Annotated in this window: 49 protein-coding genes, 1 pseudogene and 1 riboswitch (1 of these 51 running past the window's edge); of the genes and pseudogenes, 28 read left to right on the top strand and 22 right to left on the bottom strand. The window is 57.8% G+C overall.

Translation table 11 applies throughout. The annotated features are described in order from the left end of the window. Window positions 1-2,565, bottom strand: partial view of an indolepyruvate ferredoxin oxidoreductase family protein gene (locus QEP11_RS09090; RefSeq protein WP_284336309.1) — the 5' portion only. It extends 1,065 nt beyond the left edge of the window; only the first 2,565 of its 3,630 coding nucleotides appear in the window; the start codon lies at window positions 2,563-2,565; its stop codon lies off the left edge, out of view. A 153-nt stretch (window positions 2,566-2,718) separates the two neighbouring features. Between QEP11_RS09090 and QEP11_RS09085 the strand changes: the two genes are divergently transcribed. Both QEP11_RS09085 and QEP11_RS09080 read left to right on the top strand, forming a co-directional pair. Then, on the top strand, window positions 2,719-3,264 hold the full coding sequence (locus QEP11_RS09085) for an Lrp/AsnC family transcriptional regulator (protein WP_284336308.1): 546 nt from the start codon (window positions 2,719-2,721) through the stop codon (window positions 3,262-3,264). Continuing rightward, complete coding sequence (locus tag QEP11_RS09080; protein WP_284336307.1) at window positions 3,264-4,934, top strand: MFS transporter; 1,671 nt, start codon at window positions 3,264-3,266, stop codon at window positions 4,932-4,934. The genes QEP11_RS09085 and QEP11_RS09080 overlap by 1 nt, the downstream gene beginning before the upstream one ends. A 132-nt stretch (window positions 4,935-5,066) precedes the next feature. Here QEP11_RS09080 and mltA read toward each other — a convergent pair whose 3' ends face one another. Continuing rightward, entirely contained in the window at window positions 5,067-6,269 is a 1,203-nt protein-coding gene (gene mltA, locus QEP11_RS09075) for a murein transglycosylase A (RefSeq protein ID WP_413788703.1), read from the bottom strand. Between mltA and QEP11_RS09070 the strand changes: the two genes are divergently transcribed. Both QEP11_RS09070 and QEP11_RS09065 read left to right on the top strand, forming a co-directional pair. Then, window positions 6,229-6,357, top strand: a complete 129-nt coding sequence (locus QEP11_RS09070) for a hypothetical protein (protein WP_284336305.1) — start codon at window positions 6,229-6,231, stop codon at window positions 6,355-6,357. The genes mltA and QEP11_RS09070 overlap by 41 nt on opposite strands. A gap of 126 nt (window positions 6,358-6,483) precedes the next feature. Continuing rightward, the gene (locus QEP11_RS09065; RefSeq protein ID WP_284336304.1) at window positions 6,484-7,140 is read left to right on the top strand and encodes an OmpA family protein; all 657 of its coding nucleotides are present in this window, start codon (window positions 6,484-6,486) and stop codon (window positions 7,138-7,140) included. A gap of 87 nt (window positions 7,141-7,227) precedes the next feature. On the opposite strand, the gene QEP11_RS09060 is transcribed toward QEP11_RS09065, so the two are convergent. The 4 genes from QEP11_RS09060 to QEP11_RS09045 all read right to left on the bottom strand — a co-directional run bounded on the left by QEP11_RS09060 (window position 7,228) and on the right by QEP11_RS09045 (window position 14,714). Continuing rightward, the gene (locus QEP11_RS09060) at window positions 7,228-7,866 is read right to left on the bottom strand and encodes a response regulator transcription factor (protein WP_284336303.1); all 639 of its coding nucleotides are present in this window, start codon (window positions 7,864-7,866) and stop codon (window positions 7,228-7,230) included. Window positions 7,867-7,870: 4 nt separating this feature from the next. After that, entirely contained in the window at window positions 7,871-9,823 is a 1,953-nt protein-coding gene (locus QEP11_RS09055; RefSeq protein WP_284336399.1) for a two-component system sensor histidine kinase NtrB, read from the bottom strand. Between the two features lie 89 nt (window positions 9,824-9,912). Next, window positions 9,913-10,731, bottom strand: coding sequence for a carbon-nitrogen hydrolase family protein (locus QEP11_RS09050; protein ID WP_284336302.1), 819 nt, complete (start codon window positions 10,729-10,731; stop codon window positions 9,913-9,915). Next, the gene (locus QEP11_RS09045; RefSeq protein ID WP_284336301.1) at window positions 10,728-14,714 is read right to left on the bottom strand and encodes a YhdP family protein; all 3,987 of its coding nucleotides are present in this window, start codon (window positions 14,712-14,714) and stop codon (window positions 10,728-10,730) included. The genes QEP11_RS09050 and QEP11_RS09045 overlap by 4 nt, the downstream gene beginning before the upstream one ends. A 109-nt stretch (window positions 14,715-14,823) precedes the next feature. Between QEP11_RS09045 and glnE the strand changes: the two genes are divergently transcribed. From glnE to QEP11_RS09020, 5 genes are all read left to right on the top strand, one after another. Then, window positions 14,824-17,571 carry a bifunctional [glutamate--ammonia ligase]-adenylyl-L-tyrosine phosphorylase/[glutamate--ammonia-ligase] adenylyltransferase gene (gene glnE, locus QEP11_RS09040; RefSeq protein ID WP_284336300.1) on the top strand — a complete coding sequence of 916 codons (2,748 nt, stop codon included), beginning with the start codon at window positions 14,824-14,826 and terminating at the stop codon, window positions 17,569-17,571. An 86-nt stretch (window positions 17,572-17,657) separates the two neighbouring features. Next, a complete protein-coding gene (locus QEP11_RS09035; RefSeq protein WP_284336299.1) occupies window positions 17,658-18,863 on the top strand; it encodes an HD-GYP domain-containing protein in 1,206 nt (401 codons plus the stop codon). A gap of 299 nt (window positions 18,864-19,162) precedes the next feature. Further along, window positions 19,163-20,542 carry an adenylosuccinate lyase gene (purB, locus tag QEP11_RS09030; protein ID WP_284336298.1) on the top strand — a complete coding sequence of 460 codons (1,380 nt, stop codon included), beginning with the start codon at window positions 19,163-19,165 and terminating at the stop codon, window positions 20,540-20,542. A gap of 138 nt (window positions 20,543-20,680) precedes the next feature. Further along, window positions 20,681-21,241, top strand: coding sequence for a YaeQ family protein (locus QEP11_RS09025; RefSeq protein WP_284336398.1), 561 nt, complete (start codon window positions 20,681-20,683; stop codon window positions 21,239-21,241). 77 nt (window positions 21,242-21,318) lie between these two features. Continuing rightward, entirely contained in the window at window positions 21,319-22,512 is a 1,194-nt protein-coding gene (locus QEP11_RS09020) for a phosphoglycerate kinase (RefSeq protein ID WP_284336297.1), read from the top strand. 110 nt (window positions 22,513-22,622) lie between these two features. Here the strand turns inward: QEP11_RS09020 and QEP11_RS09015 are convergent, their stop codons facing one another. Together QEP11_RS09015 and QEP11_RS09010 are read right to left on the bottom strand one after the other, a co-directional pair. Further along, entirely contained in the window at window positions 22,623-23,216 is a 594-nt protein-coding gene (locus tag QEP11_RS09015; RefSeq protein WP_284336296.1) for an exopolysaccharide biosynthesis protein, read from the bottom strand. Between the two features lie 68 nt (window positions 23,217-23,284). Next, the gene (locus tag QEP11_RS09010) at window positions 23,285-24,169 is read right to left on the bottom strand and encodes a DMT family transporter (protein WP_284336295.1); all 885 of its coding nucleotides are present in this window, start codon (window positions 24,167-24,169) and stop codon (window positions 23,285-23,287) included. Window positions 24,170-24,207: 38 nt separating this feature from the next. Here QEP11_RS09010 and pyrF point away from each other — a divergent pair, with 38 nt between their 5' ends. The 4 genes from pyrF (at window position 24,208) to QEP11_RS08990 (ending at window position 29,477) form a co-directional block, all read left to right on the top strand. After that, on the top strand, window positions 24,208-25,038 hold the full coding sequence (gene pyrF, locus QEP11_RS09005; protein ID WP_284336294.1) for an orotidine-5'-phosphate decarboxylase: 831 nt from the start codon (window positions 24,208-24,210) through the stop codon (window positions 25,036-25,038). Window positions 25,039-25,344: 306 nt separating this feature from the next. Then, window positions 25,345-27,018: a long-chain-fatty-acid--CoA ligase gene (locus tag QEP11_RS09000; protein WP_284336293.1), complete on the top strand. Its 1,674-nt coding sequence runs from the start codon at window positions 25,345-25,347 to the stop codon at window positions 27,016-27,018. 83 nt (window positions 27,019-27,101) lie between these two features. Beyond that, window positions 27,102-27,857 (top strand): 5'-methylthioadenosine/adenosylhomocysteine nucleosidase, encoded by a 756-nt coding sequence (locus QEP11_RS08995; protein ID WP_284336292.1) that lies wholly within the window; start codon window positions 27,102-27,104, stop codon window positions 27,855-27,857. Between the two features lie 120 nt (window positions 27,858-27,977). After that, window positions 27,978-29,477, top strand: coding sequence for a M20 family metallopeptidase (locus tag QEP11_RS08990; protein ID WP_284336291.1), 1,500 nt, complete (start codon window positions 27,978-27,980; stop codon window positions 29,475-29,477). Between the two features lie 81 nt (window positions 29,478-29,558). On the opposite strand, the gene QEP11_RS08985 is transcribed toward QEP11_RS08990, so the two are convergent. Together QEP11_RS08985 and QEP11_RS08980 are read right to left on the bottom strand one after the other, a co-directional pair. After that, window positions 29,559-30,290 (bottom strand): 16S rRNA (uracil(1498)-N(3))-methyltransferase, encoded by a 732-nt coding sequence (locus tag QEP11_RS08985; protein ID WP_284336290.1) that lies wholly within the window; start codon window positions 30,288-30,290, stop codon window positions 29,559-29,561. Between the two features lie 99 nt (window positions 30,291-30,389). After that, complete coding sequence (locus QEP11_RS08980) at window positions 30,390-31,487, bottom strand: aminoglycoside phosphotransferase family protein (RefSeq protein WP_284336289.1); 1,098 nt, start codon at window positions 31,485-31,487, stop codon at window positions 30,390-30,392. 96 nt (window positions 31,488-31,583) lie between these two features. On the opposite strand from QEP11_RS08980, the gene QEP11_RS08975 reads away from it, so the two are divergent. From QEP11_RS08975 to rsmA, 3 genes are read left to right on the top strand one after another with little or no spacing between them, the layout of a single operon-like run. After that, window positions 31,584-34,007, top strand: a complete 2,424-nt coding sequence (locus QEP11_RS08975; protein WP_284336288.1) for an LPS-assembly protein LptD — start codon at window positions 31,584-31,586, stop codon at window positions 34,005-34,007. A gap of 8 nt (window positions 34,008-34,015) precedes the next feature. Beyond that, the gene (locus QEP11_RS08970; RefSeq protein ID WP_284336287.1) at window positions 34,016-35,425 is read left to right on the top strand and encodes a peptidylprolyl isomerase; all 1,410 of its coding nucleotides are present in this window, start codon (window positions 34,016-34,018) and stop codon (window positions 35,423-35,425) included. A gap of 9 nt (window positions 35,426-35,434) precedes the next feature. Continuing rightward, the gene (gene rsmA, locus QEP11_RS08965; RefSeq protein WP_284336286.1) at window positions 35,435-36,202 is read left to right on the top strand and encodes a 16S rRNA (adenine(1518)-N(6)/adenine(1519)-N(6))-dimethyltransferase RsmA; all 768 of its coding nucleotides are present in this window, start codon (window positions 35,435-35,437) and stop codon (window positions 36,200-36,202) included. Between the two features lie 122 nt (window positions 36,203-36,324). Here rsmA and QEP11_RS08960 read toward each other — a convergent pair whose 3' ends face one another. From QEP11_RS08960 to QEP11_RS08950, 3 genes are all read right to left on the bottom strand, one after another. Beyond that, window positions 36,325-36,750: a barstar family protein gene (locus tag QEP11_RS08960; RefSeq protein WP_284336397.1), complete on the bottom strand. Its 426-nt coding sequence runs from the start codon at window positions 36,748-36,750 to the stop codon at window positions 36,325-36,327. Window positions 36,751-36,878: 128 nt separating this feature from the next. Further along, entirely contained in the window at window positions 36,879-37,286 is a 408-nt protein-coding gene (locus QEP11_RS08955) for a guanyl-specific ribonuclease (RefSeq protein ID WP_413788702.1), read from the bottom strand. Between the two features lie 130 nt (window positions 37,287-37,416). Beyond that, window positions 37,417-39,726, bottom strand: a complete 2,310-nt coding sequence (locus QEP11_RS08950; RefSeq protein WP_284336285.1) for an NADP-dependent malic enzyme — start codon at window positions 39,724-39,726, stop codon at window positions 37,417-37,419. Between the two features lie 276 nt (window positions 39,727-40,002). Between QEP11_RS08950 and QEP11_RS08945 the strand changes: the two genes are divergently transcribed. Then, window positions 40,003-41,004 carry a Bug family tripartite tricarboxylate transporter substrate binding protein gene (locus QEP11_RS08945; protein ID WP_284336284.1) on the top strand — a complete coding sequence of 334 codons (1,002 nt, stop codon included), beginning with the start codon at window positions 40,003-40,005 and terminating at the stop codon, window positions 41,002-41,004. 186 nt (window positions 41,005-41,190) lie between these two features. On the opposite strand, the gene QEP11_RS08940 is transcribed toward QEP11_RS08945, so the two are convergent. Both QEP11_RS08940 and QEP11_RS08935 read right to left on the bottom strand, forming a co-directional pair. Beyond that, a complete protein-coding gene (locus QEP11_RS08940) occupies window positions 41,191-41,472 on the bottom strand; it encodes a DUF2061 domain-containing protein (RefSeq protein ID WP_284336395.1) in 282 nt (93 codons plus the stop codon). A gap of 9 nt (window positions 41,473-41,481) precedes the next feature. Continuing rightward, window positions 41,482-41,682: pseudogene (locus tag QEP11_RS08935) on the bottom strand (DUF2061 domain-containing protein); the annotation flags it as partial. A 212-nt stretch (window positions 41,683-41,894) separates the two neighbouring features. Here QEP11_RS08935 and QEP11_RS08930 point away from each other — a divergent pair. From QEP11_RS08930 to QEP11_RS08920, 3 genes are all read left to right on the top strand, one after another. Beyond that, on the top strand, window positions 41,895-42,686 hold the full coding sequence (locus QEP11_RS08930; protein ID WP_284336283.1) for an MHYT domain-containing protein: 792 nt from the start codon (window positions 41,895-41,897) through the stop codon (window positions 42,684-42,686). Window positions 42,687-42,832: 146 nt separating this feature from the next. Further along, window positions 42,833-43,363, top strand: coding sequence for a GNAT family N-acetyltransferase (locus QEP11_RS08925; protein WP_284336282.1), 531 nt, complete (start codon window positions 42,833-42,835; stop codon window positions 43,361-43,363). A 60-nt stretch (window positions 43,364-43,423) separates the two neighbouring features. Further along, complete coding sequence (locus tag QEP11_RS08920) at window positions 43,424-43,981, top strand: NUDIX hydrolase (protein WP_284336281.1); 558 nt, start codon at window positions 43,424-43,426, stop codon at window positions 43,979-43,981. 10 nt (window positions 43,982-43,991) lie between these two features. Here the strand turns inward: QEP11_RS08920 and QEP11_RS08915 are convergent, their stop codons facing one another. Continuing rightward, window positions 43,992-44,816: an SDR family NAD(P)-dependent oxidoreductase gene (locus QEP11_RS08915; protein WP_284336280.1), complete on the bottom strand. Its 825-nt coding sequence runs from the start codon at window positions 44,814-44,816 to the stop codon at window positions 43,992-43,994. Between the two features lie 230 nt (window positions 44,817-45,046). Then, a complete protein-coding gene (gene trxA, locus QEP11_RS08910) occupies window positions 45,047-46,003 on the bottom strand; it encodes a thioredoxin (protein ID WP_284336279.1) in 957 nt (318 codons plus the stop codon). Window positions 46,004-46,229: 226 nt separating this feature from the next. On the opposite strand from trxA, the gene purE reads away from it, so the two are divergent. From purE to QEP11_RS08895, 3 genes are read left to right on the top strand one after another with little or no spacing between them, the layout of a single operon-like run. Then, window positions 46,230-46,724, top strand: a complete 495-nt coding sequence (gene purE / locus QEP11_RS08905) for a 5-(carboxyamino)imidazole ribonucleotide mutase (RefSeq protein ID WP_284336278.1) — start codon at window positions 46,230-46,232, stop codon at window positions 46,722-46,724. Then, window positions 46,721-47,893 carry a 5-(carboxyamino)imidazole ribonucleotide synthase gene (locus tag QEP11_RS08900; RefSeq protein WP_284336277.1) on the top strand — a complete coding sequence of 391 codons (1,173 nt, stop codon included), beginning with the start codon at window positions 46,721-46,723 and terminating at the stop codon, window positions 47,891-47,893. Before purE ends, QEP11_RS08900 begins: the two co-directional genes overlap by 4 nt. Before the next feature lie 9 nt (window positions 47,894-47,902). Then, complete coding sequence (locus tag QEP11_RS08895) at window positions 47,903-48,901, top strand: L-threonylcarbamoyladenylate synthase (RefSeq protein WP_284336276.1); 999 nt, start codon at window positions 47,903-47,905, stop codon at window positions 48,899-48,901. A 105-nt stretch (window positions 48,902-49,006) separates the two neighbouring features. Here the strand turns inward: QEP11_RS08895 and dacB are convergent, their stop codons facing one another. Further along, entirely contained in the window at window positions 49,007-50,437 is a 1,431-nt protein-coding gene (dacB, locus tag QEP11_RS08890; protein WP_413788701.1) for a D-alanyl-D-alanine carboxypeptidase/D-alanyl-D-alanine endopeptidase, read from the bottom strand. A gap of 124 nt (window positions 50,438-50,561) precedes the next feature. Between dacB and tsaB the strand changes: the two genes are divergently transcribed. From tsaB to corA, 4 genes are all read left to right on the top strand, one after another. Beyond that, a complete protein-coding gene (tsaB, locus tag QEP11_RS08885) occupies window positions 50,562-51,260 on the top strand; it encodes a tRNA (adenosine(37)-N6)-threonylcarbamoyltransferase complex dimerization subunit type 1 TsaB (protein ID WP_284336275.1) in 699 nt (232 codons plus the stop codon). Beyond that, the gene (gene rimI, locus QEP11_RS08880; protein ID WP_413788710.1) at window positions 51,260-51,778 is read left to right on the top strand and encodes a ribosomal protein S18-alanine N-acetyltransferase; all 519 of its coding nucleotides are present in this window, start codon (window positions 51,260-51,262) and stop codon (window positions 51,776-51,778) included. Before tsaB ends, rimI begins: the two co-directional genes overlap by 1 nt. Then, window positions 51,769-52,572 carry a uracil-DNA glycosylase family protein gene (locus tag QEP11_RS08875; protein ID WP_284336274.1) on the top strand — a complete coding sequence of 268 codons (804 nt, stop codon included), beginning with the start codon at window positions 51,769-51,771 and terminating at the stop codon, window positions 52,570-52,572. Before rimI ends, QEP11_RS08875 begins: the two co-directional genes overlap by 10 nt. Window positions 52,573-52,780: 208 nt before the next feature. Continuing rightward, window positions 52,781-53,767 carry a magnesium/cobalt transporter CorA gene (corA, locus tag QEP11_RS08870; protein WP_284336273.1) on the top strand — a complete coding sequence of 329 codons (987 nt, stop codon included), beginning with the start codon at window positions 52,781-52,783 and terminating at the stop codon, window positions 53,765-53,767. Window positions 53,768-54,221: 454 nt separating this feature from the next. On the opposite strand, the gene QEP11_RS19060 is transcribed toward corA, so the two are convergent. From QEP11_RS19060 to QEP11_RS08850, 4 genes are all read right to left on the bottom strand, one after another. Continuing rightward, on the bottom strand, window positions 54,222-54,422 hold the full coding sequence (locus tag QEP11_RS19060; protein WP_461782047.1) for a hypothetical protein: 201 nt from the start codon (window positions 54,420-54,422) through the stop codon (window positions 54,222-54,224). A 51-nt stretch (window positions 54,423-54,473) separates the two neighbouring features. Beyond that, on the bottom strand, window positions 54,474-55,058 hold the full coding sequence (gene metW / locus QEP11_RS08860; protein ID WP_284336272.1) for a methionine biosynthesis protein MetW: 585 nt from the start codon (window positions 55,056-55,058) through the stop codon (window positions 54,474-54,476). Next, entirely contained in the window at window positions 55,055-56,185 is a 1,131-nt protein-coding gene (metX, locus tag QEP11_RS08855; protein WP_284336271.1) for a homoserine O-succinyltransferase MetX, read from the bottom strand. The genes metW and metX overlap by 4 nt, the downstream gene beginning before the upstream one ends. 110 nt (window positions 56,186-56,295) lie before the next feature. Further along, a complete protein-coding gene (locus tag QEP11_RS08850; RefSeq protein WP_284336270.1) occupies window positions 56,296-56,874 on the bottom strand; it encodes a TMEM165/GDT1 family protein in 579 nt (192 codons plus the stop codon). 23 nt (window positions 56,875-56,897) lie between these two features. Beyond that, a riboswitch (yybP-ykoY riboswitch) is annotated at window positions 56,898-57,078 on the bottom strand. Between the two features lie 238 nt (window positions 57,079-57,316). On the opposite strand from QEP11_RS08850, the gene QEP11_RS08840 reads away from it, so the two are divergent. Then, window positions 57,317-57,661, top strand: a complete 345-nt coding sequence (locus tag QEP11_RS08840) for an RNA recognition motif domain-containing protein (RefSeq protein ID WP_284336268.1) — start codon at window positions 57,317-57,319, stop codon at window positions 57,659-57,661. Window positions 57,662-57,671: the final 10 nt, after the last annotated feature.

Below are 57,671 nucleotides of genomic sequence, written 5' to 3'. Positions count from 1 at the left end.
CACAGACAGCGACGCCTTGTTGGCCGCCACAATCGGATCACAGCCAATCACCAGATCCGCTTTGGCCATGTCCACCTTGGTGGTGTAGATGGCCTCAGGTCGGTTGGCAATCTGAATATGGCTCCAGGTGGCGCCGCCTTTTTGCGCCAGACCACCCGCATCCTGTGTGACCACGCCCTTACCCTCCAGATGCGCTGCCATGCCCAGCAGTGACCCGATAGTGATCACACCAGTGCCACCCACACCACCCACAACGATGCCCCAGGCAGTGTCTGCCACGGGCAGTACGGGTTCTGGAATGGCTGCTAAAGCTGAAAGATCACCTTTCTTCTCTTTTTTGGGCTTTTTCAGCGTGCCGCCTTCCACCGTGACAAAGCTGGGACAAAAGCCTTTGACGCAGGAGTAGTCCTTGTTGCAGGTGTTTTGGTTGATGCGGCGCTTGCGGCCAAATTCCGTTTCCACCGGTTCTACCGACAGGCAGTTGGATTGCACCGAGCAGTCTCCGCAGCCTTCACACACCAGCTCGTTGATCACCACCGTCTTGCTGGGTGTTGCCATGGTGCCGCGCTTGCGGCGGCGGCGCTTTTCCGTCGCGCACGTCTGGTCATAGATGATGGCAGTACATCCTTCCAATTCACGGAACTCGCGCTGAATGCGATCCAGCTCATCGCGGTGGAAAACCTCCACACCTGCCGGAAGTGCATTCAGCAGCTCCTGATGCTTGGCACGTACCGCATTCACTGCCACACCTTGTCCTTGGTATTTGCCGGGGTCGTCGGTAACCACCACCAGCTTGCGCACCCCTTCCGCTTGCAGGCTGTGCGCAATCTGCGCCACGGAATGCCCTTCTGGACGCTCGCCCACGGTCTGTCCACCGGTCATGGCCACCGCATCGTTGTACAGCAGCTTGTAGGTGATGTTGGCCCCTGATGCAATGCTCTGGCGAATGGCCAGCAAACCGCTGTGAAAATAAGTGCCATCGCCCAGATTGGCAAAAACATGCTGCTCTTTGGTGAAAGGAGCCTGCCCCACCCAGGTCACGCCCTCTCCGCCCATTTGCGTGAAGGTGCTGGTTTGGCGATCGGGCATCCAGGTGGCCATGTAATGGCAGCCAATGCCCGCCACAGCACGAGAACCATCCGGCACACGGGTGCTGGTGTTGTGCGGGCAACCACTGCAAAACCACGGTGTGCGCTCCCCTGTACTGGCAGGTACTTCGGCCAAAGCGCGTTCACGCGCGGCAATCACCGCCAGACGCTGCTCCATACGCGCCTCTATGTCTGCGGGCACACCCAACTTCTTCAACCGTTTGGCAATCGCCTGCGCGATCAGGGCTGGGGTCAAATCAGCCTTGGGACGCAGCAACCAGTTTTGACTGGGATTCGGCATGCTCCATTCGCCGCCGGAGTTATCGCCAGGCTGCTCGTCGAACTTGCCCAGCACATTCGGGCGCACATCGCTGCGCCAGTTGTACAGCTCTTCCTTGATCTGGTACTCAATGACCTGGCGCTTTTCCTCCACCACCAGGATTTCCTGCAAGCCCTGGGCAAAGTCTCGCGTGATGGATGCCTCCAGCGGCCACACCACGTTCACCTTGTGCACGCGGACGCCCAGCTGGCGGCACGTGTCATCGTCCAGACCCAGATCAACCAGGGCCTGGCGCATATCGTTATAGGCCTTTCCACTGGCAATCAGGCCAAAGCGATCCTGCGGCCCCTGTACCACGTTGTAGTTCAGCTTGTTGGCCCGGACATAGGCCAGTGCGGCATACCATTTGTAATCCATCAGACGCGCTTCTTGCTCCAGTGGCGCGTCAGGCCAGCGAATGTGCAGACCGCCTGCAGGCATGGCAAAGTCTTCGGGCAGCACAATCTTCACGCGGTCGGGGTCAACGCTGACACTGGCTGAAGACTCGACCACTTCCTGGATGGTCTTCATCCCCGACCACAGCCCGGAAAAGCGGCTCATGGCAAAGGCATGCAGCCCCATGTCCAGAATGTCCTGCACATTGCTGGGAAAGAACACCGGCGTGCCACAAGCCTTGAAGATGTGATCGCTTTGGTGCGCAGCCGTGGAGGATTTGCTGATGTGGTCATCGCCCGCAATCGCGATCACCCCGCCATGCTTTGCCGTACCAGCCATGTTCGCATGCTTGAAGACATCCGAACAGCGATCCACGCCAGGGCCTTTGCCATACCAGATGCCAAAAACGCCATCGAACTTCTTGGATTCCGGGTAGAGATCGAGCTGCTGCGTGCCCCACACAGCGGTGGCGGCCAGCTCTTCGTTCACGCCGGGCTGAAAAACAATGTGATTGGCCTGCAAATGCTCCTTGGCGGCCCACAGGGACTGGTCATAAGTGCCCAGCGGCGAGCCCCGGTAACCACTGATGAAGCCTGCCGTATGCAGGCCACTGCTGGCATCTCGCAGGCGCTGCAACATGGGCAAGCGCACCAGTGCTTGGACGCCGCTCATGAAGGCACGGCCACGCTCCAGGGTGTATTTGTCGTCCAGCGTGACGCATGTCTGTGCTTTGCGCACAGCTTCATTGCGTGGGGCATTCATCGTTGTCTCCTTGTCTATGGACCATGCACGTGGCTAGTCACTTTTGTGGCGATGAGTTGAATCAAGTGTAGAAGTGGCTGCGTGATAAGTGATTGCTTTTTTTGCCCATTCAGACCACGATTGAGCAAGATCCTTTCTAAAACAAGGGAAAACGTGAATACTCTGGACAAATTTGACCTTGCCATCCTGGCCCATCTACAAGCCGATGGGCGCCTGACGAACGCCGACTTGGCGCAACGGGTCGGACTTTCTGCGGCCCCATGCTGGCGCCGTGTGCGTGCCTTGGAGGCCGAAGGCTATATCCGTGGCTACCATGCCGAGATTGATAGACACAAAATTGGCCTGGGGGTGCTGGCATTTGTGCGCATTGACGCCGAGATCAGCACCGGTGCCCGCACCCGTGAAATGGAAGAAGCCATCCAGGCTATTCCAGAGGTCATCTCCTGCCACTACATCAGCGGTAAAGGCATGTTTGAGCTGCAGGTGGTGGCCAAGGATCTGGAAAGCTTTTCTCACTTCACGCGCACCGTGCTGCTCAACCTTCCAAATGTGAAAGACATGCACACCAGCTTTTCGCTGGGAGAGGTCAAATCCAGCATGCCGCCTGTGCCTGCAGGCACCATAAACAGACACGATGGCGCCACCGCCTACACGCGATGGCCTGCAAAAAAGCCCGAGTGCCCCGACAATCCCCTGTGATGTCAGAACCCCAAGCACCACTACTACCACCACCTCCTCCCTCATCAGGTCGCATTCTGGAAGAACCAGGCACTGCGCCGGCGCCCCAGCCGTCCAAGCCGGCTTCCATCTGGGCTCCGTTGAGCACGCCCACCTACCGTCTGCTATGGAGCGTGACGCTGGTCGCCAATATCTGCGTCTGGATGAACGATGTGGCTGCCGCGTGGATGATGACCTCACTGACCACCTCGCCCGTGCTGGTGGCTCTGGTGCAAACAGCCTCCACTCTGCCTGTATTCCTGCTGGGTCTACCCAGCGGAGCGCTGGCCGACATCCTGGATCGTCGCCGCTACTTCATCTTCACGCAGTTCTGGGTAGCTGTGGTGGCGGTCCTGCTGTGCGCAGCCCTGGCACTGGACGTCATGAGCGCCCCCTTGCTGCTGGCACTCACTTTCGCCAACGGTATCGGCATGGCCATGCGCTGGCCTGTGTTTTCTGCCCTGATTCCCGAAGTTGTCAGCAAACAGCAGTTGCCATCCGCCATGGCACTCAATGCTGTCGCCATGAATGCCTCGCGCATCGTCGGCCCCCTGGTGGCCGGTGCCATCATTGCCAGCGCGGGCACATTGTGGGTTTTTCTGCTGAACGCGGCAATGTCCATTACCGCAGGCTTGATCCTGTTGCGCTGGAAGCGCGAAAAGGTCACCAACCCCCTGGGACGCGAACGCCTGCCCAGCGCCATGCGTGTGGGCCTGCAGTTCATCAAAGAATCGCCACGCATGCGCGCCGTGATTGCACGCACCGTTGCCTTTTTCTTCATGTCCACGGCCATCATGGCCTTGCTGCCCCTGACCGCCAAGCGTTTTGACGGCATTGGCTTTGTCAGCGGAGCTGGGGTGTTCACCGTGCTGCTGGCGTCGATGGGCGCTGGTGCAATCATTGGCGCCATGTTTCTGCCGCGTATTCGCCAGGCCCTGCCCAGCGAAACCTTGGTGCTCACTGGCACTTGCCTGCAAGCAGCCTCGACCATCGGTGTCGCAGTTGCACCCAACCTGCCTCTGGCCATCTTGTGCATGATGGCGGCGGGGCTGTCACTGATCTGCACCGCGAACACCCTGGGCGTCAAAGCCCAGATGGCTTTGCCCAACTGGGTGCGTGCGCGTGGCATGTCGGCATACCAGATGTCCATCATGGGAGGGACGGCTCTAGGCGCAGCCTTGTGGGGCAAGGTGGCCTCACTGACCTCCGTGCCCACCAGTCTGATTGCCGCAGCCACTGCGGGCATTGCGGCCATGCTGCTCGTTCAACGCCTATTCACCGACCGCCAGGTTCTGGAGGATTTGAGCCCATCCAAAGCCTGGACACCGCCACGTCACAGCCAGCCGGAAGAAGGCCGGGTGGTCGTTCACATTGAGTTCATCATCAACCCCGCCAAAGCGAAACGCTTTCGCACACTGATGCAAGAAAGCCGCCGCAGTCGCATGCGCCAGGGCGCTTTGGGCTGGCGTTTAATACACGATATGGAACGACCGGAGCGCTATATCGAAGAAATTGTGGACGAGTCCTGGATTGAGCACTTGCGCCGCTTTGACCGCGTCACAGCAGCAGACGTCACTCTGCGCGAGCAAAAGCTGTCTTTTCACGTGCTGGATGCGCCTCCGCGAGTCACACGTTTTTTTGAAACCGATTGACTGCCTGCCCATAAAAAAGCAGCCTTTACGGCTGCTTTTTTACGGCTACGCATTTGCTCGTTGTCACCCTGCAAGCTACAGTCGCAATGGGTTTTCATGGTCGCTCATGCGCGCCACCACGCAAGAAGTGCCTTATTTAGGCACCGGCATACCTTTGGGCCATAACGCCCACAGCCGCAATGGCTGCTTGATGCGCCCCGCCAAGTCTCCCGCCTCTTTGCCCCAACCCATAAAGTAATCCGCCCGCACGGCTCCCACAATGGCACTGCCTGTGTCCTGTGCCAGCACCAGGCGCTTGTACTCCACCTCCATGCCCTTGGAATACATCCACACAGGTGTTCCATAGGGAATGCTGCCTCGGTCCACCGCAATCGAGCGACCGGGCGTCAGCGGCACGCCTTGCGCCCCTTTGGGGCCAAACTGCGCATCAATGCCCTCCAGGGGCTCCTCTTTGAAGAAGACATAGCGCGGGTTGCTCCAGAGCATCTCCTGAACACGCCTGGGGTTGGCCGCAATCCATGCACTGATGCCGGGCCAGCTGGCATCCGTGATCAGGTTACGGTCCAGCAACCAGCGGCCCACACTCTTGTAAGGTTGGTCATTGGTGCCTGCATAGGCCAGACGAATCTGCCGCACGCTGCCATCGGGCTCGGTGATGCGCAGGCGGCCCGAGCCCTGGATGTGCAGCACCAGTGCCTCAACCGGATCATTCAGCCATGCAATCTCACGCCCAGCCAATGCAGCCTGTGCTTCGGGCAAGGTCTCAATTTGCTGGCGCGTGTACCACGGCTTGCGTGCCCCAAAGCCTGCAGGCGTGCGGTAGAGCGGAATATTGAACTCAGCCGTGCGTACCCGCGAGCCCACCATCTCTGGCTCGTAATAAGAGGTCAGCATGCCTTGCGATTTGCCATCCAGAGACTCCACACGATAGGGTTGAAGATTGGACTGCAACCAATGGCTTTGCTCTTCAATGCTTGCAATACTCAGACGACGCACGTCATCGCACAAGCCCGCCAAAGCTGCTGGAGGTCGCTCACAACTGCGCAGCCACGCGTTCCATGCCTCATGCAACGCATCGTTTTGAAAACCCGGAAGCTCTGCCCAGCGCACGGGCAGCCAGCGGCTCTTGGCACGGTAGCTAGCGGGGCCTAGAGGGTCAGTGTCCACCACTTCACCCGTCGGAAAACCAGTTTCGGGGCCATCTTGTGAAGAAGGTTTGCGGGGGCCAGAGGAACATGCAACGAGGCTGCCTACAATCAGCGCCATCGAAACACGGAGCAGGAGAGATACGGTCATGGGGCTGATTTTGCTTGAAGCTTTGCTTGCTTTGTTCATTTTGCTTGGGATTGTCTGGTGGACCATGTTTCATGGTCGCTCAAAGGGGGAACTTGATTCCCAACAAGAGGTCAAAGACAAGGACTGATCAGTCCGCGGCTGCATTTCCTACGGCAGCCATCTAGTACGACTGATAGGGCCGTAGATTTAGCTTTCCACAATAGGAAGCCTGTTCCGCTACGGTTGTAGCGCCCATAACGTAAAGGAAAAAACCATGCGCAAAAACCTCACCATCTCAGCCGCTGTGGCTGCTGCTTTGCTGATTTCTGGCTGCGCAGCCACCGATGGCATGTCTGATACCACCAAACGTACCGCAGCCGGTGCAGGCGTAGGCGCTCTGGCTGGTGCGGCCATCAGCAAGGCAACCGGAGGCAAAGCAGGTGTTGGTGCTGCTGCAGGTGCTGCTCTGGGCGGCATCGGTACTTACATCTGGTCTCAAAACCAGGAGAAGCGCAAGCAAGAAATGGAAGCGGCCACCCAAGGCACGGGCATCAATGTGGTGCAAACTCAGGACAATCAGTTGAAGCTGGAAATCCCCAGCGACATCTCTTTCGACACTGGTCGTTACGACATCAAGAGCAACTTCGCGCCCATCCTGGATCGTTTTGCCGAAGGCCTGCGCAGCAGCCCGAATGCAGAAGTGCGCATTGTGGGTCACACCGACAGCACCGGCTCCGATGCCGTCAACAACCCCTTGTCGCTCAACCGTGCCAACAGCACGCGTGACTATCTGATGCAACGTGGTGTCAGTGGCAGCCGCATCTTCACCGAAGGCCGTGGCTCCTACCAGCCCATTGCGTCCAATAGCAGTGCCGATGGCCGCGCGAAAAACCGTCGCGTTGAAATCTTTGTGGGCGAACGTGCCCAGTAACCTCTACACACAGAGCACCTGAGCGCAGGTGCTCCATGAAAAAAGGCTCTGAATTGATTCAGAGCCTTTTTATTTATCCAGCGGCACTCAAAGTTGTCCGTGGGCACGCAGCACATTGGCCAGTTCCACGGCTGATTTCACCTGCATCTTGTCGAACACGCGTGCGCGGTGCACTTCCACGGTGCGCACGCTGATATCCAGTTGATCTGCGATCAGCTTGTTGGGCACGCCTTCCACCACAAGCCTCATCACTCCACGCTCACGATCGGTCAGATCAGCCAGGCGGCTCAGCAAGGCATGGCGCAAGGCGGTTTCTTCGATGTACTGCGTGGACTGCTCCAGGGCCTGCTCAATGCGATCGACAAGCACATTGTCTGAAAAAGGCTTTTCACAAAAGTCAAACGCACCTTGCTTGACGGTTTGCACGGCAGTGGGCACATCTGCATGCCCAGTCAAAAAGATGACCGGCACTGTCTCGATCAAGCCTTCACGCTGCTTCAGCTGCTCAAACAATGCCAGACCACTCATGCCTGTCATACGCACATCCAGCAGCAAGCACTGGGGGTGACGCGGCACGGGCCGCTCATCAAGCATCTTCAGAAAGTCTTCTGCGCAGCTAAAGCTCTCGCTATACAGACGGCGCGAGCGCAGTAGCCACGCCAAAGCATCGCGCACATCTGCATCATCGTCCACGATATATACCGTGGCATTGGTCACTGGTTCCATAGGATTAGCTTAACTTTTCTGTATCGTCTGCCACTGGAAGGCTAAAGGAAAACACCGTACCACGCGGGGCATTGCTGCTGTGGCGCAATTCCCCTCCGTGCTGCTCCATCACCGTGCGGCACATGCTCAGCCCCAAGCCCATGCCTTCATGCTTGGTGGTGAAGAAAGGGGTGAATAGCTGTTCCGCTACCTCGGGCGGGATACCACAGCCTTGATCGGCCACTGTAAATACCACCCGCGAGGTCGACTCACTCCACTTGGCAGCGATGGTGAGCTTGCGCTGGTGCACTTCCACGCCTTCCATGGACTGCATGGCATTGCGCGCCAGGTTCAGCAGAACCTGCTCAATCATAGTGGTGTCACACACCATGGGCGGCAAACGAGGTTCTATATCGACACTCACCATCACGTCCAGTTTACTGGCCTGCAGTCGCACCAATGGCATCACCGCATCCAGCAGCTCGGTGGCTGTGATTGCCTCATGCGTCTGGCTGCGACGACGTACAAAGTCACGCACACTCTTGATCACCTTGCCTGCACGATCCGCCTGAAATGCAATGCGCTGCATGGCGGACTTGAGATCGTGCAAGCGTTGGCGCAGCGTGCTGGCATCCAGCCGAGTCAAATCGCCATCGTGCGCAAGCATGTTCAACGAACCATTGGCATAACTGGACATGGCCATCAAAGGTTGAGTCAGCTCATGGCTGAGCAAGGAAGCCATCTCCCCCACCGTCGCCAGCCGGGCCGTGGCTTGCAGGCGCTCGTGCGACGCACGCGACAGCTCTTCCATGCGGCGCTGCTCGGTGATGTCGATAAAAGCACTCATCCAACCTGTCTGCTGACCTTGGGCATTGATGAGCGGAGCCTCGAAGATCAGTACAGGAAAACGCGTGCCGTCCTTGCGCATGAATACCGATTCATGCCCTTCCCGCGGCGGCGGGGTAACCCCAGACAAGCGCTTGGCCTGACGGCGCACATACTCTTCAGCCAGCTCTGGCGGCCAATACGGCGCAAAGCTTTGCCCCAGCAACTCTTCGGCACTAAAACCCACCATGGAGCAAAACGCCGGGTTCACATAACTGATACGGCCTTGCAAGTCTCGAGCGCGCAGTCCAGTAATCAACGAATCCTCCATCGCTTTGCGAAAGGCCAGTGCATCGCCCAGATCGCGCTCTGCACGCAAACGCCTGCGGTTGTCGCGCACCAGCACCACCAGCACCGACCCCAGGGCAATCGCCATGCCGGTCACCAGTGCAGTCAGCACATTCGGAAACACACTGGGCGCACGGTGCCAGCTATCCATCCGCAGCACCATGGTGTTGCCGGGCAAATCCAGCAGTTGCTGCGAAGTGAATACCCGTGATCCGCGCCATGCTGCACCGACCAGGGCCAGGCGCGTGCCGTCCGGTTCGGTGAACGATACCTCCTGGCTCTGGGTGAGGTTCTTGCTCAACTGTGACAACAAAATGTTTTGCAGCGAGTACGTGCCCACCATGAAGCCTTTGAGCTGCCCACCTTCCATTTGCGGCAGGCAGACCTCCATCAGCTCAGCCCCCATGGTGTCTCCCAAAATCTGGAAGTAGCTGGCAGAGTACGCTGGACTGCTGGTGCGCCGTGCGGTTGCGCAGGCCGTTACCGCATTGCTGAACGACTCTTCGCGCACGTCCGCATCCCACTCCACAGCACGGTATGGCGTTTCGGCTTCATGCAGAATCCGCATGTCAGCATCGCGCCATTCCACGCGCAGTAGTTCTCGACGCACCTGCATCATTTCTGCGACCCGCACGCTCCATTGTGTCGGGGTGGCGTGCAGGGCATTGACCGCCTGCAAGTCCTGCAGATTGCGGTTCAGACCGGCGCGAATTTCCACGACGGCCTGCGCCGTATCACGATCAAGCTTGTCTTGAACTTGCGAGGCTTCATAACGACCTGCCAGCCACACCATGATGATGAGCATGCCGGCGACCAAAACGACCAGCAAGGTCCACAGTGACCAGCGGCGCCATGCACTATGCCAGCGCTGCCATGGCCAAGGTTGGAGAGGATTTACAAACAACGATGCTCCAACGCAGGCAAGCGCCGTCGCACTTGCTGCAAAAACGCAGCATCCAGCACTGCATAACTGATACCTGCACCGGCAGTGGCTTGCTCGGCCAACACTTGGCCCCATGGGTCAACCACCATGCTGTGCCCCCAGGTCTGACGACCATTCACATGCAGCCCGCCCTGGGCGGCTGCCAGCATCCAGCACTGATTCTCTACCGCGCGTGCACGCAACAACAACTCCCAGTGCGCTTTGCCTGTGGTGTAGGTAAAGGCGGCAGGTGCCAGCAAGATCTCTGCCCCCTGCTTCACGTGTTCACGATACAACTCCGGAAAGCGCAAGTCATAGCACACACTCAAACCCAGCTTCCATGCCCGGCCAGAGCGATCCGTCACTTTCGCCACCACGGGCGTGCTGCCAGCCTCAATCACAGCGGTTTCGTCGTAGGACTCAGTGTCTGTGGCAAAACGAAAGAGGTGAATTTTGTCGTAATACGCAGCCCGCTCTCCCTGGGGATTGAATAGCATGCTGGTATTGCGCACATGGCGCGGGCTGTTGGCTTGTATCGGCACCGTGCCACCCACCAACCACACCCGATAGGTTTTTGCCCAGACGGCCATGGCCTGCTGGACAGGCCCTTTCCCCAAAGCTTCTGCCCAGGACAGCTTGTCGGTATCTTGCAGACCCATGCCACAAAAATACTCTGGCAGCATCACAAGTTCAGCGCCTTCGGCACTGGCTTGTGCGATCAGCTTCTGCGCGCAAGCCAGGTTTTCAGCGACATCAGGCGTCGATACCATCTGCAAAACTGCAACTTTCATGGTGCTACTCCTTCTTTGGACGTTGGCGCTGGCTGCGCTTTTTTACTCACCGGCTCCACGACAGGGTCGGACCAAGTCCCGTGGATACGGAACGTGCGGGTTGCCGCTTCCATCAACGGCCCACGCAAAAACATCTGTGCCAAAAAGCTGCCAACGCCGATCACGGGGTTGATTGCTGTGGCTGCCAAAGATGCCGTCATGGCATTGATTTCTGGCACCACAACCACTTTCAGATCTTGTGTTTCGTTGACCAGACTCGCTTTGCCTTCCATCAGCACCGCAGCATTCAAACCTTTCATCTGCAGATTATTGGTGCTCGCCACACCTCGCTCGACGCTGACATCTCCACGCACAAAGTCAAAAGCAAAACCCTGGCTGAACACATCCCGGAAATCCAGCGCCATGCGCCGTGTCAGAGATTGCAGACTCAGCACACTGAGCAACTTTCCCATCCCTGGCTCCACCTTCAGAAACTGGCCTTTTTCAACCTGTACATGCACCCCACCATCCATGCTCTGCCAATGAGGCGTAATAGGAGCCCCTTGCCAGGCAATGTTGCCGCTCAAACGCCCTTCACCATCACGAATTACCCCTGGCATGCCAAAACGCTCCAGCAACTTGCCTGAGCTGTCCATTTCCAGCAAAAAACTCAGGTGGGTGGAGCGAGGCGCTCCTCTTGCGTTCGCCCCCCAATAGCCATGGGCCCTCCAGCGTGCTTCCGGGGTGGTCAGGTAAAACTGCTCCAGCGTCCAGTCGCGACCATACTGTCCCACGGTGCTGCGCGCTTTCAACTGCAGTTTGCCCAATGGCTTATCCGCAATCTCAAAGCGCTCCACTTCGATATCCAATGCTGGCAAAGACTCCAGGTCGTCATTCGCAGAGGCCTCGGGCACTTGATTGAGACGCTGCGCTTCGGATTTCGGCACCGACAGGTGAGCAAAGCGTGCATACAGACGCCCTGTAGGGTCTGCGCCACCTGGCGCTTTGTACTCTATCGTTCCCGCAAAATGCTTGGCATTCAAGCTGCCGCGCCAGACCCCTTCAGACTGCACCAGATCGGCTTGCACGGCTGCAAGCTCACGCTCTTGGAGCAACAGGCGCTCCACATTCAGCCGAATGCGTTGCGGCAACCACATCTGTGTTGCTGTCGCTGTTGGCGCCGCCTCACCTGCCGGGTCTTTGCTGGACTTGAGAGCTTTCATCCACGCTGGCACATCCAACTCCGGCAACTGAACATAAGCCGCCACGATGGCTTCATCGGCATCGCTGGGTTGGGCGCTGCCCACCACAATCCGCCCGCGCACCACTTTGGACGGCGTCACAGATGTATCCTGGGTATAGCTCACAGAGCCTCTGCCCGCCACATCCACTCTCAAATCCTGGGTGCTGTCCGCACTGAGCGATTGCGTCACCGTCAGCGCCAGTGCTTCAAGCGCATTCTTGTGCATGGGCGCTGGCAAATTCAATGCCATACCGCGCAAATCGGAGCGTACCACCACCTTCTGTGCTCCATGGTTGGCCCACACATCCACCGTATAAGTAGATTGTCCGTTTGCATGTGCCCCAATCTGGGCCAGCAACGGCACGTTGCCATCTTTTTGCAAACCTTGCGCAGAAGCGGTTCCGCTAACCTGCATGCGCACGCCTTGCTTGACAGAAGGCATGCCACCACTCATTTTGAAAGCACCACCCAGGCTTTGACCTTGCACATTGAGCAACTCAAACCCCTGGTCATGGAACTGCACCGCCCCCTGCAACTGCTGCATGAACGGTGTTTCGGCGTTGAACTGCAAACCATTGTTCTGGAACCCCACACGACCTCGCACCTTGGCTTGCTCTAAATGCTCAATTGGCAAGTCCAGATCAAATGCGATTTGCGCATTGCCCTGAGCCTTGGCACTGTCCAGCGCATGGCTGGTCAGTTCGGCCAAAGGCGATTGCTTGACCAAGCCCAGCGCAGCATTCAAGTCGGAGTGAGCCTGTGCGCTCACTTTCAAATGTGGTGTCTTGAGATCAGGAATATGTGCCGCGACTGAGCCAATACGCAGCTTGGGGTGTCCGGCAAACCCCGTTGCAGCCCGCTCTACATGCATGGCAGCGCCTTCAAACACCAGGGTTCCGCTCAAATCGTCCAAGGCCGGCCAAGGCGGCGTATCGCCGGTATGCAGCTTTGCCGGAACAAAGTCATAGACAACATGGGATACAGGCGCCTTGATAAAAAAACGCCCCGCTCCAGGCTTCTCGAAAGGCATGTCTTGCAGATTGCCCCGCACCTCGAACTCCACCTTGCTGCCCCGGCCCTGCTTGACGCTGTCACGTACATAGTGGCGTGCTGTTTCAGGCACTTCAAGAGGAAGATAGCGATGCACCCGAGCACCATCTGCGCGCTCCAACTCCCCTTTCAGTTGTAAAAAACCGGGCAATCGATCTTGCGCGTATTCACCCATCTGCCAAAAGCCGTGCAGTGCCCCTTGTGCATCTGCATTGGCAAACTGAGCTTGCGGCACGTCGACCTTCACACGGCCCTTCTCGACCTGCCACCGCAATTGTGCCTGCAGGCTATCCATAGGAATCACGGGATCTTCGAACACACCGGGGAAGTGCAAAGTTCCCGTTTGCATTTCCAAGTCAGCCTTACCACCTTGCGCATTCAGTTCAAAGTTTGCATTCAAGCCTTGCAGGCCCGGTATTCCCACGTCGTTTTCAACAGCCTGCGGCTGAAGCACGAGTCGCGCCACCTGACCGCGGGCTTCATAGCTGCCCGCGTCCTTCCACTGCATTTGAAACTGGCGCAACTCGCCTTGTGGTGCCCAGCGAAGCAGCGCGTCGTGCAACGACGCGGGTACCGGCAATGACTGCACCACCTGGCTTACCAGGGACAAGTCTGCGTAATCCAGTTCCACACTGGTGCGCGTGGGTGCAGTGTGGGGCCCTTGGGCGCTCACCGTCCAGTTGCTGCTGGGCCAATGCACACCGCCTGGACTGATAAAACTGAAATTCCTGGCACTCAAGCTCCAGCCCTGAGCTTGCCAGTCGGCATCGAAACGACCCTTGAACTGCTCCAGCGCCAGATCTGCTCTCTGAGCATCCCTCCATTGCACTTGCGCCTTGTGCAAAGCAAGATCGGCGGTCACTCCCACCAGTTTGCCGTGCTGCACGTCCAGCCACGCGCGCGCCTCCCCATTGCCTTGGATGGCTTGCACGCCCCAGGCTTGCGGCCAGGGCAGCGACGGCACTTGCTCCAGGTGCAAAGAGGCATACCATTCACCGCTCCAACGGGTCCAGGGCGCTTGGGTGGACGGCAGCAGTGGCTGGCGAAACGCTCCCAGCAACTGCATGCGCTCGCCCTCTCCGGCTTCGGGGGTGGCATCCACACGCAGCACGTGCCTCCAATGGCGATTGCGCAGTACCACATCCACGTCGCGCCATTGCACCGTGCCACGCGTGCGCTGCTCGTCCGTGAAGTTCACCAGCCCTTTTTGAATCACCAGCTCTGGCTGCTCAAGCAACCAGTCCAGCGCGGGGCTTTCCGTGGAATCACTTTGCACCACATCCAAACCTGCCACCTGCCACCGACCATCGGCCAGATGGCGGATATCCAGTGCTGGCGCATCGATATACAGTTGCTCCAGCCCCAGACGCAGCAAAGAACGCGCGGACACCGTGGCAATCACGCTTTGCAGTCTGAGCGCATCACGCCCCTGTGCATCCAGCACGCTCACGCCCGTCAGATACACCGCTGGAAATAAACCTTCCGATTTGGCCGTTATCTCATCAATGCGTACCGGAGCCCCCAAGGCCTGTGTCGCCAAGCGCTCGACTTCAACGCGCCACTCCCCGATTCGCGGCACAATGAATCCATGGAGAGTCCCCCAAACCAGCGCCAGAACTAGCCAGAAAGCCAGCACCAAGCCCAATGACCAGCGGGCAATGCGGGCAAAAATGCGTAACTGGCGTGACGGGGTGGGGCTCGGATCGATCATTCGTGGGTTCACAGATAGCTGGAATTATCGCCCGCTTGCCCTGGCAAGGGTATGACACCAAGGGTAACGGCTTCAAGGATCTGTGAACTCGCACCAACCAGTGCCAAGCATGCAGATCGCAGACCATATTCAAACGCCTACTGAGCGCTCTACTGCGGAGCACTCTCGCTTCTGGCAACGCCTTCATCGTCGCTACGCCGACTTGATGAGCGTGCTGCCTGCCGGTCCACCTGATCGCACCACCATTGAGCAAGGCTTGCACACACTGCAATCCCAGCACGGTCTTGATCTGCCTGCCGCACTGCGTGTGCTGCGCCAACTGGTGATGGAGCGCTTGATGGTGCTGGACTGCACGCAGACAGCAGACTTGGGGCTGATCACGCACGGTGTCACCGCCTTGGCAGAGCTGGCACTGGACCGCGCCTGCACACATGTGCGCCAAGAACTTGACACCCGCCATGGCACCCCTACCGGGCCCGATGGTCAAGCCGTGCCGCTGTGGATCATCGGCATGGGTAAGTTTGGGGCGCGCGAACTCAATGTCTCCAGTGATATTGATCTGATCTATGTCTACGAGCACGAAGGTGAAACACAAGGCCTGAGTGATGGACGCGGCAAAATCAGCAACCACGAGTACTTTGGCAAGGCCGTCAAAGCCATCTATACCCTGATTGGCGACACCACCGAACATGGCTTTGTATTTCGCGTGGACCTGGCCCTGCGCCCCCATGGCAATTCGGGGCCTGCTGCCGTCAGCCTCTCCTCCTTGGAAGACTATCTGCAGGTGCATGGGCGTGAATGGGAACGCTTTGCCTGGCTCAAGAGCCGGGTAGTCGCGCCATTTGCAGCCGTGCAGGCGCCGAATGTGCAAGCTCTGCGTTCCGTGGTGCTGCCGTTCGTATTTCGTAAATATCTGGACTACAGCGTCTTTGACTCACTGCGCAGCCTGCATCGCCAGATTCGTGAGCATGCTGTGCGCCGCAGTGCAGGTCATCCGGAACGGGCCAACGACGTGAAGTTGTCTCGCGGAGGGATTCGTGAAATCGAATTCACCGTACAGCTGCTGCAAGTCGTACGCGGGGGGCAATTTCCCGAACTGCGTTGCCGACCTACGCTGCAAGCCCTGCAGCGCCTGGCGCGCGCCAATCTGATGCCCCAGGAAACGGCGGAGCAACTGGCGCAGGCCTATACCTTTTTGCGCAATGTGGAGCACCGCATCCAGTATCTGGATGATCAGCAGACCCATGTGCTGCCCACCCGTGATGATGATCTGGAATGGATTGCGCACACCATGGGCTATCCGGACACGCGCAACTTTTTGCTGCAACTGGACACGCACCGCGAATTGGTGGCGCAAGAGTTCGACACTTTGCTGGGCGGCAACCAGGCCGGTCAATGTCAAAATGGCACGTGCAATGGACCACGTTCGGTCAACGGTAGCAGCAACGCACCGGATCTTGAAACCCTGATCGACCAGTTGCCTCCCCAAATGGCGCAGCGCATTACTGAGTGGCGCGACCACATCAAGGTGAGAGGCTTGCGCGACGAGGCCCGAGCACGCCTGTTCCGTCTGGTTCAGCAGACCGCCCAGCGGGTCAAAGACGGTTCTTTGCAAGAAGTGGCGGCCATCCGTTTTATCAACTGGCTGGAACCTTTGTTGCGCAGAGAGAGCTATCTGGCGCTATTGCTGGAGCGTCCGTCCGTGCATGAACGCTTGCTGGATTTGCTGGGAGCGGCGAAGTGGCCAGCCCGCTATTTGCAACAGCACCCTGGAGTGATTGATGAGCTGGCCAGCGACCAACTCTTTACCGAACGCTTCAGCGCTGCTGACTTTGAAAATGAGATGGCGCTGCGACTGCAGGCCCTGGAAAGCACTGGCGAGGACGACGACGAAAACCTGCTGAATCTGCTGCGCCGCGCCCAGCACGCTGAAACATTCAGGACACTTGCGCGCGACGTGGAAGGAGCCATCACCGTCGAACAAGTGGCGGACGACCTGAGCGCGCTGGCCGACAGCGTGCTGCGCGTGACCGCGCAGTGGTGCTGGAATCGACTCAAGCAGCGCCACCGCGAAGATCCGCAGTTCGGCATCATCGGCTACGGCAAACTAGGCGGCAAAGAGCTGGGTTACGGCAGTGATCTGGACATTGTCTTCATTTTTGATGATGACGACGAGAATGCGCCCGAGATCTACACCGCCTGGGTACGCAAGCTCATCAACTGGCTCACGGTCAAAACCGGCGAAGGTGATTTGTACGAAATAGACACTGCCCTGCGTCCCAATGGCAACTCGGGTCTGCTGGTCACCAGCTTCAAATCCTACGCAGACTACCAGCAGCAACGCGGCAGCAATACAGCTTGGACCTGGGAGCATCAGGCCATGACGCGGGCGCGCTTTGTCCTGGGCAGCAAAAACTTGCGCCAGCGCTTCGATGAGGTGCGAGCGTCCGTGATCACTGCAGCACGGGACGCGCAGTCACTCAGCGCTGAAATCGTGAGCATGCGGGATCGGGTGCGTGCGGCACACCCCGTGCGCAGCGAATTGTTTGATGTCAAGCACAGTCCGGGCGGAATGGTTGATGCGGAATTTGCTGTGCAATATCTGGTGCTTTCGCAATCTGCACAACACCCAGAGTTGACAGGCAACGTGGGCAATATTGCATTGTTGCAGCGCGCAGAAGCCGCCGGCTTACTCCCTCAGGGCATCGGTCAGTCTGCCGCCACTGCTTACCGCGCATTAAGGCGTATCCAGCACCAGTCTCGTCTGGATGAAGACAATGGAATGGTCAACGAGAGCCTGATCACGCAGCACCGAGATGCAATTTTGGCGCTGTGGCAGGCAGTTTTCCCTTGTTGACGCTCAATATCCATCTCAAAGTCAGCGTTCAGCCAGTTCATTCAGCATCAAAATGTAAGAATATGTTCAACTGCGTTTGAACTCCAATGAACCTCGTTGAATTAAATCTCTCGTCTATTCCCTTTGGCCGGCCTATTCCATTCGCACTGCGCGGAACCGGCGGGGTATTGCTGGCCAACAAAGGGTATGTGATTCGCTCGGCGGACGACCTGCGAGTGCTACTCACCCGAGGACAAGCACTGTATGTGGATGTTGATGAATCGGGAGAAAGCTATCGAGCATTTCTGGCGCAGATTCAGTCCTTGTTACTGTCTAACAAACCGCTGAACAAGATTACAAACATGACCTTGCAAACTTCCGCAGCCCCTGTGCTTGCGGAGAATGAGCAGGAGGACAGTCCCCCGGTCTGGAGAGAGTGGCAGCTGGGGCTCACGCAATTGCTGCGCAATCCGGAGCCTGCCAGTTTTGCCGTGCGCTTTGAAGATCTGTTCTCCGGATTCAGCCGCTATCTACTCAAAAATCCGGATGCCACGCTGCTGGCACTGATGCAGATGTCGGCACAAGAAACGCATTATTACTGCGCCACACACTCGATGCTGGTCGCATCCATCTGCATGACAGTGGCACGCGAGACCCTGCGCTGGCCCGAAAACCGTGTCCTGACACTGGGCCGTGCCGCACTGAGCATGAACATTGGCATGGCACGCCTACAAGATGAGTTGGCACTGCAGAGCACACCACTCACGCCCCAGCAAGCTCAGGCCGTGGATCAGCACTCCGACATGTCTGTGAGCATTTTGCGCACCATGGGTATTTCGGACCCTCTATGGCTGGACGCAGTACGTACCCACCATCACCGTGCGCCGGGCAAACTGTCAGAGAAAACGCTGAGCCAGCAAATGGCGCGCCTGATTCAGCGCTCCGACATTTTTGGCGCACGCATCGCACCACGCGCCAGCCGCGAGCCTATGTCGGTCACATCTGCCATGCAGGCCAGCTACTACGACGAGACCAAGTCTGTGGATGAGGCCGGCGCTGCACTGGTCAAGGCTTTGGGCATTTATCCACCCGGTGCCTGGGTCAAGCTGGCCACCGATGAAATAGCCGTCGTAGTGCGGCGAGGCAGTTCTGCAGCCACTCCTCGCGTTGCAGTACTCCTGAACCGCTCCGGCATGGCAACCGGGGAGCCTATCCCCCGTGACACCGCTCAGGCGACCTGGAAGATTGTCAGCCCTGTCGCACACAAAGACGTGCGAGTTCGCCTACCTTTGGAAAAATTGCTGGCCCTATGATTAGCTCAAACAGGTGCTCAATGTGCTGGAAATTTTTTTGGAACTAATCCAAATTTTCTTGCTCAGAAAGCTCTGTCAGGGTTAAAAACCGGCCAGTTTCAGTGTTGCGAAGCCGCCCTTCGGGGTTTGTCAGTCTTGGAGTGCATCTCCTCCCTCCCTCTCTTAATTCACTTCAAGACGCTTCGCAGCCTTTTTATTCCGCAAGGGCACCACAAGGTGCCCTTGTTTTTTGTCCGTGATGGGGTTGTGTGGATTTTGCGCAGTGCACCTTGGAAGCGGGGCACCTACAATTGCGGGCCATGAGCCTGTCTTCCATCTCCGCCCTCTCCCCGCTTGACGGCCGCTATGCCGCCAAGCTTTCCGCCCTGCGCCCCATCATGAGTGAGCAAGGCTATATGCACCGCCGTGTCCAAGTGGAAATCACTTGGTTCATCGCTTTATCGGATGCCGGCTTTGCCGAGTTTCCGCCACTGAGCGAAGGTGCACGCACTTACTTGCACAGCCTGGTCAGCGATTTCTCTGAAGCCGACGCCGCCGCGATCAAGGAGATCGAGAAGACCACCAACCACGACGTCAAAGCCGTTGAATATTGGATCAAGGGCAAGTTCGACGGTCGCCCCGAGCTGCAAAAAGCCGCAGAATTCGTGCACTTTGCCTGCACCAGCGAAGACATCAACAACACCAGCCACGCCCTGCAAATCCGCGTAGGCCGCGACATGGTGGTGTTACCTGCCCTGGATCGCATCGTTTTGAAGCTGCGCGAAATGGCACACCAGTATGCTGATGTGCCCATGCTGAGCCGCACGCATGGTCAGACTGCGTCCCCCACCACCGTGGGCAAGGAAATTGCCAACGTTTTGGTCCGTCTGCAAAAGGCTGTGGACAACATCGCCAATGTCAAGGTGCTGGGCAAGATGAACGGCGCTGTAGGCAACTACAACGCCCATCTGTCGGCCTGGCCTGCTTTTGACTGGGAAGCCTTCTCCAAGAACGTGATCGAGTCGCCCGAGCCCAAGGGGCTGGGTCTGACCTTTCAGCCCTACTCCATCCAGATCGAGCCCCATGACTACATGGCCGAGTTCTTTGACGCGGTGGCGCGCGCCAACACCATCCTGGTGGACTTCTCGCGCGATGTCTGGGGCTATGTCTCGCTGGGGTACTTCAAGCAGCGTCTGAAGGCCGGTGAAATCGGCTCCTCAACCATGCCCCACAAGGTCAATCCCATCGACTTCGAAAACGCCGAGGGCAATCTGGGTCTGGCCAATGCGCTGCTCAAGCATCTGTCAGAGAAACTGCCTGTGTCCCGCTGGCAGCGTGACCTGACCGACTCCACCGTGCTGCGCAACATTGGTGTGGCACTGGGTTACGCCACCCTGGCGTACACCTCGCTGATGACCGGTCTGAACAAGCTGGAGCTCAATGAAGAGCGCTTGCAAGAAGATCTGGACCATGCCTGGGAAGTGCTGGCCGAACCCATCCAGACTGTAATGCGCCGCTACGGTGTGCAAGGAGCCTACGAGAAGCTCAAGGAAGTGACCCGTGGCAAAACTGTGCACGCCGAAGACCTCCACCGCCTGATCAATGGCCTGGAGATTCCACAGGCTGACAAAGACCGCCTGCTGGCCATGACCCCTGCGTCGTACATTGGCAAGGCGGCTGAACTGGCCCGCCGCGTCTAATCCACGCCCATGCTGCTGCGCTTTCCTGCTGAGCGCAGCAGCCATCAAGAGCTGCCCACGCGCGGACAAACCAGCGCTGGCAGCTCTTGTTTTTATCCCCATTCAGCCCCCTGCGGGCTGCCGCACCAGACACCCGCCATGGCACTGAAATCTACGGTCTACAAGGCCAATCTGTCGATTGCCGACATCGACCACAACTACTACGCAGACCACAATCTGACCTTGGCGCGCCATCCCAGCGAGACTGATGACCGCATGATGATCCGACTGGTCGCTCTGGCGCTCAATGCCTGGCAATTGCAGGCACTGTGCAACGGTGACGGCACACTGGGTTTTGGCGTGGGCCTGAGCGATCCCGATGATCCGGATGTGCATATCACCGACTACACCGGCCAAAAGCGCCTGTGGATCGAGGTAGGCCAGCCCGAGGAAAAGCCCATCACCAAAGCCTGCAACAAGTCCGACCACGTGCTGGTCTACCCGTTCAACCATGCAGCCAATGTGTGGTGGAAGGGTCTGGAGGGCAAGGTCAACCGCCAAAGCAAGCTGGAAGTGCTGTACATCGACTCCGAAATTGCGCAGCAACTCGGCGGCCTGGCAGAACGCAGCATGCAGCTGCAAGCCACCATCCAGGAAGGCCAGCTGACGCTGTCCAGCGACCTTGGGACGGTTTTTGTCGAGCCCCAGCGCTGGAAATAAGACCTGCTTCCACCGTGCGCCGCCTACAATGCCACCCAGTTTTCCACACACTTCTATAAGACTTGAAGGCTGACGCCATGAACATCATCCGCTTTTCCGACCTGTGCGCCCAAGGCAAAGTCCAAGGCCAACGTGTTTTCATTCGTGCCGATTTGAACGTGCCGCTCAACGATGCAGGCCAGATCACCGAAGACACCCGCGTGCGCGCTTCGGTGCCTGCCATTGAAATGGCGCTGAAAGCCGGTGCAGCAGTCATGGTAACCAGTCACCTGGGCCGCCCCACAGAGGGAGAATTCAAGCCAGAAGATTCCCTGGCTCCTGTGGCCAAGCGCCTGGGCGAACTGCTGGGCCGCGAAGTGCCTCTGGTCGCCAACTGGGTGGATGGTGTTCAGGTGCAGCCCGGCCAAGTCGTGCTGTTGGAAAACTGCCGCGTGAACATAGGTGAAAAGAAGAACAAGGAAGAACTGGCACACAAGCTGGCCGCCTTGTGCGACATCTTTGTGCATGACGCATTTGGCACCGCCCACCGCGCCGAAGGCACCACCTACGGTATCGCACAATTTGCCCCCATCGCCTGTGCAGGTCCACTGCTGTCTGCCGAAATTGACGCCATCACCAAGGCGCTGGCCGCCCCCGCGCGCCCCCTGGCTGCCATCGTGGCAGGCTCCAAGGTATCGACCAAGCTGACCATTTTGCAGTCGCTGGCCAAGAACGTGGACCAGTTGATCGTAGGCGGCGGCATTGCCAACACCTTCATGCTGGCTGCTGGCCTGAAAATCGGCAAATCGTTGGCAGAGCCTGATCTGATTGGTGAAGCCAAGGCCGTGATCGACGCCATGGCCGCCCGCGGTGCAGACGTGCCCGTGCCTACCGACGTGGTCACCGCCAAGGCTTTCGCAGCCGATGCGCCCGCTACCGTGAAGAAAGCCACCGAAGTTGAAGACGATGACATGATTCTGGACATCGGCCCTGAAACTGCCGCCAAGCTGGCCGAGCAGCTCAAGAAGGCTGGCACCATTGTCTGGAACGGCCCCGTGGGCGTGTTCGAGTTTGACCAGTTTGCCAACGGCACCAAGACCATAGCGGCTGCGATTGCTGAATCAGCCGCTTTCAGCATTGCTGGCGGCGGCGACACGCTGGCCGCCATTGCCAAGTACGGCATCGAAGACAAGGTGGGCTATATCTCCACCGGCGGCGGTGCCTTCCTGGAAGTGCTGGAAGGCAAGACCCTGCCCGCCTTTGAAATCCTGCAAAAGCGCGCCAACGATTAATCAGGCTTCAGGCCAAACTGGCTTCTAGCGCTTGTGTAGCAAGCGCTGAAAGCAATCAAAACAAAGCCCGCAACATCTAAGCTGCGGGCTTTGTGGTTGATGCGCTTACGTTACCCGAACAGGTAGCTGCCCCCCGTCCATGCCAGATAGCCCAGCACACTGAAGTACGCCACGCTGAGTACCAGGCCTAGGTATCCCAGAATCACGAAAAGGCCATCGCGCTGCAGCAGCCCCACCGTCAACAGCAAGATCCCCACGGCAGGCGCGGTGTTGGAAAAGGGAATCGGCCCCAGCGGCGCCATCAGCAGCAAGCCACCAAACACCACTGCTGCGCAGTTCAGGCGCAGCATGGGCACAGAGGTCAGCCCCAGCCAGCGCTCTTTCACCCAACGGTCAATCTTGCTCACAACGGCCACGCCTTTATGCAGTACAGGTACCAACTTATTGGCATCCAACGGTTTCAGCAAGATACGTTGGGGCAGCCAGGGCAGACGATTCAAAAACAGGGCCGAAGCGAGCAGCACAATGGCTGCACCAAAAACGGTGGAAACACCGGGAATAGATACGGGAATGAGAAATGGCAGCGTAGACAGCGCGCAGATCAGCAACATGCCTTGACGACCGCTACGCTCCAACAGCTCTTTCAAGGTGACCGTGTCACCATCAATTTCATCAATGACGGTAGTGAGCAGGTGGCTCAGCATAAAAAAACCCAGAAATCAGCAGTAGATGCTGATTTCTGAGCATACTTCACAGCAAAAGTTGCATCCTGTCATACCGCTTTGCGGCTGGGCCACAAGACGGTCGCAATGGCCAGCACCATCAGCGCCACTGCCGTCCAGTCTTGCCAGTGAAGCACCTCATTGAGCCACCACGCGCCGCTGAACACCCCCAGTACGGGGATAAACATCACACTCAGGGTAGAAGCCACCGGCGGCAGGCTGCGCGCCAGGACAAACCAGACCACCTGCGCAAAACCTACTACCAGCAGTCCGTTGAACAAGATGGTGCCCACCGCAACCGTGCCGGGTAGGTGCCACTGACTTCGCTCCAGAGATACCGCCCCCAAACTCAGCACGAGTGCCGTGATCAGCATCATCCAGAACGCCATGGTCAACACGGGCACAGGCATGGAGGCCCGCCGCATCATCTGCGTTCCAATCGCCCAGCAAAAGGCTGCAAACAAAATCATCAAAGCGCCTGTGGGTCGACTGCCCAAAGCGCCAAATTCATGCCACAGCAGCAGCATCACGCCCAGGAATGCCGCAGCAACGCCACACCAGGCGCGGCCAGCCAGACGGTCACGGTAAATCAAGCTGCCAATCACTGCTGAAAAAATAGGCATGGTGTAGCCCAGAATGGCTGCTCGCCCGCTGGAGACCAGAGGCATGGCCACAATCACCAGACAGTGCCAGATCACCATATTGAACAGCGTGAGCCTGGCCAGCGTGCCCCAGTGCTCGCGTGCAATGCTCAAAGACTGTTTTTGCATTCGCAGCACACACAGCACCACCAGCAAACCGATCCACATTGAGATGGCGCGAAAGCTCAGCGGCGGGAAATGCGTCACTCCGAGCTTCATGATCGGCCAGTTCACGCCCCAAATCAGCGTCAGCAGCACCAGAAGAACCAATTGTCGGGGAGTAAAAGCAGGCATAGGACGTAGATTGTGCCTGCCCCCTACAATTGCTGCTCATGACTTTTCTCGACATGCTGCGCGACGCGTCCACGCGCAACAACTCCATGCTGTGCGTGGGACTGGACCCCGAGCCTTCCAAGTTCCCCGCTGCCATGCGTGGTGACGCTTCCAAGATCTACGACTTCTGCGCCGCCATTGTCGATGCCACCCACGATCTGGTGAACAGTTTCAAGCCCCAGATCGCCTACTTCGCAGCACATCGTGCCGAAGACCAGCTCGAAAAGCTCATGGCGCACATGCGCAAAGTGGCCCCTCATGTGCCCGTCATTCTGGATGCCAAGCGCGGTGATATCGGCTCCACCGCCGAGCAATACGCCAAAGAGGCTTTTGAACGCTACGGTGCAGATGCCGTCACGCTTTCGCCATTCATGGGCTTTGACTCCATCACGCCTTACCTCAAATACGAAGGCAAGGGCGCTTTCTTGCTGTGTCGCACATCCAACCCTGGTGGCGATGATCTGCAAGCCCAGGTGCTGGCCGATGTCCCCGGCCAGCCACATATGTTTGAGCACGTCGCCAAACTGGCCCAGGGTCCGTGGAACACCAATGGTCAGCTCGGTTTGGTAGTGGGTGCCACACGCCCCCACGAGATTGAACGCGTACGCGCCGTAGCACCCACTTTGCCATTGCTGATTCCTGGCGTTGGTGCCCAGGGGGGCGATGCCGTAGCCACCGTGAAGGCCGCGCGCCTTGGCGGCGGGCCCATCATCATCAACTCCTCTCGCGCTGTGCTGTATGCCTCGCAAGGAGAAGACTTTGCCGCAGCTGCACGCCAAGCAGCCATGGACACCCGCGAGACGCTCAACCAAGCAGCACTGGCAGCTTAAGAACGTGCTTACGACCTAAGCACACGCGCTTTTCAACCCACATGGCCCTCGCTATGTGGTTTTTTTGTTGCCGTCAACTTTAGATTTGCATCAAGCGGCACTCCACTAAATCGCACAATCGTTCTTTTTTTGCAAAAAAAGCGCATTTCATGTAGCAAAACCTAGGGTTTGCACAGGGGCGCACCGCTTTGGCTCCCTCCACAATCTTCACAAAGGGCTCAGACCCTGGGCATGGGGGAGGAGAGCCATTCACCGCCATGTCTGTCACTTTCCGACGTAACAACGACAATTGAGCGGAGACAAAGCATGAGTGAGCGTCCATGGTTGGCGTCCTATCCCGAAGGCGTACCTACTGACATTGATCCCAGCAGCTATCACTCTTTGGTAGCACTGATGGAGCAAGCCTTCAAATCCCACGCCTCACGCTCGGCGTATTCGTATATGGGCAAAGACATCAGCTTCAGCGATGTCGATCGTCAAAGCCAGACTTTTGCAGCCTACTTTCAGTCTCTGGGCATGAGCCAAGGTGACCGCGTGGCCATCATGATGCCCAACGTGCCTCAATATCCTATTGCTGTCGCTGCCATTCTGCGTGCAGGCTTTGTCGTGGTGAATGTCAATCCGCTGTACACCGCCCGTGAACTTGAGCACCAGCTCAAAGATTCCGGTGCCAAAGCCATTGTCATCATTGAAAACTTTGCCCACACATTGGAGCAATGCATCAAGCAAACAGCGGTTGAGCATGTGGTCTTGTGCTCCATGGGCGACATGCTGGGCACGCTCAAAGGCTGTCTGGTGAATTATGTGGTGCGCAATGTCAAAAAGATGGTGCCCGCCTTCAACCTGCCCAAGGCCGTACGCTACAAGGATGCCATCCGCCAAGGTGGCAACGCCAGCTTCCGCAAGGCCGAAGTCGGCCCCGACGATATTGCAGTGTTGCAATACACAGGCGGCACGACCGGCGTGAGCAAGGGCGCAGTGCTGCTGCACCGCAACGTCATTGCCAACACGCTCCAATGCGAGGCATGGTTCAGCCCTGTGCTCAAAGACATGCGCCAAAGCGGAGAACAAGTCACCAGTGTGTGCGCGCTACCGCTCTATCACATCTTTGCTTTCACCGTGAACATGATGCTGTCCATGCACACGGGTGGCAAAAACATCTTGATCCCCAATCCGCGGGATCTGGCAGGTACGCTCAAAGAGCTGTCCAAGCACAAGTTCCACAACTTCCCTGCAGTGAACACCCTGTTCAACGGTCTGTCCCATCACCCGGATTTCAACAAAGTGGACTGGAGCCACCTGAAAGTATCCGTCGGTGGCGGTATGGCCGTGCAAGGTGCGGTAGCCAAACGCTGGCTGGAGAAGACTGGCTGCCCTATCGTGGAAGGTTATGGCCTGTCGGAAACCAGCCCTGTGGTGAGTTGCAACCCGGTGACTGCCAAAGAGTTCACGGGCACCATCGGTGTTCCGTGTCCCAGCACCTACGTCAAGCTGATTGGCGAAGACGGTCAGCCAGTCACCGAACTGGGTAAAACCGGTGAAATTGCGGTAAAGGGCCCGCAAGTCATGGCGGGCTACTGGCAGCGGCCCGACGAGACCGCCAAGTCCATGACCGCAGATGGCTACTTCCTGACGGGTGATATCGGCACCATGGATGAGCGCGGCTACATCAAGATCGTGGACCGTAAAAAAGACATGGTGCTGGTCAGCGGCTTCAACGTCTACCCCAATGAGGTTGAAGACGTGGTTGCCATGTGCCCTGGTGTGCTGGAGTGTGCCGTAGTGGGTGTGCCAGACGAGAAAACCGGAGAAGCCGTGAAGCTGGTGGTCGTCAGGGAGAACGATAGTCTGACCGAAGAAGTGCTGCGCAAGTTCTGCCGTGAGAACCTGACCGGCTACAAGCAGCCACGTGTCATCGAATTCCGCACTGAGCTGCCCAAAACGCCAGTCGGCAAGATTTTGCGACGCGAACTGCGCTGATGCAGCCAAGCCCGTACACTTTGCGCTCCAACCGTTCTCAGCCACGGCCCTTCGGGGCCGTTTTTCATGTCTTTTGATTTGCCATGACACTTGCCATTTTGAGTGCCCTTCCTGAAGAACAGCAAGGCATTGCTCACGCCCTGACCAACGCTCAAGAAGTCGTGCGCGCTGGACGCACCTTTGTACGTGGTCACATGCATGGCACAGACGTGGTGCTGGCACTGAGTGGTATTGGCAAGGTTGCGGCAGCCACGACCACCACCACACTCGTGGAGCACTTTGGGGTGCAGCAACTCGTTTTCACTGGTGTTGCGGGCGGGTTGGGCCCTACGGTCCGTGTGGGCGACGTGATCGTCGCCCAACATTTTGTGCAGCATGACATGGATGTGCGCCCACTGTTCCCGCGCTGGCAGGTGCCTGGCTACGCAAGCCCTTTGTTCGCGTGCAATGCAGAACTGGTACATCAGTTACATTCCGCGGCAGATAGCTGCACCCAGTCAGCGGCCCAATGGAATGAGCCACTGCTCAACCAGCATGCGCCTTGCGTGCACACCGGCCTGATTGCCAGCGGCGATCAGTTCATAGTGTCTGCAGCGGTCTCGCACAGCATTCACAGCGCACTGCAAGATGCGGGACTGGCTGCTTTGGCGGTCGAAATGGAAGGCGCAGCCATTGCCCAGGTGTGCGCCGACTACGGCATACCATTTGCCGCTGTACGCACTATCTCTGACCGCGCTGACGACGATGCCCATGTGGATTTTCCCGCCTTTGTAACCGCCGTGGCCAGCCGTTATGCCCAGCACATTATCACCCACATGCTGCTTGCGCGGGCCCATTAGCCGCATTCGCTGCCCCATTCTTTGCCCTGCCCACTCAGCCTACGCGGAAGTGGGCTTTTTTGATTGGCGCACAATGCTCTGGTCTGCGGCCCTGCGCCGCCCTGCTTTCGGAGGTTCGCCATGAACGCACGCATTCCTTCCAGCGCTTTGAATACGTCTCAAGCGCTGGAACAAGTCAGCCAGAAATGGGACAACGACATTGTTGGCCAGCTCAAAGACTACATCGCCATTCCCGCCAAATCCCCGATGTTTGCTCCGGACTGGGAGCAGCAGGGTCTGCTCGAGACTGTGCTGCGCAATGCTGCCGACTGGGTGGAAGCACAAAATGTTGAAGGCCTGAAACTGGAAATTGTGCGCATGCCTGGCCGTACCCCCGTGCTGTTCTTTGAGGTTGCCGGGACACAGCCTAACGCCAACAATGCAGACAGCCCCACGGTGCTGATGTACGGCCATCTGGACAAGCAGCCTGAATTTGAAGGCTGGCGCAGTGACCTTGGACCATGGACGCCCAAGTACGAAGATGGCAAGCTCTATGGCCGCGGCGGCGCAGACGATGGCTACGCTGTCTATGCCAGCGTGGCCGCAGTGCAAGCACTGAAGAGCCAGAACGTGATGCACCCGCGCATCGTCGGCATCATCGAAACAGCAGAAGAAAGCGGCTCTGCCGATTTGCTGCCCTATATCGACACCCTGCGCCCCCGTCTGGGTGCTGTGGAACTGGTGATTTGCCTGGACAGTGGCGCTGGCAACTACGACCAGCTGTGGCTAACGACCAGCCTCCGAGGCATGGCCAGCGGAACGTTGAAAGTGGAGATACTCACGGAAGGCGTGCACTCGGGCGATGCCTCGGGCGTGGTGCCTTCATCTTTCCGCATCATGCGTCAGGTTCTGGACCGCCTGGAAGACAGCAAGACCGGTCGCATGCTGCCTGCCAGCTTCCACTGTGAAGTTCCTGCAGAGCGCCTGGCCCAGGCCAGAGCCACTGCCACCATCCTCGGAGATGAGACGTACAAACGCTTCCCCTGGGCCCACCACGATTGCGGCGGCTCCTCGCTGGTATCGCTACCCACTACCACCGACCCGGTGCAAGCGCTGCTCAAACGCACCTGGGAGCCCACCTTGAGCGTGACCGGCGCCGAAGGCTTCCCTACCCTGCAAAACGCAGGCAACGTGCTGCGCCCTTACACCGCCTTCAAGCTCAGTCTGCGCCTGCCTCCGCTGGTGGATGCGGCGGCCTGTGTGCAAGAGATGAAGACCTTGCTGGAAGACAATGCGCCCTACCAGGCCAAGGTCACCTGGGAAGGGCTGTCCAGCTCCAGTGGCTGGAACGCTCCGGCCATGGACAACTGGTTTGAAGTCGCACTGAATCAGGCCAGCCGTGCACACTTTGGCGCAGACTGTGGCTACATCGGCCAGGGCGGCACCATTCCGCTGATGAATCTGCTGAGCCAGGGCTTCCCCAAGGCGCAAATGATGGTCTGCGGCGTGCTCGGACCCAAGAGCAATGCCCACGGCCCCAATGAGTTTCTGCATGTTCCTTATGCCAAGAAGCTTACCGCCGCAGTGGCCCAAGTGATTGCAGCCATGCCCGTCGCAGCTACCGTGGACACAGCAACCTGATAACAGTGATCCTCCCCCAAAAAAACAAGCACCTTTTCCAGGTGCTTGTTTTTTTGATGAATCCTGGCTTTTGCCTCCTGCCTACAAGGTTGATAGCACCAAAGCCGCCAGAGGAGCAGTTTCTGCACGCAAAACACGCGGCCCAAGGGTAACCGGCACAAAGCCGTTGCTGCGCGCCAGCCCTTCTTCTGCAGCGGTCAGGCCGCCTTCAGGTCCTGACAGAAAAAATACGGGCTGCTCGGCATCGCTGCCCAGCGCCTGTTGCAGCGGTTGCGTGCCTTCCGCCAAAGACAGCACGGCCCGCAAGCCTTCGCTGGTAGGGAATTGCTGCAGCCACTGCGCCAGTGTCACCGCCTCATGAATCACCGGCACGCGGTTTCTCCCGCACTGCTCGCAAGCGGCCACAGCCACCGCTTGCCAATGGGCGCGTTTCTTATCGCCCCGCTCTCCTTTGAGCTTGAGCACGCTGCGCTCTGCCAGCAAGGGCGTAATGCTGGTCACGCCCAGCTCTGCGGCCTTCTCTACCAGCCAGTCCATGCGCTCGTTGGCCGTGATGCCTGCCAGCAAGTGCACGGGACGCTGGTTTTCGCGGTCGATAGCCACATGCGTATCCACGCGCACCTGCACATCGCTGCGCCCCATGCGCAAAATGGTGGCTTGCCACTCACCACCAATACCGTCCTGGTGGCCTTCAAACAAGGTGATGACATCGCCTGGCTGCATGCGCAGCACTTGAACATGGCGCGCTGCACCAGCGGGCAAACCCAGCTCGATGCCGGAAGACAGCGCAAGCGGACAGTGAAAACGGGGCATAACAGCCTCAAATAAGAGCTGCCAACGCTGGAGCAAACTGGATCTCAAAGAATTTTCATCTTGAAATTCAGCGCCCTCCTGCGCGCACAGCCTGGGGTTTTACATGCGCCCGTAGGCGTAGCCAACTTGTGGCTGAATGTTTTCGATCTGATCAATCAGACGTAACAATGGCGCCAGCTCGCGGTAGCGGCTACAGGTGGAACGCAAGTAATGAATGAATCGCGGTGTGTCAGCCAGATACTTGGGTTTGCCATCGCGCAACGTCAACCGGGCGAAGATGCCTGCCACCTTGAGATGGCGCTGCAAACCCATCCACTCCACCGCCCGGTAAAACTCACCAAAGTCATCGCCCCAGCCACTTTGGCTTGTGGCACCGACCAGCCCGGCCTTGCGGGCTTTTTCCCAGTAACGCACGGTAATGTCGATGACAAAATCTTCCTCCCACGAGAGGAAGGCATCGCGCATCAGGCTGGCAATATCGTAGGTGATGGGGCCATAGACCGCATCTTGGAAGTCAAGAATCGACAAGCCAGCGCCCGGCTGTGCGGGCAACATGAGGTTACGCGCCATGAAATCACGGTGGACGTACACGCTGGGTGCAGAAAGATTCTGCTTCACGATGGCATCAAATGTTTTGCACAGCACCGCTTGCTGTTTGTCATCCAGCGAAATCTGACGGTGCTTGGCTATGTACCAATCCGGAAACAATTGCAACTCTCGGCGCAACAAAGCATCGTCATAGGCGGGCAGGACATCTGGTTTGGAGGCCAATTGCCAGCGCAGCAACAGCTCTGTGGCCTCACGGTACCAAGGTTCAGCATCACGCGCCTTCTCAGGCGAGAGGATCTCGATCAGCGTTCGGTTGCCCATATCGGTCAACAGCATAAATCCGCTGGACTCATCCCATGCCAACACTTGTGGTACGGGCAATCCGGCTTCCGCCATCAAGGCCTGCACCTTGACAAAGGGCTGGCAGCTCTCTTTGTCTGGAGGCGCATCCATGATGATCAGGCTGTCGCCATGCTCAGTATCAATGCGCAGATAACGGCGAAAGCTTGCATCCGCCGACGCAGGACGTAAACTGCTTGGCCGCAGAGCATGCTGCTGCGTCAGGCTGACCAGCCATTGTTCAAACAATGTTTGACGACCGGGTTCGGTCCAAACAACGGGGGATGTGGGAAGGATTGGATCGCTCATGGATAATCCGATTCTACAAACGGCCTGGATCCCCTCCGCGCTAGCCTTCTATCTCCGCCTTGATTAAATGCGCCTGTGAGCCCACAAGCTTTTTCTATGCCCCAGCAAATTTCCTCGTACCGCCTGCGCCCGCTCGCCGCGTCACTGGCAATGGCCTGGGCCGCCACTGCGGCTTGGAGCGTGCAGGCACAGGACAATGGGCACAGCCTGTGGGACTCCGCACTGCCCGCACCCCAGTTGAAATCCAGCCCCCAGTTGCAAGAGTCTCTGGACTCTTCAGTGCGCGAGCAATTGCCGTCTTACATCAAAGCCGAACAGATCACCGGGCAGGCCGACATCAACACCGTCTTAGAGGGGGGTGCCGAATTGCGTCGCGGGGATACCGTCATCCGTGCGGATCGCGTGGAATACTCCATCGCTGATGACACCGTGGATGCCCAAGGCAATGTACACATCAACCGCGGTGGCAACGTCTATCAGGGCACTTCTTTAAAGCTGCAAGTGGACGCCTTCCAGGGTGATTTCACGGATGCAACCTACCAGTTTCTGGAAACCCAGGGGCACGGTGATGCGCAGCGCGTGGAGTTCATTGACCGCGACAACTCGGTGGTACACCAAGCTACCTACACCACCTGCTTGCGCGACGACAGCGCCAGCTGGGAGCCCGACTGGATGATCCGCGCCAAGCGCATCACCTTGGACCGCGTGGAAGATGTCGGTGTCGCCTATGACGGCGCGCTGGAGTTCAAGGGCGTGCCCATATTGCCGATTCCTGCGATCAGCTTCCCACTTTCGGACAAGCGCAAATCTGGACTGTTGCCACCCACCATTGGTATCGATAGCGTCAGCGGTGTCGAATACAGCCAGCCCTATTACTGGAACATTGCGCCCAACCGTGATGCCACCATCACCCCGACCATCATGTCCAAGCGCGGCGTGAGCCTGGGCACCGAGTTCCGCTATCTGGAGCCCAACTATTCCGGCGTGCTGGATCTGCTGTACATGCCCGATGACAGACTGCGCGACCGTGACCGTTGGGGTTACAACTGGCGCCACGCCACATCGCTGTCATCTCCCATTGGCAATCTTGGCCTGAACTGGAACCTCAAACGCGTCAGTGACAACAATTATTGGCGCGACTTCAACCGCATGCCCGGCGAAGGCAGCAACTTTGGCAGTGAAGACCAGCGTCTGCTCAGCAGCGACGGCACCCTGTCCTGGAGTTCAGGCCGTCACAGTCTCTCGCTGTATGCGCAAAAGTGGCAAGTCCTGCAGGACGTTGATGATCCCATCGCTCCGCCCTTCAACCGCATGCCGCAATTGCGCTGGAACTACGACACCACGGAATGGGCCACCAAGGGCTGGGACGTCAACCTCATGGCTGAAACCACGCGTTTCGAGGCAGACACCTGGGATGGCGGAAAGCACCCCGACAACGGTCAACGCAGTTATGCGCTCACGCAGATAAGCCACCCGTTTTTGCTGCCAGGTGGTTTCATCACGCCCAAGGTGCAGATGCATGCCAGCAATTACCAGTTTGATGACGCGTCCAGCACCCGCCCACGCAGCAAGTCCTTTGCCATTCCAACTCTCAGCCTGGACAGTGGGCTGGTGTTTGAGCGCGATACAGCCCTGTTTGGCAACAGCTATGTCCAGACACTGGAACCTCGAGCGTTCTATACCTACACTCCGTACCGTGATCAAAGCATGGTGCCGCTGTATGACACCGCGCTGACCGACTTCAACTTCGGCTCGATTTACAGCGAAAACAGCTACACCGGCCGTGACCGCATTGCTGACAACAATATGTTGACGCTGGGTGTAACTACACGCTATATCAAGCCCGAAGACGGTACCGAAGTGGCTCGCCTGGGCGTTGCGCAGCGGCTGCGCTTCAAAGACCAGCGTGTCGGTCTGGGCAGCGACATCCTGGGTGAAAAGGGCTGGTCCGACATCTTGGTGGGCGGTGGCGTAAACTGGAACTCGAGATGGAGCACGGATGCACTGGTGCAGTACAACCGTAACATCAACCGCACGGTACGCTCTTCCATCAGCGGGCGTTACACCCCCGGACCCTACAAGACGCTCAGCGCGGCCTACCGCTACCAGCGGGAAGACAGCATGCCTGTCATCAACCCCGGCAGCGAGCAGGTGGACTTTGGCTGGCAGTGGCCCCTCAATGCGGGCAACAAGAATGCTTTCGGCGAAGCCACCGGTGGGGGACGCTGGTACAGCGTTGGCCGCCTGAACTACAGCATGCACGACAAAAAGCTGGTCGATGCCATCGTCGGCTTTGAGTACGACAGCTGCTGCTGGATTGGCCGCGTGGTGGTGGAGCGCATGCAAAATAGCCGCCGTGACTCCAACACACGACTGTTGTTCCAAATTGAATTCGTGGGCTTCTCCCGCTTGAGCTTGGGTGCAGATCCGCTGCGCCGCCTGCAAGAGTTTGTTCCAGGCTACCGTTCGCTGCGTGACAGCAGTGGCACCGTTCCCAGCCGCTTCAGCAATTACGACTAATGCCTTTTATGCGCCAACTGATTTCTTCGCCACGTCATATTGCCCTCGGGTTGGTTTGTGCTGCTGCCCTGTCGACACTGTCGGTGCATGCCCAAGGCACGCGCCCAGCCCAAAGCGACAAAACGCTCTCTCGTGCTTTATCGACATCCAGCCAGCCCTCTGCGGTAACCAAGGCCGCAAATGAAAAGGGTGTTCGTTCGGCCGACTATATCGTCGCTGTGGTCAATGCAGAGCCGGTCACCAACAATGAGGTGCGTGCCCGTATGCAGCGCGTACTTCAGTCCATGCAAGCGCAAGGCGCCAAACAGCTCCCCCCGCAAGATGTGCTCGCGCGTGAAGTGCTGGAGCGTTTGATTGTGGAGAAGGCACAAATCCAGACAGCCAGAGAAACCGGCATCAAGGTCGATGACTATGCGGTGGACCAAGCCATTGAGAACATGGCACAACAAGGTGGTTTGAGCCCTGAAGCCATGCGCCGAGAAATGGCGCAACAGGGTCTGTCGGAAAAGACTTTTCGCGAAGAAATTCGCAACCAGCTGTTGATGCAGCGCCTTCAAAGCCGCGAAGTAGATGGCCGCGTCAAGGTTTCTGAACATGACATCGACCAGTACATGGCCGAACAACGCCGCCAGTCTGGCCAGACCGACATGGCAACAGCCACCCTCAACTTGGGCCACATCCTGATCACGGTCCCCGAGCGGGCTAGCGAGGCAGAGGTGGCAAAACGCCAAGCGCTGGCACAACAGGCGTTGCAAGCAGCCCGTTCTGAAGCCGACTTTGCAGCCGTCGCCAAACGCTTTTCCGAAGGCGGCCAGGCAGTGTTGGGCATGCGCCCTGCCAGCCGCTACCCTGGCTTGTTCGTGGAAGCCGTGGCCTCCACACCCGTTGGCGGCATTGTGGGACCCATTCGTTCAGCCGCTGGCTTTCACATCCTTAAAGTGATCGACAAGAGTGCCAGCGGAGTGCCCGCAGTGGTGACACAAAACCATGCACGCCACATCCTGCTGCGGACTTCGCCACAATTGGGGGAGCGTGAAGCAGCACGGCGTCTGTCTGAAATCCGCCAGCGTATCGACGGAGGAGCCTCATTCGAAGAGTTGGCACGCCAGTATTCCGAAGATGGTAGCGCCCAGATGGGCGGTGACCTGGGTTGGGCTGGCCCTGGACGCTATGTTCCTGAGTTTGAACAGGCGCTCAATGCCCTGCAACCCGGGCAGGTCAGCCAGCCTGTCGTTTCACGTTTTGGTGTGCACCTGATTCAACTGGTGGATCGCCGCCAAGCCACATTGACACCACGCGAGCAGCGCGAAATGCTGCGTGACGTGATCCGCGAAGAAAAGCTGGAGAAGGCCCATGCCAACTGGCTGCAAGAGATTCGTGGTCAGGCCTATGTGGAATACCGCGAACCGCCTCAATAAAATTTCCGCGTGAAACATATTCCCCGCAAACGCTTCGGTCAGAACTTTCTGACCGATCACGGCATCATCGACTCGATTGTTGCAGCCATTGACCCCAAGCCCGGCCAGCCTCTGGTGGAGATTGGCCCTGGCCTGATGGCACTGACCCAACCTTTGGTAGAGCGGACGGGTCGCATCACTGTCATTGAGCTGGATCGCGACTTGGCCGCACGCCTGCGCAGCAAGCCCCAGCTCAATGTGATTGAGTCTGACGTGCTCAAGGTCGACTTCACCGCTTTGGCGCAGCAACTTGAAGTCCCAAAACTGCGTGTTGCAGGCAATCTGCCCTACAACATTTCCTCGCCCATCCTGTTCCACCTGCTGGAGCATGTGGATGTGGTGCAAGACCAGCACTTCATGCTGCAAAAGGAAGTGATTGACCGCATGGTGGCCGACGCAGGCAACTCTGACTATGGGCGCCTGTCCGTAATGCTGCAGTGGCGCTACGCCATGGAAAACGTGCTGTTCGTGCCCCCGGAAAGCTTTGACCCGCCCCCCAAGGTCAACAGCGCTGTAGTACGGATGGTGCCGCGCGCCAACCCCGCCGCGCTTAATCCCAGGTTGCTGGAAGAGATGGTGCAAGTAGCCTTCAGTCAACGGCGCAAAATCTTGCGCAATACCCTGGGCAAGTGGCTGGAAGCCAAAGGCTTCAGTGGCAACTTTGATGTGCAGCGTCGGGCCGAAGAAGTGCCTGTGGCGGAGTACGAAGCCTTGGCTGCGCAACTGTCGCAGCAATAAGCAGCTTTGCATGCTACATCACAGCAACACCTGATCGTTGGTTGATATTGCTGTCTCAATTAAAAGCGCCCTATAAGGGCGCTTTTAATACTTTTAATATTTAGAAAGATTTGGAGTCTGCCTTACAAGAACGAGTAGAAGCAGCGAAAAGCAATCTTACGCTCCCCCCAATAGTCCGCAGCATCACGGAAGCAGTCCAGGAATTGTTCGCGCATTTCTTTGTCAAATTTATGCGCAATGGGGAGCTGGTCCAGCACCACGACAAAACCGGGCTGTGGTCCGGCTTTGTGCAATGGGTCAGTCAGACAGTCATACAGCGCATCAAAATTCTTGCCGAAATGAGCAGGAAAATGGAACTGCACAGCAATCAGATCCAGCGCATCTTGCTTGCTTTGCGCATGTGCCAGATTGGCATACAGGAAGTGCTGGCCCGTCGCTTCAGCCGCTTGCTGCAAATCCGCGATGCGAAATGCGCGGATGGATTGCACGATGTTGCTGCGTACACCACGTAAAAGGTTCTGGGGCTCAGGACAAGACGGTGTGTCCATCTCCGTGATTCTTTCTATAGCTCTTGGTTGTCCGCCCAAAGTCGGGGGCGTGGGAGTGATGGAGAACGCTCCAGCCCACAAGTTCCCGAATGCGGCATGGCTACGATCCCAATCCAGGTCTGATGCACTCATGGCGTGATCTTCCGAAAACTGTTGTAGTGGTCACTGGTGTAGTAACAAACTTCAGGCTGCGTGGGTGGCCTCCCACCACACACAATGCGCCTTGCCCCACGATTTCTGACCCAAGGAGTTTTCACGGTGTATTCACGGTAGTAGCCCCGCTTTTGCGCAGGCAACAGGCGCTCGCGATTACCAAACACTGTGCCGTCTTTTTCGTAAGGGAAAGGCCCGCCCTTGAGTATCAATCGATAGGTGGTTCGCGCCTGGGAAGGCAAGTCGGCCAACGCAACCTTGTCCATGGACCCAGGGGGCAAAGGCCCTCGAGCATGAAGTGTTGGGGCTGACAGCGCCAATACAGTGCTGACAGCCAAGGCTCCCACCACCCTAAACACCGGGTGGATGACCGTAATCCGCATCACGCAATACCTTTCAGAAAGTCTGGTTCAGCCCAGAAATTCGATCCGCAAGTGTGACGCAGTGATTTTCAAATTGCAAGAACAAAGGGCTGATCGCCATCAGCAATCAGCCCTTTTTTCAACCCAGCGCTTAACGACCTACGTTGGCATCCGCCACCGTCAACGCCGTCATGTTCACAATACGGCGCACGGTGGTGCTCGGGGTCAGTACATGCACTGGCTGGCTCGCACCCAAAAGGACGGGGCCAATGGCAATGCCGCCACCCGCAGCCTCTTTGAGCAAGTTGTAAGAGATGTTGGCGGCATCAATGTTGGGCAGTACCAACAAATTGGCTTCGCCCGTCAGACTGCTGTTGGGCATGAGCTTCATGCGTGACTCAACGTCCAGCGCCACATCACCATGCATTTCACCGTCCACTTCCAGCCACGGCGCTTGAACGCGCAGCAACTCCAGAGTCTGACGCATTTTGACGGCGCTGGGCTGGTTGCTGGAGCCAAAGTTGGAGTGGCTGAGCAACGCCACCTTGGGCTTGATACCAAAGCGCATCATTTCTTCGGCGGCCATCACGGTGATCTCGGCCAGTTGCTCCGCGGAAGGGTCATAGTTGACGTGCGTGTCGACCAGGAACACCTGACGCTCTGGCAGCATCAGGCCATTCATGCAGGCATAGGTAGTTGCGCCAGCTTTTTTGCCGATCACCTGATCAATGTAGTTCAGGTGCATCAAGGTGTTGTGCCAGGTACCGCAGATCAGACCATCAACTTCACCCTTGTGCAGCAGCATGGAACCAATCAGAGTCAGGCGGCGGCGCATTTCAATCTTGGCGATGGGTGCCGTGATGCCCTTGCGTTCCGTCATGCGGTGGTAGGTCTGCCAGAAGTCGCGGTAACGTGGGTCGTCCTCCACATTCACGACGTCATAGTCACGCCCCTGTTCCAGGCGCAAGCCAAATTTTTCAATGCGCTGGGCAATGATGGCCGGACGGCCAATCAGCGTGGGACGGGCAATGCGCTCATCCACCACAATTTGCGCGGCACGCAGCACGCGCTCTTCCTCACCCTCGGAGTAGGCCACGCGCTTCTTGGTCGCCTTCTTGGCTGCCATGAAGATAGGCTTCATCACGGTGCCCGAGGCATAGACAAAAGTCTTGAGATGCTCGCGGTAGGCATCCATGTCTGCTATCGGGCGCTGGGCCACACCGCACTTGGAAGCAGCTTCAGCCACGGCAGGGGCGACGATCAGCATCAGGCGCGGATCAAACGGCTTGGGAATCAGATATTCAGGCCCAAAGCTCAATTGCTGGCCCACATAAGCGGCTGCGACTTCTTCTGACTGCTCAGCCTCAGCCAGCGCTGCAATTGCATGGACCGCTGCAATTTCCATCTCTGTGGTGATGGTCGTGGCACCGCAGTCCAGCGCTCCACGGAAGATGTACGGAAAACACAGGACGTTGTTGACCTGATTGGGGTAGTCTGTGCGACCGGTGGCAATGATGGCGTCATCACGCACCGCTTTCACATCTTCAGGCAAGATTTCCGGATTGGGGTTGGCCAGCGCAAAAATGATGGGCTTGGCAGCCATCTTGGCCACCATGTCCTTCTTGAGCACATTGCCCGCAGAAAGACCGAGGAAGGCATCCGCGCCTTCAATCACCTGTCCCAGCGTACGCAGGTCGGTCTTTTGCGCAAACTTGGCCTTGTCTTCGTCCATCAGTTCGGTGCGGCCCTCGTACACCACCCCCGCGATGTCGGTCACGAACACGTTCTCGCGCTTGACACCGATTTCCAGCAACAAGTTCAGGCACGCCAAAGCGGCAGCGCCAGCACCCGAAGCCACCAGCTTGATCTCGTCAATCTTCTTGCCAGCCACCTTGAGCGCATTCACCATGGCTGCAGCAACCGTGATAGCCGTGCCATGCTGGTCATCATGGAAGACCGGAATATTCATGCGCTTGCGCAACTCGCGCTCCACGAAGAAGCACTCGGGAGCCTTGATGTCTTCGAGGTTGATGGCGCCAAACGTTGGCTCCAGTGCTGCAATTACATCCACCAGCTTCTGTGGGTCTTTTTCGTTGATTTCAATGTCAAACACATCGACGCCAGCGAACTTCTTGAACAGTACGCCCTTGCCTTCCATCACAGGTTTGGACGCCAGCGCACCAATATCACCCAGGCCGAGCACTGCCGTGCCATTGGAGATCACCGCCACCAGATTGCCTCGGCTGGTGTATTTGAAAGCCGCTGCAGGATCTTTCACAATCTCTTCGCAGGGAGCGGCAACACCGGGGGAATACGCCAGCGCCAAATCGTGCTGATTGGCCATGGGCTTGGTGGCAGCGATGGCAACCTTGCCAGGCTTTGGAAACTCGTGATACTCCAGTGCAGACTGGCGCAGCAAGGCGCGTTTATCAGGCAAAGCGGGGGTAGTGTTCTCGGACATGTCGTCTCTCTCCCAGGACGCAAAAAGAGGCAATTGCACAGAGCAGCCACCATGGTTGCCGTGCAATCTGATTGGTATTTCGTGGCCCATTGTAGGTGGTTGCTATCAAAAACAGTTGATGCTCGGACACACCCCTAGGGTCAAACACCTTCAACCCAGAACACCTCAATCGCGGATTGCGAATTTCAGCAAAACGACAGTTTGCTCAACAAGCAGCACGCTTTAAGCCGCTATGCTCCGTGCATTAACACCACTAACCGTTGATTAGGAAATCTAATGAAGCAGCTGGCGAATTCTTCTGTCTCCATTTGGCGTGCCGCTGTGGGCGCTGTGACCGTGGCTGCAGCCAGCCTGGCCGGCCTGGCCCACGCAGCCGATGCATACCCCAGCAAGCCCCTCACACTGGTGATTCCCTTCTCTCCCGGAGGCTCCACCGATATTTTGGGGCGCCTGCTGGCCCAGAAGCTGAGCGAGCGCATGAATGCCAATGTCGTCGTGGAAAACAAGCCTGGTGCCAACGGCACGATTGGCGTAGACCGCGTCGCCAAATCTGCACCAGACGGCTATACCATCGTGCTCGCCGATGTGGGTGGCATGGCGATCTCCACCAGCCTCTACCCCAAGCTGCCTTACCAGCCTTTGAAAGATTTGACGCCTGTGAGCTTGGTCGGCCGCAGCCCCCTGGTGCTGACAGTGGGCAACAACAGTCCACTCCATTCGCTGGCCGACTTGAACAAAGCGGCCAAAGCCAGCCCTGGCAAGTTGAACTACCCTTCCTCGGGTACCGGAGGCCCCAACCACATGGGCGGAGAGTTGTATGCCATGCAGGCTGGTGTGAAGGTTACCCATGTACCTTACAAAGGCAGCGCACCCTCTGTGGTTTCACTGGTGTCTGGTGAAACTGACTTTGGCTTCTTGACCGCCGTCACCATCAATTCCCAACTCAAAGCCGGCAATCTGCGTGCGCTGGCGGTGGCCCACGAAACGCGCCTGCCCGCCATGCCCGATGTTCCCACCATGGATGAGGCTGGTCTGAAGGGTTTCACGGCAGACGCATGGTTCATGGCGGCCGTGCCTGTGGGCACTCCACAGCCTATCATTGACCGCCTGCACAAAGAGATCGCCCAGATCCTGCCGCAAGAGGATGTGAAGGCCAAGCTCGATAGCGTCGGCGTGCTGCCTGCTGGTCTGAGCCCCAAGGCTTCAAGCGAATTTCTTGCAACTGAAATCACCAAGTGGCGTGAGGTCGTGAAGACGGCCAAGATCACACTGGACTGATAGCACAGCGTCCTTTTAAAAGCCCCTGAATCTTCGATTTCAGGGGCTTTTTTATGGATTATGGATATCAGGAGTCATGGGAAGTTAGCTGTGGCACTGCGCCATTCCCGCCAAACGCTGTAGCAACCATTGCTCAAAACGATTCCACTCTGCATGTGACATTGCAACTCCTTATGGCTTTCAAACTCAAACCGCGTGCTGCAACGCACACTGCTGGGTACAGCTTTGCTGGCGATTGCAGCCTGCGGCAGAAGCGCAGACCAGCATGATTGTGTGCATCTTGCGCTGCGTCTTTTTCTCCCACAGCCTCTCGTGCAGATAGAAGAAAGCCATCTGCACAGTGGGTTCAAGCAAACTCAAGGTCAACGCAGCCACCCAGTCTCCTGTCACAGCGAAAGCCACCCCAGCAGCCACAAGCAGGTGCATGACGTAATACGTGCCTGTTTTGACCAAGGTGCGGTAGCGCATGACCTGCTTGCGAGACCAGGCTTTCTCATGCATGAAGTAAGCCACGGCCTGCACGCTGGGCTCCAGCAGACTCAATGTCATGGCGGCGATGAGATCACCTGTCACCGCATAAGCCACCAACGCCGCGACCACGATGTGGATCACGTAGTAACTGGCCGTCTTGATCAAGGCGGTTTCGTTCCTGCGCAGCAGATGGTTGATATTGGACATGGCAAGCCTTTATTGAGAACAGGCTAAATGATAGCTATTAGCAATTAGAAAATAAATTCAATAGTCTCTATTAGGATGATGCAATCTGCCTATCTTTGCGCTGTCACAGAGACAAGGTGAACTTTGACGATTTCGCTGGTCTACTGTGTCAGAAAAACTCCGCAGATCAGGCAGCATCTATGTTTCTACTTCTGAACTGCCTGTCTTGAGCCATGTGGATACGCCTTCTTTCTGACGACATCGCCTATGTGCCCATGCAATGGGTCTGGATGGTTCCACAGCTGGTCGCCGTTTCCGTTGCAGTTTCCATCGCCACCGCCATGCTGGCCTTCGGGCTCAGCAGCATGGCACGGCAATCCTCTCGACACCGCACACTCAAGCAAAGTGGTGCCGTGCTTTGTCTGGGTGGCGGCGTCTGGAGCATGCACTTTATTGGTATGCAGGCCTTTACACCTTGTGGCTCTGGTGATATTTCCTGGCTGCACAGTGCGCTGTCCGCACTACCTGGCCTTTTAGCCGCCGCCGTCTTGGTACGCACCTTGAGCCGCGCACAACCCAGCCGGATAAGCATGCTGCTGAGCGGATTGTTTTTTGGTGCTGCAGTGGTTGTGACGCATTTTTGGGGTATGCGTGCCGCAGAAGCCACCCATTACATGGACTACCCTTTGTTTGGCGTGTTGCTGGCGCTCACGTTTGGTGTAGCGATGGCGATGTGCGCAGTTGCGCTGTTCTGCCACATGCGCACCAAAGGTATGGACATCCTGCCCACTGTTTTGCTGTGTGGAAGCGTCCTGGGGCTGTCTACGGCAAGCATGCACTACATTGCCATGGATGCCATTCACATGCCAGTTGGCCCAGACCCGACACACAGCGTTCCATTGGAGAGCCACTGGACGCTACTGTCCACAACTGCCAGTGCGCTCTTAGTGCTGGTCTTAGTATTACTGGCTGCAGGCATTGCACTTCGCCGTCGCAAGCGCTTCACAGAAGCACAGCGCAGTTAGCTACTCAAGGGCGCTTGCACAGTTCCAGCAGACAGGTGTTTGCTTGATTTCAGCCACCATCAAGGAACCGCCTGAAGGCATAAACAGACATGGTGAATGCAATGCACACCAACCCGGGATGAAGGCCTGCCTTCGATAATGCAGCAATGATCGAGTCTGCCCTGTCTTCTGCCTGGATAGTCCGCCCACTGAATTCCTTCGATGTGGACAGCTTGCTGCATGTGCAAACCATCTGCTACGGCAATGATTTTCTGGAAAGCCGTGAGGTATTTTCTCAGCGCCTGTCCTGTCCCCACCACTGCTCTATCGGTGTCTCCCAAAAAGGAGCGCGTACATTGAGTGCCTATCTTGCCGCCTATTGGTCCAATCCCGGCAAGATCACACCGCTGGACGGTTTTTTCTCCGCGCCTTCCGCGGGCGATCAGGTGCTGTATTTGCACGACATGTCGGTCTTGCCCGAACTGTCGGGTCAAGGTGTGGCGCGCCATTTGGTGGCGCAATTGTTTGCCCAAGCTCGTCAGCGCGGACTGAAGCAAGCGGCTTTGGTATCGGTACAGGGTTCCCAAAGCTATTGGGAACGTCAAGGATTTTCTGTATGTCCCGTCATTGATGCGCAACAGTCACTCCACCTTCAAACCTACGGAGAAGGCGCGGTATACATGACAGCAGCGCTCTGATTTCTGCGGCTTGAGACATTGACTGACAAGGACCTGCGTCAGCATCGCGATAATGCCCGCATGCCAAACCGATGGAAACCGAACGTCACGGTCTCAGCCGTGATTGAGCGTGATCAGCGTTTTTTGCTGGTTGAAGAAAATACGTCCGACGGCTTGCGCCTGAACACCCCTGCTGGACATTTGGACCCTGCCGAAACACCTTTGCAGGCCTGTGTCCGCGAGGTTCTGGAAGAAACAGCCTACTGCTTCACGCCTACTGCGCTGGTCGGTATCTATATGAACCGATTTATCCGCACGCGTACTGGCTCTGACATCACCTATATGCGCTTTGCCTTCACAGGAGATTTGGGCCAGCACCATGCCCATCGCCTGCTGGATGAAGGTATTGTTCGCACCGTGTGGCTGTCGCTGGAAGAACTTCACGCAACGGCCCACCTGCATCGCAGCCCTGTGGTGCTGCAATCCATACAAGACTATCTGTCTGGGCAGCGCTTCGACATACGCATGATTCAGGCAGACGCCAGCATCTACAGCGTGCCCGAACCCTCTCCCCACACGCAAGACTTGCTGGCCCAGTTGGCGGCTACCGACGCTGTCTCAGCGACCGGTCAAAATTGACCCGACCAGCTCAAACCTCCAATGCGGCGGCTACCGAAGCCTGAGCTTTCGGATCCGTAGCACCCGGGGCGCCAGGTAAGCCAGGGTAGTAATGACCGATGGTCATGCCCCCGTCCACCAGCAACTCGGCACCCGTCATGTACGAGGCATCATCGCTGGCCAAAAACAACGAGACGGCGGCTACTTCTTCAGGTCCTCCAATGCGCTGCAATGGCACATTGGTATAGGAAGTGTTGACCTGTTCACGCGGCCGCTGGTTGTTATTCGCCATCAAGGTATCGACCCCACCAGGGTGCACCGAATTCACACGCACACCATGATGGCCCAGCTCCATGGCCGCCACCTTGGTCAGTCCACGCACACCCCACTTGCTGCTGGCATAGGCGGCCAGCCCATTGGCACCTTTCATGCCGTCAATGGACGATATGTTCACAATGCTGCCCTTGCGGCGGGCCACCATGCCTGCTCCCACGGACTTGATACCCAGAAACTCCCCCGTCAGGTTGACACGCAGTACGCGCTCATAGTCCTGCAAACTGGTTTCCAGCAGCGTCCTGAACAGCAAGATACCCGCATTGTTGACAAGAACGTCTATCGGACCAAAGTCCGCTTCCACCTGCTCTACCACGCTGGCCCAATTGGCTTCACTGGTGACATCCAGGGTGTAAAAGCGTGCAGCAGATCCCAACTCTTCGGCCAGTGCCTGGCCCGGTGCGTCGAGCACATCAGCAATCGCCACCTTGGCCCCTTCGGCCACAAACAAACGACTAGTAGCCGCGCCCATTCCCCGCGCGCCCCCTGTAACAAGCGCCACCTTGCCTGAAAGTCGACCCATTGCATGCTCCTTGTTGTGATGTGACCATGGCAAACGCCAGGGCTTTGCATGCATCTTGGCGATACCCGCACAGCGATGAAACTCGGACTTGTGCGGGCTTGGCAGCTGGGCACAAGCTCGCTAATCCTCGCGAGTCAATAAGCCACAGCAACGCGCTTGCAGGGCACAAAAAAAGGCCCTCTCGGGCCTTTATGGCGCAGGCTTGGTGCGCCAGCATGGTGCAGACGTACTTAGTTCAGCGCCATGCTCAACTTGCGACGGTAGCTGTTGACCTGAGCCGTCATTTCGTCTTGCTCGGCCGTGTTTTTCCCCAGCAATTCAATGCCGCCAGCGCTTTTGCCTGGCAGCGATTCTTGTTTTTTGGGTTTGGCGGGCGTAATCAGCTCCAGTATGCCGACAAACAGTTTGCGCGCAGCCTGATGATTCCATTCTTTGTCGCGCATGATGATTTCCAGCAGTTCATCCATGCAGGCAGTCCACTGCCCTTCAGAGGCCAGCACTTGCGCTTTGGCAAAACGGGTGTCGAAGTCACGCTTGTTCTGCGCGATCAACGCGTCAAACTGCGCCAGCTCCCAATTGCCACGCGCATCCTGCTGCACAAACAGCATGCATTGCAACCACTGATGCAAGGCTTCAAACTGCAGGGGTTTGGGAATGCGCTTAAGGGGTTCGTGCAACAGCTCTGCCGCTTGCGCATAGTCCCCTGTGGTAATGAGCAGACGCACATAGTCAAAGCGTGCATCGTCGTTATTGGGGTCCGCCTGCAGGGCCTCGGCCAGCTTTTGCAGGGCAGCCTGAGAGTCTCCTGACTGCAGCAATTGCTGAGCCTCATCCACCTCGGCTTCGGCAGCAAGCTCACCTTCAGAGGGCAGGTGCTTGTCCAGGAACTGACGCACCTGGCCCTCAGTTTGTGCACCCATGAAGCCATCAACCGGTTTGCCATCCATCATCAGCACACAGGTCGGCACGCTACGGATACCAAACATGCCAGCGATCTGCTGGTTGGCATCCACATCCACCTTCGCCAAAGTGAAACGGCCCGCGTATTCGGCCTCCAGCTTTTCAAGTGTAGGCACCAGTGTCTTGCAAGGGCCGCACCAAGTGGCCCAGAAATCGACCAGCACCGGCGTGGTCATGGAGGCGGCTACGACCTCGGTTTCAAAATTCTCGATGGTGATGTCAATCATGTGTCCGTCCCTGTGCGGAGCGCTGTGCGCGGCCCGTTGATTGGCGCCTGCAAGGCGTATAACGCGTCATTCTCTAGCAATTTGCCGATCTTTCAGAGATAAGCCCTGAGTGGGTAATTTCAAGCCTGCGCAGGTGGAGACGACCCCGCAGTCCACGCCCCCCAGGGGATAGCCGTAAAATCGCGGGTTCCACTTGGCCGGGCCACAGCGCCCTTTGAGAGAGAACATGAACCCCATCCAGATCGGTGTGGTCATGGGTTCCAGCAGCGACTGGGACACCATGCAACACGCAGTTGCCATCCTCCAGCAATTCGGTATCGCCTTTGAAGCACAAGTGGTTTCGGCTCACCGCATGCCGGACGACATGTTCCGCTACGCTGAATCTGCAGCCGATCGCGGCCTCAAAGCCATCATCGCGGGAGCCGGCGGCGCTGCCCACCTGCCCGGCATGATCGCGGCCAAGACCCCCGTTCCCGTGCTCGGCGTGCCTGTCGCCAGCCGCCATCTGCAAGGCGTGGATTCGTTGCACTCCATCGTGCAAATGCCCAAGGGTGTGCCTGTCGCGACGTTTGCCATCGGCAATGCGGGTGCTGCCAACGCAGCCCTGTTTGCCGTGGCCCTGCTGGCCAATGAAGATCCGGATCTGCGCGCCAGGCTCAACGCCTTCCGCACCGAGCAAACCGAAGCGGCCCGCAACATGACCTTGCCGGTGAACGCATGAGCGGCCACGACACACAAGTAATTCTTCCCGGTGCCACGCTGGGTGTGCTCGGCGGAGGTCAATTGGGCCGCATGTTTGCGCACGCGGCGCAAGCCATGGGCTATTTCACCGCTGTGCTGGACAAAGATGTCACCAGTCCTGCCGGTCTGGTCAGCCATCACCACATCCGCACTGGCTACGAAGACCCACAGGGCCTGAGTGAACTGGCCAAACTGTGTGCCGCTGTAACGACCGAGTTTGAGAATGTGCCCGCTGGCGCACTCAACACCCTGGCGCAAAGCCTGCCCGTATCGCCCGCAGGCGCATCGGTGGCCATCGCCCAGGATCGAGCCGCCGAAAAGGCCCACTTTGTGCGCTGCGGCGTGCCCGTTGCCCCCCATGCCGTGATCGAGTCACCCGAGCAACTGGCTGCCGTTTCGGCTGACTTGCTGCCTGGAATTTTGAAAACATCTCGCATGGGCTACGACGGCAAGGGCCAGGTTCGCATCAAAACCCTGGAAGAACTGGCCAGGGCCTGGGACGATCTGGGCCGCGTCCCCTGTGTGCTGGAGAAAATGCTGCCACTGGCGCATGAGTGCTCCGTCATTGTGGCGCGTGGCCGCAATGGCAGCATCGTAAACCTGCCTGTGCAGCGCAATCTGCACCGTGACGGCATCCTGGCTGTGACCGAAGTTTTCGAAGGCAATGTGCCTGCGGCACAAGCTGAGCAAGCTTTGGCTGCCGCCAAGTCGGTCGCAGAGGGGCTGAACTATGTCGGCGTGCTGTGTGTGGAGTTCTTTGTGCTGCAAGATGGCTCGCTTGTGGTCAACGAGATTGCCCCTCGCCCGCACAACAGTGGCCACTACAGCCAGAACGGCTGTGATGTCTCGCAGTTTGAGCTGCAAGTGCGCTGCATGACCAATCTGCCACTGGTGCAGCCCCGCCTGCACAGCCCCAGCATCATGCTGAACCTGCTGGGTGACCTGTGGTTCAAGAACGGAGACACTGCACAGACACCGGCATGGGACCAGCTTTTGGCGCTGCCCGGCTGCCACCTGCACCTGTACGGCAAAGTCGATGCCAAGCGTGCGCGCAAGATGGGCCACCTGAACATCACCGGCAACACGCCTGAGCAGGTGCGTGCCACAGCCCTCAAGGCTGCTGAAATTTTGGGCATTGCGCCCTTTTAAGGAAATCACGTGATACTGGATGGAACGCTAGACGCCTCGGTGCAAGCTGCCGCCGCCGCATTGCAACGCGGTGAGCTGTTGGGCCTGCCCACGGAAACCGTCTACGGTCTGGCCGCCGACAGCGACAACGACGCTGCCGTGGCCCGGATCTTCACGGCCAAGGGGCGCCCGGCCAACCATCCCTTGATCGTGCACGTGGCGGATAGCCAAGCCATCACACGCTATGCCAAGGAAGTGCCGCTTTTTGCGCAGCAGCTGATTGATGCTTTTTGGCCTGGCCCGCTCACCCTCATCCTGCCTCGACTGCCTGAGGCAGCCAAAGCATCTACGGGCGGCCAGAACAGTGTGGGCCTGCGCTGCCCCAGCCATCCTGTGGCGCATGCGGTGCTCAAGGCTTGCCAGCAACTCAATCCCCCCGTGTGGGGTGTATCAGCGCCGAGTGCCAACAAGTTTGGCCGTGTGAGCCCCACCACGGCACAGCACGTAGCAGCCGAGTTTGGCGATGCATTGCTGGTGCTGGACGGCGGTGCGTGCGAAGTGGGAATTGAATCCACCATCGTGGACTGCACGCGCGGTGTGCCCGTGCTGCTGCGCCCTGGCGCCATCACACGCGACGACATTGAGCGTGCTTGCGGCCAGCATCCGCTCTCCAAAGAAGAACTGCAAGCCAACACCCCGCGCGCATCCGGCACGCTGCTGGCCCATTACGCGCCGAATGCCAAAGTGCGGTTGATGGATGCCAGACAAATCCAGTCCGCCCTGGATGTCCTGGGCACCGAAGGCAAGAACATCGCGGTCTACCACCGCAGTCCGCTCAAGAATGCCTCAATGGGCGTTCAGTTGCGTCCTATGCCACAACAAGCGCAGGCTGCGGCTCACGAGTTATTCAGCGTATTACGTGATTTCGACGCCCTCGGCGCTCAACTGATCTGGATTGAAACACCGCCCGACCGTTCGGAATGGGAAGGTGTGCGCGATCGGCTGCAGCGCGCAGCAGCGGCTGGCTAAACCACTTATCCGCTCACAGAAACCGGGCTACGCCGGCTTTTTAGCGAATACGCAGGGCCGATTCGCTGCCAAGCGCTGCGAGCCCTACACACTAACAATGGATTTTCAGCGCACTGCGTCCTGCCCAACCCAGTCCACCAAGGCATCCATCACCGGACGTGCATTGCCCGCATTGGCGTGATTGATCATCGCCACCAGCACATAGCGACGCCCGGAATTGCCATGCACATAGCCGGCCAGGGCATTGGTGTCGCGCAGTGATCCGGTCTTCAAATGCGCATTCGCGCTGGCCTTGCTGCGGCGCAGAGTTCCATCCATGCCTGAAATCGGCATGGAGGCGACAAACTCCGGCATCACCGAAGAGGCCCAGGCTGCCTGCAACATACGGCCCAACGCTTGAGCGGTAATGCGGGCATTGCGGCTCAAGCCCGCACCGTTGTCCACCACAGGCATATCCGCCACAGGCCAGCGAAGCTGCCACCACTGGGACAAAGCAGTACGCCCTGCATCAAAGCTGCCAATGCCCATGCGCTCTTTGCCCATCGTCAACAACACCTGCTGTGTCATCACGTTGTTGCTGAACTTGTTAATGTCGCGCACCACTTCCCCCAACGCAGGAGATTGATTTTCCCAGGCTGGCTGCAAACCATCGGGAACAATGCCATCACGGACACTGCCCGTGATTTGACCTCCCATGCTGCGCCACATGCCCTCCACGGCCTTCAGCGCAAAACTGTTCGGTTCCGGCAAAGCCACCGCCCAGTTCTTATCGCCACAGCTTGCAGGGTAGCGGCCATTGAGCTGTACGCGCTGCGGATCATTCCAATCCGCTTGCAGTTGCGCACGCCAATCCCCGCAGGCCGTCCCCTGGGGCGCCAAAGGCACAGTGGACGGTGCCTGCCAATGCCCCATGGGCAATTCGTAGTGAATGCGAGCCACCCCTGCCACAGGGTCCGGAATAAAGCCCAGCACCTGGGTTTTGTAATTCACCAGCAGTGCATCCGGTCCCGCGTTGTAGGGGCGGAATGGCTCTCCATCAAACGCAGCAGGGTCATGCGCAGCCACATTAAAGGCGGAACGATCAATCACGATGTCACCCACAATCACCTTCACACCCATGCCTTGCAAGCGTCCCAGCAACAGCCACAAACGCTCAGAGACCAGCTTGGGGTCGCCCGAGCCCTTGATATAGACCGTCCCGCGAAACGCACCGTTATCCACCGCACCATCCAGATACAGTGGCGTACGCCACACATAGGTCGGTCCGAGTTGCTCCAGCGCCGCATACGTCGTGACCAGCTTCATGACAGACGCGGGGTTCATCGGAGTACCCGCCTGCCACGTCAGGCGGGGTGCCTTGGCATTTTCTGCTGCAACCACATACACGGACACAGCCTCAGGCGGAATTTGGGCGCGCGCCAACGCAGCTTCAACCGGTGCTGGCAGAGTCTGTGCCATAGCCCCACCAACAGCGCTGCACAGCGCCAGACCAGCCAAACTTCGGCGCACGCTGCGCCACAACAACGGTTTCAACATAGGCACACAGTGTAGAGGTGAGCCACGCGGTTTTGGCAGAGCCCCCGCACGCAACCATGCCACGCACCCGATAATTGGAGGCTTCGGCGCTTTGCGCCCCAGGCCTTACTTTGTAGTGCGCACCATGAATTTGCTTGCTTTTGACACCAGCACCGACACCTTGTTCATCGCCATCCAGCGTGGCGATCAGCTGTGGCAGCACCAAGCGGCAGGTGGTGCCAACTCGTCCGCAACGCTGATCCCAGCCATCCAACAAGGCTTGCAGGCCCTGGAATTGCAACTGTCTGACCTCAAAGCCATTGTGTTTGGGCGCGGCCCCGGCTCTTTCACAGGCTTGCGCACCTCATGCGCCATTGCTCAGGGGCTGGCCTTTGGCGCAGATTTGCCGCTGCTTCCCATCGACACCTTGCAAGCCGTGGCCGAAGAAGCGCGTCACCAGCATGGCGTGACCGACGTGATGGCTGTGCTGGACGCTCGCATGTCCGAGGTCTACCACGCGGGTTACCGCTGGTCCGATGGCATATGGCAGATGACCCAAGAACTGGGTTTGTGCGCACCGGAAACATTGCAGGTATCCGCTGGCACCGCAGTGGTCGGCAACGCCCAGGCTGCCTACCCAGACCGCTTGGCGGCCTCTGCTCAGCATCTGTCTGCGCTGCCCACTGCAACCGCTTTGCTGCGGCTGGCACCTAAATTGATTGCCGAAGGGCATTTGATTGGCGCATCCTACGCACTGCCCTTGTACATCCGCGATAAGGTTGCCAAAACCACCGCCGAACGCGAGGCAGAACGCCAAGCCACCGAACACCAGTCTCTTGCATGATGAACGCAGACCATCAGCCCACCTCTGTCACGCCACCAGACTTGCAGCCCGTGACTGTGGCAGCGGGGCACCAGTTGGTGCCCATGACAGAGACCATGCTCGATGCCATCTTGCCGATTGAAAATGTCGCATTCAGCCACCCTTGGTCACGTGGCAACTTTGCAGATGCATTGCGCAGCGGCTACACCGCACAGGTGCTGATGCAAGACGGCGAGGTGCTGGGTTACTTCATTGCCATGCAGATCCTGGATGAGGTGCACCTGCTCAACATTACGGTCTCCCCCATCCACCAAGGCCACGGGCTGGGACGTGAGCTGCTGCACACTCTGGTGCACTGGAGCCGCCATGCAGCCAAGGCCCAGTGGCTGTGGCTGGAAGTGCGTGAGAGCAACACCCGGGCACGCAAAATGTATGAGCGCTACGGATTTGCCCAAGTTGGGGCACGCAAGAAGTACTATCCGGTACACCATGGCGAAAGAGAGACCGCCATCTTGATGAGCATGTCCCTATGGCCCTGAACCTCGACACCCGCCAACGCGCCATGCTGCAGGAAATGGGCATCACCCTGTGGCTACCCCAATCTGTAGCGCCCGCGCCCATTCCGAACGCCGCAATGATGCCCAGCACCGCTGAAAGTACGGCGGTGATGGATGTGCCTGCGCCAGTGGCTGATACTCCTGCCTCTCCTGCTACGCCTGTTGCCCAGCGGCCTTCTGCGGCAGTGCCTTCTCCAACCGTGGTGCCCGCAAGGCCCGCAGTTGCGACGGCACCCGGTGCAGCATCTGCGCCAGCGGTGGTATGGCAAATGGCTGCCGCCGTACAAGCCTACCCTGGAGCTGCGGGCGGCAGCGCAGACGATGCCTGGCTGGTCCTTTGGGACTGTCCCAACCCGAGCGCCCCCCTGGAAGGTGACAGCGGCAAGTTGCTGAACAACATGCTGCGTGCACTGCGCCTGCACCACAGCGCACATGTGTGGATCGCCGGCATGCAGCGTTCTGGCCACCAGGCACTGCCCCTCGCAGGCCTGCCCGCTGAACCCGTGGTCTGGCAGGACTTACCACAAGCCCTAACCGCCTGCATGCAGCGTGTCCAACCTGCTCGCATTGTGGTGCTGGGCATGCATGCGGCGCGTGCCTTGCTGGACAGCCAGGAAGCCCTGGGACGCTTGCGTGCCCAGGTTCACCAGATTCACGGTATTCCTGCCGTGGTCAGCTATGACCCCGCTTATTTGCTGCGCTCTCCGCATGCCAAACCTGCCGCCTGGGCCGACTTGTGCCGCGCCCACGCTTTGCGCCCACCCTCTGCGCACTGATGCCCCAGGAGCACAAGGGGCTGCCCATGCACACTCCTGATTGCACCGGCATAATCATGGGCTTGTCATATTTTCGAGATATCACCGTGGAAACCTACCCTAGTTGGTAGCTTCCATCCTCTCCCCAGGCCTTGCGTGGCGTGAGAAAGGATTGGAAGCGCACCCAATCATTGCCCGCTAAAGCCACAAAAAAATTTGGGAGAGCCGTATGCTCAATATCTTTACCCTGTCCAATGGCCGCTTGGTTCAGGAAGAAATCGAATCGCTCGACGAGCTCAAGCAGTTCCAGCCCATTTGGGTTGATCTTGAGTCGCCTACGCTGGAAGAAAAACGCTGGATCAAGCAGCACTACGGTCTTTCAATTCCAGAAGACGCGACCGATGAAGACATTGAGGAATCCGCTCGCTTTTACGAAGAAGACAATGGCGAGCTGCACATCCGTAGCGACTTTCTGGTGGTCGATGAAGAAGACCCACGCAGCGTGCGTGTGGCCTTTATCCTGAATCAGCACAACACCGAACTCAACTCTTGTGGCGTGCTGTTTTCCATCCACGAAGAGGACATCCCTGTTTTTCGTCTGCTGCGCATGCGGGCACGCCGCGCCCCGGGCTTGATCGAAGAGGCCAAGGAGGTGTTGGTCAAGCTGTTTGATGCGGATGCAGAATATTCTGCCGACACGCTCGAAGGCATTTACGACGATCTCAAACAGGTCAGCGCTCGCGTACTTGACGGCAATGTGACCGATGACTATGCGCAGGAAGTGCTCGCAGACATTGCTCGCCAGGAAGACCTTAATGGTCTGATCCGCCGCAACATGCTGGACACGCGCCGCGCTGTCAGCTTCATGATGCGCAGCAAAATGCTCAATGCCGAACAATTTGAAGATGCGCGCCAGATTCTGCGCGACATCGAGTCTTTGGACAGCCACACGCAGTTTCTTTTCGACAAGATCAACTTCTTGATGGATGCAACGGTCGGTTTTCTGAACATCAATCAGAACAAGATCATCAAGATCTTCTCCGTGGCCAGCGTAGCGTTGCTGCCCCCCACACTGATTGCCAGCGTGTATGGCATGAACTTCCGCTTCATGCCCGAGCTGGAATGGGAGTACGGCTACCTGTATGTGGTGCTGCTGATGATATTGAGCGCCGTTGGCCCCATGCTGTACTTCCGCAAGCGTGGCTGGCTCAAATAGAGACAAAGGCTGGCAGACCGGCAGCTGCTAAAGCGCCATCCAGCCCAATCCCTCAGTCGTGCCTTTGCTCGGGCGATATTCCCAGCCTAACCGGCCCTTGTATTCCGGAACATCCATGGCATCAAACAGATAGCGGTAACTGAGCTCGCCGATATTGGGGCCATGCCGCTGGGCACGGCTGCAATCTGGATGTGCACACAGTCCTTGTTGATAGCTACTGGCGCAGCTTGGTGCTCACATCACCTTCGGTGATCTGGCAGAGGTACAGATCCATTTGCACCTTCAAATTGGGCGCTGCCGCCATTTGCACCACGTTGTGCACAGATCCTGAGTCTTCAGGTAGTAACCCGGCATGCCGCACCGCTTGATGGGTTCAATCATGAGATTGACTCCCACATCCGCAGCTGCCTGTACCGCGCATGCCCTTGTCTCACGACTGCGCCATTTCTTGCTGTCAGCACTCCCCAGGCAGTGCGTTGAACAGCACTTGCTGCAAGCCATTTTCTTCCAGTTCCTTTGCCAAAGCCAGCGCAGGAGAGGCATAAGGGAGCAGATTATCCACAGCTTGAAAGCCGTTCCGCGCAGCCGCAACAAAGCGGTCCAGAAATGGCAATTCAGCGTACATCAAAGAGAAGTTGGCGGCAAAGCATGGCATGAAGGCAGTATGAGAACTTCACTGCCTCTGACTGTCACGCCCGCGCGGGCCTTAACCGCGCTCGAGACAAAAAACCGACGTACTTGCACGCAGATTGGGCAAAGTCCGGATGATCTTTCCTTCCTTCAAGCCAAACGCATCCACCACATTGAGGCGATTTTTGTTGGCCAGAACCTCGAAGTCCTTGAACGTCCCCACACGGATATTGGGAGTGTCGTACCACTGATACGGAAGATGACGCGTCACCGGCATGCGACCTCGCAGCACTGAAAAACGATTGGGCCAGTGCGCAAAATTGGGGAAGCTCACCACACTCATACGGCCTACGCGCGCAGTTTCACGCAGCATGACCTCGGCATTGCGCAAGTGCTGCAGCGTGTTGATCTGCAGCACCATATCAAAGCTGTTGTCCTCGAAAATGGCCAAGCCTTCATCCAGATTCAGCTGCAACACATTGATGCCCCGCTTCACACATGCCAGTACATTGGCATCATCAATTTCCACGCCGTAGCCGCTGCACCCGCGCTCGCGCTGCAGAAACTCCAGCATGCTGCCGTCACCACAGCCCAAATCCAGCACGCGGGCACCTTGGGGCACCAATTGGGCCAATGCTTGCATCGTAGGGGTGGCGCTCATGCTGCGGTCTCCTTGGCAATACCTTCAAAGTAAGCGCGCATGGCGCTCAGATAGCGGGGGTCATCCAGCAAAAACGCATCGTGCCCATGGGGGGCGTCGATCTCGGCATAGCTCACATCTCTGCCGTTTTGCAGCAGGGCCTGCACGATTTCGCGGCTGCGGCTGGGCGCAAAACGCCAGTCAGTCGTAAAACTCACCAGAAAAAATTTGGCCTGGCTCTGGGCCAGCGCCGCTTTCAAGCTGCCACCGTATTTTTTGGCAGGATCGAAATAGTCCAGCGCACGGGTGATCAGCAAATAGGTATTGGCATCGAAATAGCCACTGAATTTGTCACCCTGATAGCGCAGATAGCTTTCGATCTGAAACTCGATATCCTGCGTGGTGAACTTGATGTTCGGCCCTTCGCGCAGCTCCCGGCCAAACTTCTGGTTCATGACGTCGTCACTCAAGTACGTGATGTGACCAATCATGCGTGCAATGCGCAGACCACGCTTGGGAACCACGCCATGGGCATAGAAGTCCCCACCATAAAAATCCGGGTCGGTCACGATGGCGCGTCGTGCCACTTCATTAAACGCGATGTTCTCCGCGTTCAGATTCGGGGCGCTGGCGACCACCACGGCATGTCGCATGCGCTCGGGATACTGCAGCGTCCAGCTCAGCGCCTGCATGCCACCCAGACTGCCTCCCAACACCGCAGCCAGTTGCTGGATGCCCAACTGATCCAACAATCGCGCCTGGGCATTGACCCAGTCCTCCACCGTCAGCACCGGGAAACTGGAGCCGTACACCTCGCCTGTATCGGGATTGGTGTGCATGGGGCCGGTTGAGCCAAAGCACGATCCCAGGTTATTCACGCCAATGACAAAAAACTTGTTCGTATCCACCGATTTACCGGGGCCGATCATGTTGTCCCACCAGCCTTCGCTTTTCGCTTGGCCTTCATACACCCCTGCCACGTGGTGGGAGGCGTTCAGCGCATGGCAAACGAGGATGGCGTTGGACCTGTCAGCGTTGAGCTGTCCATAAGTTTCAAAAGCGAGTGTGTAGTCACGAATGCTTTTGCCACTTTGCAGCGGCAAGGCATCCGTGAAGTGCATGGATTGTGGTGTGGCGATGAAGGACATAAAAAAACCCGGCATCGCTAAAAACGAGGCCGGGTTTGGATATGCGGTTTCGTCTTTAGCAGAATTTGTAAAGCGCCCGCAAGCAGAAGCAAATCAGCGCATGCGTTTCATTATGCCAAACCTGGAACCTGTTTGGAAAACAGTGCCACTATTCCGAGCACCAGGAAGATGCAGGCAGAAATGATGTGCACGATCCGAATCGGCACCTTTTTGACCAGCTTGTCACCCAGCCACACCACAGGCGCATTCGCCAGCATCATGCCCAGCGTAGTGCCCACGACCACCCACAGATAGGCGCTGAACTGTGCAGCCAGCATGACCGTGGCAATCTGGGTTTTGTCCCCCATCTCAGCCAGGAAGAAAGCGACCACGGTGGTGCCAAACACGCCCCATCGCGAGTGACCTTCCAGGCCATCGTCATCGACCTTGTCCGGTATCAACATCCAGATCGCCATGGCAATGAACGACAAGCCCAGGATCCAGCGCAAGGCATCTGGGCCTACGACGGTCTGCACCCAAGCACCAACCGCGCCCGCCAAACCATGGTTGATAATTGTCGCCGCGAAAATACCGAGAACAATAGGCCAGGGCTTGCGAAAACGGGCCGCCAAAATGAGAGCGAGCAACTGCGTCTTGTCGCCCATTTCTGCCAGAGCAACAATGCCCGTAGAGACTAGGAAGGCTTCCATGTGAGAGAGAAGTTGTTATGTTTAGGCTGGCACGCGCGCGCATTGACCACCACCGCGCCAGCCATGGGAGCGGTTGCAGTCAATGGTCTTGCCCAGCTCTGTCAAGCCGCATGCACCATAGCGCTGTACACGCCAAGTCTGTTGATACATGCTTTTGGCGCATTGCACGCCAAACGGACTACTCCCCAAGGACGCCGCTATTGTAGCGATTTGCCATGGCTATTGCTTTGACAAAGCTCGGGTAAGCCCGAGTAGGCTGTTGTATAGGAGCACAAATTTGACAGAAACCCCATTGTCTGCATGAGCGCTTGCCTCATAATGATCTCGCTCACGATTGCGATAGCACATGAGCAAGTGCGTTTGCGTCTCTAAGGTAGGTCACGTCAAGTTGGCTTTCGGTTAGGGCTCCATCGCGTTTCAAGTCTTTTTCTAGGAGTCCACCATGGGCAACAAACTGTACGTAGGCAACCTGCCATACGCTTTCCGCGACAACGACCTCGAGCAGGCGTTCTCCGAATTCGGCGCTGTGCAAAGCGCAAAAGTCATGATGGAGCGCGACACTGGTCGCTCCAAGGGCTTCGGCTTTGTGGAAATGGGCAGCGATGCCGAAGCACAAGCTGCTATTCAAGGCCTGCATGGCCAAAACTACGGTGGCCGTGACCTGGTCGTCAACGAAGCACGTCCCATGGAACCCCGCCCTCCCCGTAGCGGTGGCTTCGGTGGTGGCCGTGGCAACGGCGGTGGCTTCGGCGGTGGCGGCTTCGGCGGTGGCCGTAACAGCTACTAAGCTCTTTGCC

Origin of the sequence: Comamonas halotolerans, assembly GCF_030162935.1 — a bacterium.
Lineage (GTDB): Bacteria > Pseudomonadota > Gammaproteobacteria > Burkholderiales > Burkholderiaceae_C > Comamonas > Comamonas halotolerans.
Note: the sequence above shows the minus strand (reverse complement) of the source record. Positions and strands in the feature narration are given on the sequence as shown.

Excerpts from the sequence above, each read along its gene's own strand:
- QEP11_RS09080 (WP_284336307.1), top strand. The coding sequence starts at position 3,264 with ATGTCAGAACCCCAAGCACCACTACTACCACCACCTCCTCCCTCATCA.
- QEP11_RS09070 (WP_284336305.1), top strand. The coding sequence starts at position 6,229 with ATGGGGCTGATTTTGCTTGAAGCTTTGCTTGCTTTGTTCATTTTGCTT.
- mltA (WP_413788703.1), bottom strand. The coding sequence starts at position 6,269 with ATGAACAAAGCAAGCAAAGCTTCAAGCAAAATCAGCCCCATGACCGTA.
- QEP11_RS09065 (WP_284336304.1), top strand. The coding sequence starts at position 6,484 with ATGCGCAAAAACCTCACCATCTCAGCCGCTGTGGCTGCTGCTTTGCTG.
- QEP11_RS09060 (WP_284336303.1), bottom strand. The coding sequence starts at position 7,866 with ATGGAACCAGTGACCAATGCCACGGTATATATCGTGGACGATGATGCA.
- QEP11_RS09055 (WP_284336399.1), bottom strand. The coding sequence starts at position 9,823 with ATGCTCATCATCATGGTGTGGCTGGCAGGTCGTTATGAAGCCTCGCAA.
- QEP11_RS09050 (WP_284336302.1), bottom strand. The coding sequence starts at position 10,731 with ATGAAAGTTGCAGTTTTGCAGATGGTATCGACGCCTGATGTCGCTGAA.
- QEP11_RS09045 (WP_284336301.1), bottom strand. The coding sequence starts at position 14,714 with ATGATCGATCCGAGCCCCACCCCGTCACGCCAGTTACGCATTTTTGCC.
- glnE (WP_284336300.1), top strand. The coding sequence starts at position 14,824 with ATGCAGATCGCAGACCATATTCAAACGCCTACTGAGCGCTCTACTGCG.
- QEP11_RS09035 (WP_284336299.1), top strand. The coding sequence starts at position 17,658 with ATGAACCTCGTTGAATTAAATCTCTCGTCTATTCCCTTTGGCCGGCCT.
- purB (WP_284336298.1), top strand. The coding sequence starts at position 19,163 with ATGAGCCTGTCTTCCATCTCCGCCCTCTCCCCGCTTGACGGCCGCTAT.
- QEP11_RS09025 (WP_284336398.1), top strand. The coding sequence starts at position 20,681 with ATGGCACTGAAATCTACGGTCTACAAGGCCAATCTGTCGATTGCCGAC.
- QEP11_RS09020 (WP_284336297.1), top strand. The coding sequence starts at position 21,319 with ATGAACATCATCCGCTTTTCCGACCTGTGCGCCCAAGGCAAAGTCCAA.
- QEP11_RS09015 (WP_284336296.1), bottom strand. The coding sequence starts at position 23,216 with ATGCTGAGCCACCTGCTCACTACCGTCATTGATGAAATTGATGGTGAC.
- QEP11_RS09010 (WP_284336295.1), bottom strand. The coding sequence starts at position 24,169 with ATGCCTGCTTTTACTCCCCGACAATTGGTTCTTCTGGTGCTGCTGACG.
- pyrF (WP_284336294.1), top strand. The coding sequence starts at position 24,208 with ATGACTTTTCTCGACATGCTGCGCGACGCGTCCACGCGCAACAACTCC.
- QEP11_RS09000 (WP_284336293.1), top strand. The coding sequence starts at position 25,345 with ATGAGTGAGCGTCCATGGTTGGCGTCCTATCCCGAAGGCGTACCTACT.
- QEP11_RS08995 (WP_284336292.1), top strand. The coding sequence starts at position 27,102 with ATGACACTTGCCATTTTGAGTGCCCTTCCTGAAGAACAGCAAGGCATT.
- QEP11_RS08990 (WP_284336291.1), top strand. The coding sequence starts at position 27,978 with ATGAACGCACGCATTCCTTCCAGCGCTTTGAATACGTCTCAAGCGCTG.
- QEP11_RS08985 (WP_284336290.1), bottom strand. The coding sequence starts at position 30,290 with ATGCCCCGTTTTCACTGTCCGCTTGCGCTGTCTTCCGGCATCGAGCTG.
- QEP11_RS08980 (WP_284336289.1), bottom strand. The coding sequence starts at position 31,487 with ATGAGCGATCCAATCCTTCCCACATCCCCCGTTGTTTGGACCGAACCC.
- QEP11_RS08975 (WP_284336288.1), top strand. The coding sequence starts at position 31,584 with ATGCCCCAGCAAATTTCCTCGTACCGCCTGCGCCCGCTCGCCGCGTCA.
- QEP11_RS08970 (WP_284336287.1), top strand. The coding sequence starts at position 34,016 with ATGCGCCAACTGATTTCTTCGCCACGTCATATTGCCCTCGGGTTGGTT.
- QEP11_RS08960 (WP_284336397.1), bottom strand. The coding sequence starts at position 36,750 with ATGGACACACCGTCTTGTCCTGAGCCCCAGAACCTTTTACGTGGTGTA.
- QEP11_RS08955 (WP_413788702.1), bottom strand. The coding sequence starts at position 37,286 with ATGCGGATTACGGTCATCCACCCGGTGTTTAGGGTGGTGGGAGCCTTG.
- QEP11_RS08950 (WP_284336285.1), bottom strand. The coding sequence starts at position 39,726 with ATGTCCGAGAACACTACCCCCGCTTTGCCTGATAAACGCGCCTTGCTG.
- QEP11_RS08945 (WP_284336284.1), top strand. The coding sequence starts at position 40,003 with ATGAAGCAGCTGGCGAATTCTTCTGTCTCCATTTGGCGTGCCGCTGTG.
- QEP11_RS08940 (WP_284336395.1), bottom strand. The coding sequence starts at position 41,472 with ATGCGCTACCGCACCTTGGTCAAAACAGGCACGTATTACGTCATGCAC.
- QEP11_RS08930 (WP_284336283.1), top strand. The coding sequence starts at position 41,895 with ATGTGGATACGCCTTCTTTCTGACGACATCGCCTATGTGCCCATGCAA.
- QEP11_RS08925 (WP_284336282.1), top strand. The coding sequence starts at position 42,833 with ATGATCGAGTCTGCCCTGTCTTCTGCCTGGATAGTCCGCCCACTGAAT.
- QEP11_RS08920 (WP_284336281.1), top strand. The coding sequence starts at position 43,424 with ATGCCAAACCGATGGAAACCGAACGTCACGGTCTCAGCCGTGATTGAG.
- QEP11_RS08915 (WP_284336280.1), bottom strand. The coding sequence starts at position 44,816 with ATGGGTCGACTTTCAGGCAAGGTGGCGCTTGTTACAGGGGGCGCGCGG.
- trxA (WP_284336279.1), bottom strand. The coding sequence starts at position 46,003 with ATGATTGACATCACCATCGAGAATTTTGAAACCGAGGTCGTAGCCGCC.
- purE (WP_284336278.1), top strand. The coding sequence starts at position 46,230 with ATGAACCCCATCCAGATCGGTGTGGTCATGGGTTCCAGCAGCGACTGG.
- QEP11_RS08900 (WP_284336277.1), top strand. The coding sequence starts at position 46,721 with ATGAGCGGCCACGACACACAAGTAATTCTTCCCGGTGCCACGCTGGGT.
- dacB (WP_413788701.1), bottom strand. The coding sequence starts at position 50,437 with ATGTTGAAACCGTTGTTGTGGCGCAGCGTGCGCCGAAGTTTGGCTGGT.
- tsaB (WP_284336275.1), top strand. The coding sequence starts at position 50,562 with ATGAATTTGCTTGCTTTTGACACCAGCACCGACACCTTGTTCATCGCC.
- rimI (WP_413788710.1), top strand. The coding sequence starts at position 51,260 with ATGAACGCAGACCATCAGCCCACCTCTGTCACGCCACCAGACTTGCAG.
- QEP11_RS08875 (WP_284336274.1), top strand. The coding sequence starts at position 51,769 with ATGGCCCTGAACCTCGACACCCGCCAACGCGCCATGCTGCAGGAAATG.
- corA (WP_284336273.1), top strand. The coding sequence starts at position 52,781 with ATGCTCAATATCTTTACCCTGTCCAATGGCCGCTTGGTTCAGGAAGAA.
- QEP11_RS19060 (WP_461782047.1), bottom strand. The coding sequence starts at position 54,422 with ATGCCATGCTTTGCCGCCAACTTCTCTTTGATGTACGCTGAATTGCCA.
- metW (WP_284336272.1), bottom strand. The coding sequence starts at position 55,058 with ATGAGCGCCACCCCTACGATGCAAGCATTGGCCCAATTGGTGCCCCAA.
- metX (WP_284336271.1), bottom strand. The coding sequence starts at position 56,185 with ATGTCCTTCATCGCCACACCACAATCCATGCACTTCACGGATGCCTTG.
- QEP11_RS08850 (WP_284336270.1), bottom strand. The coding sequence starts at position 56,874 with ATGGAAGCCTTCCTAGTCTCTACGGGCATTGTTGCTCTGGCAGAAATG.
- QEP11_RS08840 (WP_284336268.1), top strand. The coding sequence starts at position 57,317 with ATGGGCAACAAACTGTACGTAGGCAACCTGCCATACGCTTTCCGCGAC.